The sequence below is a fragment of the Sediminibacterium salmoneum NBRC 103935 genome, from assembly GCF_000511175.1.
GTDB lineage: Bacteria > Bacteroidota > Bacteroidia > Chitinophagales > Chitinophagaceae > Sediminibacterium > Sediminibacterium salmoneum.
The window spans coordinates 1,134,878-1,191,349 of sequence record NZ_KI866530.1 but is presented as its reverse complement, the minus strand read 5'-3'; the positions used below and the strand labels follow the sequence as shown (position 1 = coordinate 1,191,349).

The following is a 56,472-nucleotide window of genomic DNA, read 5'->3' as shown; positions in this document are numbered from 1 at the left end:
AGGGCAAAAAAGTATTGGTTATTGAAGACAATGACGTGAACATTATGCTATTGACCATGCTGTTGAAAAAGGTTGGAATTGTTTATGATATTGCCAAAGATGGGGAGCTGGGGCTACAAATGTTTAAGCAAAATAGTTACGATATCATTCTCACCGACATTAATGTACCCAAGTTAACCGGAGATGAAATTGCCGTTTTTGTAAGACAATATCCTGACGAAATCAAGCGGAATATGCCTATTGTTGGGTTAACAGCAACCATTGTTCAGGACGATCTGGATGACTACCTTGCTGCAGGAATCAACCAGGTTCTGGTAAAACCCTTTAAACAGGACGACTTGTATGCTACGCTTGAAAAATACCTGTCTTAACTTAACTGGGTTCGGTAAATAGTCTGAATGGTTTCTCTTGTTTTTTGCTGAAGCAATATCTGCTTATTGGTTAATAAAGTGCCGATGATTTCTTCGTTGTAATGTCTGATGGTAATTAAGGTTAACAATTTTTCAATCTGTACATCAAAGAGATGACTACATTTCTCGGCAAGCATTCCAATTTTTTCTTCGTGATCATCAAGGCATAGCTGCAGACTAATGGCACCTGTCTGAATTAAATTAGGTTTCACTTTTATTTCCCCGAAAATCTGATACAGAATACTCATGGGTTCTTCACCTATAAAAGAGAAATCTTTTGTTTTCAGGTGCATCAATACCTGGCGTTCCTTATTTACTATAATAGGAGGCAGGTTTTTAACATGCTTGTGGTGAATGATGGTTCCTTCCAATGTAGGGTCTAAAAAGCATTTTACCAGTAAAGGAATATTTTTATTCTGAAGCGGTTTAATGGTTTTAGGATGGATTACCTGGGCACCGTAATAGGCCATTTCAATTACTTCATTAAAGTTTAGCTCTTTAATTAGCTGTGCATCAGGATAAGATTTAGGATCGGCATTCATAACGCCTTCCACATCTTTCCAGATGGTTAATTCACTGGCATCCAGAATATTGGCAAAAATGGCTGCTGTATAATCACTTCCTTCTCTGCCCAATGTGGTGCTTTCATTATCGTCTGTTGCTCCAATAAATCCTTGCGTAATGGTAATTTTGCTGCTATTTTCTGCTATTGCGGTTTTAATTCTGGATGTGGAAAAATCAAATTGAACTCCCGCATCTCTGAAGTTGTTATCTGTTCTCAGTAAATCTCTTACATCCAGCCATTGATTAGCAATTTTTTCTTCTTTTAAAAAGTGGCTGATGATACAGGTACTGAAAAGTTCGCCTGTGCATACAATCTGGTCGTAATAGTAATCATAGTTTCTTACTGGTTTATCATGTAACAACCACTCCACTTCGGTAAAGAAATCGTTTAATTGTTGTACGCATTCGTTGTATTGAAGAACCAGCAAATATTTAGCTGTAGTCAGGTGCTGGTTTTTTACCACATTGAATAGCTGGAGTGCTTCTTCTTTATTGCCTTTAAAATAGGCATCTACCACTTTTTCAAGTCCATTGGTAGTTTTGCCCATAGCAGATACGATAATCACCAGTTGTTCCTGATTGTGGGACGCAATGATTGAACTTAAATTTTTTATTCTGTCTACACTGTTTACGCTGGCACCTCCGAATTTGAATATTTTCATACTTGATGGCTTGAGATAATCTGTTCTGTTCTTACAAATATACGTTCCGTACCCGCCCAATTATTATCTTTATATAAACGAAAGCGCTATATGACAATTAACAGAACCGTACTCACCTTAGATGAGTTTACGCTGCAACAGTTAAGACAGTTCCCATCGGCAACGGGTGAACTGAGCCGTTTGCTTAGAGATATGGCATTGGCGGCAAAAAGAGTAAATGTTGAAGTGAATAAAGCCGGGCTGGTAGATATACTGGGAGATGCAGGCAGCATCAATGTACAGGGTGAAGATGTAAAAAAGCTGGACATATATGCCAATAACCAGTTTATGGGCGTATTGAAGCATGGCATCAGTTGTGCCGGCATAGGAAGCGAGGAAATGGATGACTTTGTGGTATTTGACGATGAAGTAAGCAATAATAGTAAATACGTGGTACTATTTGATCCGCTGGACGGTAGCGGCAATATAGATGTGAATGTTTCTATCGGAACAATTTTTGGCGTGTATAAGCGGGTTAGTCCCTTGGGAAAACCCTGTACCAAGGAAGATTTTCTACAACCTGGCAAAAATCAGGTTGCTGCCGGGTATGTAATTTATGGATCTAGTACCATGTTCGTATATGCAACCCGCAGGGGGGTCAACGGTTTTACCCTTGATCCTTCAATTGGGGAGTTTACCATGAGTCATCCCAATATTACCTGTCCTCCCACAGGAAAATTTTATTCAGTTAATCATGGTAACTTTTTTCAATACGCAGAACCCGTTAGAAAATACATCGACGGATGTCAGCGTAAAACCAAGGAAAACGGAGGACCCTATACCCAGCGTTATATCGGCAGCATGGTAGCGGATGTTCACCGTAATTTAATAAAGGGAGGAATTTTCATGTATCCGGGAACAACGGATAAACCTCAGGGGAAATTAAGACTCTTGTACGAAGCCAATCCATTTGCTTTTATACTGGAAGTAGCAGGTGGGGTTGCAACCGATGGGGTTGGCAGAATCCTTGATATTGTTCCAACCTCTTTACATCAGCGAACTCCTTTGTTTATAGGTAGTAAGATGATGATGCAGGAATTGTCGGATGTGCTGGATCAAAAATAGTCTCTATGAAATATACCATTCTGTTTTTCATCGTGTTGATTTCTTTTGTTTCTAATCTCTCTGCCCAACAGGCACTGGTGCCAGGAAAAATGAATTATACCATGATGACAAAACCCAATAATATCATTTATAATGATACAATTTATAAGGGTAGCTCTCAATTCAAGCAATTGTTTTACAAATCGGGGAATGGTGAAATCATCGGCTCTTACCAGAAGCATCAATCGAATAAAATAACTGGTCAGATTTTCAATTTTGCCGGGGCCATTACCCTGTTAATTGGTGTGAATCAATTTTCGGGTAACAATACTGGGACTGCCTGGACATTGATAGGTGCAGGATTCCTGAGTTCAGTGGCTGGAGGATATTTTAACCTGATGGGACAGCGCCATCTTTTAACAGCGGTAGACTTGTTTAATCAGCAATACAATAAAAAACAAACCGTTTCAGTAGGAGTGGGTAATCAATCCCTGGGATTGGTGGTAAAATGGTAAACATGGCAAGCACAATTATTCGTGTACACGATTTGCATAAAAAGTACGGGGACTTTCATGCGGTGAAAGGAATTAGTTTTGAAGTGATGGAGGGCGAAATCTTTGGTCTGCTGGGCCCAAATGGAGCAGGGAAATCGACCACGCTGGAAATTATTGAAACACTACGAACTAAAACCAGTGGCCTGGTTGAAGTAGCCGGATTCAATCTGGATGAATCTCCCAATGAGATTAAAAAAATCATCGGCGTGCAATTGCAAACTGCCGGTTATTATCCCAACCTCAATTTAACTGAATTAATTGCATTGTTTTCCGGACTGTACAACCAAAAAACAGATCCGGTTGAATTGTTGAGTCTGGTTAATTTAACCGACAAGTCAAAAGCCAAATTCAAGGAATTGAGTGGGGGGCAGAAACAACGTTTTGCTATTGCCACTACATTGATTAATCATCCAAGGATTATATTTTTAGATGAACCTACTACCGGACTGGATCCACAGGCAAGAAGAAATTTATGGGAACTGATTCAGTTTATCAGAGCAAAGGGAACAACTGTAATTATAACTACGCATTATATGGATGAAGCAGAAGTACTTTGCGATCGTGTGGCAATTATAGACGCAGGCAAAGTAATAGCATTGGATACACCGGATGCATTAATAGACAACCTGGTTGCTACAGGATTTGAAAGGCCTAAACAAGTAAAAAATGCCAATCTGGAAGATGTTTTTATAAACCTTACAGGTCATCAGTTAAGATCAGAAAATTAATCGCATGCTTGAAGCACAATATCCAATAGGTCAGTACCAGTTTAAACCATATAGTGAATCAGTAAAAAATGACTGGCTGGCCGATATTTTATTTTTACCACAGGAGGTTGAAAATGCCGTACTTAATCTGGATGAAGCTCAGTTGAATACCCCATACAGACCAGGTGGCTGGACTTTGCATCAGGTGGTACATCATTTGGCAGATAGTCATATCAATGCCTATGCCCGGTTTAAACTTGCATTAACAGAAGACCAGCCAATCATAAAACCTTATGATGAAAATAAGTGGAATGAACTGGCGGATATTCATTCTGTACCCATCAATACATCCATTACTTTATTGCATGCACTTCATGCCAGATGGCATGCAGCCATAAAGGGATTAAGTGAAACAGAATGGGAAAGGACTTTGTATCATCCCGGCAGTAAAAAAATCATGTCCTTATGGTATATGCTCGGAATGTATGCCTGGCATGGTAAACATCATACCGGACATATTCTCTATTTGCGAAATAAAAATAACTGGTAAACAGAATCAATATGAAAAAATGGGAGCTATTGCATTCAGAACAACTGGTTAAAGACAAGTGGTCTGATGTTAGAAAGAACAGCTACAAGAAAAATGATGGGTCTGTTATTGAACCCTTCTATATTTATGGGTTTCCGGATTATGCAACGGCATTGGCCATTACTAAAAGAGGAACCGTTATTGTAGAAAGAATTTACAGACCTGGAATTGACGAAATTATTTTAGAGTTACCCGGCGGCTGTGTTGACCCAACCGATACTATGCTGGAAACAGCAATTGAGCGCGAACTGCTGGAAGAAACAGGATATCGTTTTGAACAAATTGAATACCTGGGCAAAATTTCGCCCAATCCCAACACCAATACGAATGTTATGCATATGTTCCTGGCAACAGGAGGAGAGGAAGACCCCGGCGCTGTAAGAGATACAGAAGAGGAAGTTGAAGTGCTTGAATTGGAGTGGGATCAGTTTATTGAAGATTTCAAATCACAGAAGTTTGTTCAGTCAATGCAAACCAGTACTATTCTGTATGCATTGATGAAACTAAATAAGTTAATAGTGTATTAGTATGGATGATAATAGTCGTAAATGGACAGTGCTGGAATCTAAGGAGGCATATAGAAAAAAATGGCTGACAGTTTTGGAAGATCGTTGTCAATTGCCAGATGGTTCGGTGATAGATCCTTACTTAACAATTGCTGTTCCGGATTTTTGCAATATTATCATGGTTACTCCTGAGCAAGAAGTGATTCTGGTTCGTCAGTACAGACATGCAGCAGGAATTGTTTCTCTGGAGCTTCCGGGTGGAATGATAGAACCAGGCGAAGATCCGGCAGTTGCAGCAAAAAGGGAAATGGAAGAAGAAACCGGTTTCCAAACCCAGGAGTTTGAATTCCTATATAAGATTCATCCCAATCCTCCTTTGGAGAAAAACCTGGCTTATTTTTATTTAGCTAAGAATGTAGTACCAACCGGAACGGTAGCCTTAGATCCATTTGAAGATATAGAACTGGTTTTTCTGCATCGGGAAGCATTTATGCAGAAATTGCTTCAGCATGAATTTCAACATGGGGTACAATTAAGCGCCATGTATGCAGCGGCTGTTCAGTTGGGTTGGATAAAGACTTAGTTCTTATTAAATGGAATCCGGTCTACTTCTGCAACAAGGAAAACACTGCCACAAACCAGAATCAAATCATTTTGATCGGCTTGTTCCATAGCAGCATTAAGCGCCATATTTACATCCGGATAAGTATCTCCTGAAATGCCGAATTGATTTGCTTTTTCCTGAAGCTGTTTTTCATCCAGTGCTCTTGGAATTTGAGCCTTTGTGAAGTAATAGGTAGCAGTTGAAGGCAACAAGGACAATACTTCATCTATCTCTTTGTCTTTTACCATTCCCATGATCCAATGCAATTGGTTAAAGCTGCATAAGTCCAGTTGAGCCAGTATGGCTTTTATACCATCCGCATTATGACCTACATCTAATACTACCGTTGGATAACTGTGAATCTGATCCCACCTTCCCAATAATCCTGTTGATTTTTTAACATTGGACAGCCCTTTTTGAATGTCTTCCTCCTTTATTTTCCATCCTTCTTTTATTAGCACATCACAGGCTTCCAGAACCGTCAATAAGTTTTTAGTCTGATAAAATCCAGGCAAATCCAGTAAGTACCGGTGATATTCATTTTTTTCTTTATCAACAATGGTTACCTGTAATAACTGATCCTGAAACAACCAGTCATGTACATATCTTTTTTCCTGTGCAAAACTAATAGAGCTATTATAGGCGGCACTTAAAAATACGGGAATGGATTCCGGATGTGTTTCTCCAATAACTACAGGTATATCCGGTTTGATGATGCCCGCTTTTTCAGCAGCAATGGCACCGATGCTATTACCCAACAGGTTCATATGGTCCATGCCAATATTGGTGATAATACTCAATTCGGGCTGAATAATATTCGTACTGTCTAATCTTCCTCCCAATCCGGTTTCAATAATGGCAATATCTACTTTTTCGATTGCGAAGTATTCGAATGCCATGGCAACCGTTATCTCAAAAAAAGAAGGTTCAATTAATTCAATTTGTTCCTTCATCCGCTCTGTAAAGGCAATAACAAATTCCTGGCTGCAACATTCACCATTAATTTTTATTCTTTCTCTGAAGTCTGTTAAATGAGGCGAAGTATATAATCCCGTTTTGTATCCTGCTTCCTGGAAAATAGATGCCAGCATATGGCTGGTGGATCCTTTACCATTGGTTCCTGCAATATGGATGCTGGGAAATTTTTTATGGGGATCCCCCAAAAAAGAACATAGTGAAATTGTATTGGTTAAATCTTTTTTATAGGCAGCTTCTCCCATTCTGCTAAACATGGGAAGGCGGCTAAACAAATACGAAAGGGTTTCAGAATAGTTCATGAAAAAACAATGCTTAGTTTCTTAGCTTAAAATTAAAAATCAAAGTGCCTGTTTGTTCAGAAGCTTCAGCTGCATTTAATTTTAAGGTTCTGGCTTTTTGTATAGCAATATTCCTAATAGAGGAATTGGTTGTGGTAGTTCCTTTGGGATTAATACTGGCTGAAATAACAGAACCGCTCTGGTTCACAGTAATGTCTACAGCCACTTTTGCATTTTCATTGAAATCATCTTCAAAAGAGGGGAGTCTGGTGATTCTTCTACCATCCAGTCCATTTCTGATGGATACGCCGCCTGAGCCGCCATTGCCACTGGCCGCATTGCCATTATAACTGTCCGACATTGGATTGCCAGTTGGCTTACCCTGGTCTCCTTTACCACCCGCAGTACCCTGACTTGCAGCATTGTTATAGCTATCATTTACTGAAGCACCACCACTGGCAGTGTTCCTGTTAGTATTATTAGAAAAAACCGCTTTGGGTTTGGGAGTAGGAGGTATATTGTTCACTACCGGATTCGACTTTTTATTTTCAGCAGGTTTGTTTTTGTTTACCGCTATATCATCTTCATTATTTACCTCTTCTGTTGCATTGTTGTTGTCAGCCGCTGCTTCTGCGTTGGTTGAATTGGCTTGGGAAAGATCATTATTGCCAGATACAGGAATATCGCCATAACCCGTTTCCGCATTTCCCAGATTTACTTCAATGCCTTCACCTTCCTGAATTTCCTGTGGCTGAGGCAACTGATAACGTACATAAAAAAACAGAGAAAATAAAATAATAGTAATGATAGCCGTGATGGTTGCGGCTTTAACCTGAATCTGCTGCGAATTTACATTTGCTGATTTCATCGGCACTAAAAGTACAATAATCCCCTAATTTCTTTAGGAATGAAAGGTTAATTTCCTGATCTTATTTTAGAAAAATATCGTAGCCAAATCTTACTAAAGTTGCTGCCACCACTATTAAAAAGAAAATGCGGATAAACTGATTTCCTTTGTAAATGGCCAGTCTGGCTCCGAGGATACCTCCAATTGCATTGCATATGGCCATGGGAATAGCAACCGACCATAGAATAGATCCCTTTAACATAAACAGGCTGATAGAGCCCAGGTTGGTTGCCAGATTTATGAGTTTGGCATGCGTACTGGCTTTTAAAAAATCGAAACCCAGAATGCCAATAAATGCCATGATGAAAAAACTGCCTGCTCCAGGTCCAATAAATCCATCATAAAATCCAATGATTACACTAATTAGAATCGTATATCTCCATTCTTTTTTTGGAGATAATGGTTCTCTGTTTGTCTGACCAAAGTTTTTCTTTGAATAGGTATATAAAGCCACCAGACAAAGCACGATGAAAATAACCGGCTTCATGTACTGATTACTAATAACAGATAACAACTGAGAACCACTGAAAGCTGCTGTAAAAGCAATGGCACACATTGCTCCAACCTGTTTCCAGTTAACAGCCACTTTTTTAAGGTATTGCCTGGCTGCAAATGCCGTACCTGTGAATGCAGGTATTTTAAGTGAACCAACTACTGTTCCAACAGCATATTGTGGAAGTAGTATTAAGCCAGCGGGTAATTGTATTAATCCTCCACCTCCAACAATTGCATCTACAAATCCCGCAAGGAAAGCGAAGAAACACAATAGCGCTATGATTTCAATTTCCATTATTGTTGACGTTTACGAAGGTTCAGGTTCGCGATGATTAGTCCTGCAATAACAATAACGCCGCTGGCCAGATGAATCAGAGTCATTTTTTCGCCAATAAAGAATACTGCTTCCAGTGTGCTGAAAACAGGAATGAGATTTCCAAACAGGACGGTTTTGCCAGCTCCTAATTTAGCAATGGCCAGATTCCAGCACCAGAAAGCCAATACAGATGTGCCGATGCCCAAATAAAGAATGGACCCCAATAATTCAGCAGACCAGCTGGTATGGTTACTGCTAAAATTAAGTTCAAGCAAATAAAATGGCAAAAGCATGCAGGAGCCCAGGCAAAATATCATCCACAGAAAAGAAAGCGGACTGATGCCTGAAGGTTTCTTGCGCACCAAAATATTATATACAGCAAAGGCAAAAGCACCTGCCAGAATCCATGCATCGCCAATGGAGAATTGAAAGTGTTTAAGAACATCCCAGCTTCCTTTTGAAATTAGCAGGATAATTCCGAGAATAGAAATCAACATGCCAATGATTCTGAAGAAACCAATTCTTTCCTTTAAGAATAGCACCGCCATTGCTGTAGCAAAAATGGGGGAGGAAGTGGTTCCAATTAATGCCATGTTGATAGCGGTGGTATAATGTCCGGCAACATAAACGAATGTATTGAATAGTGCAATACCTGTAAAAGACAATATCAATAAAATCTTCCAGTTTAATTTCATTACCCCATATTCTGCCAGAACCTTTTTGTAGGCAAAAGGGAATAAGACGATAGTGGCGCAGGTCCATCTATAAAATGCAAGACTTACAGGACCGATGCTTTCACTTGCTTTTCTCGCAATAATAAAATTGCCAGACCATAAAAGTGTGGCGGCAATTGCGAGTAAAACCCCATCCCTTGTTTGCGTATTTGCGTTAGCTTGCATGGGTTATTGGGCGCCTGCAAATTGATGATTGAAATCGCCTTTGATTCTTTCCATCGGGGGATTAAAGTAGCCGAATTTTACAGAAGGAAACTCTTCCTGTATCAGGTCCATTAATTGTTTAACACCCAGCATTTCGCCTGTTTCGCCCATTCCTATTTTACCCATATACCAGTCCGGATCAATATTGAAGTTTCTCCATTGAATCATGTTCAGTTGGGTTTCTGAAATTAACTTTCTCAGGGCTTCATATTCTGCTTCACTATCTGTAATTCCGGGGAATACAAAGTAATTGATACTGGTCCAGCCACCAAACCTGCGAACTACTTTGAGACTTTCAACAATGTCTTCAAATGTGTAGTTGTTGGGTCTGTAATAAGCTTCATAAATATGTTTCTGTGCAGAATTCGTACTTACTCTGATGCTGTTTAAACCCACTTTGCAGAGTTCTTCTACAGCAGCGGGCTTAGATCCATTCGTATTAATATTAATACTTCCTTTATTGGTATGCTTTCTTATTTCTATAATAGATTGTTTAATGGTTTCCCACATTAGCAAGGGTTCTCCCTCGCAGCCCTGACCAAAGCTGATAATGGGGAAGGGGGCATTTATTAAATGGGGAACAGTAAACTCTACAATTTCTTCTGCACTGGGTTTAAAGGTTAACCTGTCCTGCGTACTCACAATGGTTTCATCTTCTGGCTGAAAAGAAATACACCCAATACAATTGGCATTGCAGGCGGGTGAAGTGGGTACAGGGCATTCCCATCTGCCCAGTGAAAAATTTCTTGCAGCAGGACAATGGTAAGTCATGCAGCAGTTCTCCATCAAGTGCTTCACCAAACGGTTTTCCGGATAAGCTTTGAGTAGATGGGCTGTTCCTGTTTCAATGGCTGACGCATCAAATCCGGCAGCTTCTTGTCTGATGTCTTTTTCTATTCTTACTGCAGGTACATAGTTTTTATCGTTCATCCAGCCCACTGCTGTATAACAGAACAAGGGTAGGGTTGGAGCATCTGGCATGGTTTCGTATGCAGCAATAAATAATCCGGTATAAGCAGGTGGTATAAATGCTGCAACCGCCCATCCTTTTTCGCAGAGTCTCATTTCTCCGGTCGTTACATCTATGCCAATGCCTCTTCTACCCGGCAATTCATATAAGTTGCCTCCCATTGGTAATTCTATCCACTGGTCAGGCTCTACCGGAAATGCATCCCAGCCGGCACGTCCCACAGCATAGAGGGTATCATCTTCAAATATATTTCCTTCACCATCAGAATAGAGCAGGTAGGGACTAGTTTGCATAACTCGTTTTTTCTAAATTTAATTTGGCGTAGGCATTGAATTCCTGTTCCAATGTTTCGGTGGTACTGGATTCCAGTTCCTTTTGTATGAGCTGGTTGTTTTTGAAATCGATGGTTAGCAAACCATCTTTTAAAATAACGTTATTGAGCTCTGACCAGCTATATCTTTTTTTGGGGAAACTGTTTTTTACAATTTCATTTTCATCAAAAGCAATTTCTTCCGGAAACTTCACTTGCTTTTCCAACATGGCAGCCAGTAAATAAATCCATGCAACCCAAATACCATCTTCCAGCGAATACCAGCCAATGGCACCCATCAAAAGTCCAAACCGATAAAATGGTGCAATCCCTCTCTTGTTTTGCCAGATACAATAAACCAGCCATCCTATTACCATAGCAGCAAAAACAAAACTGGAAAAGCCTCTGCTGAATTTGGTAAAATAAGCTCCAATAAATGCAGTAGCAGCAATAATCAGCATGATCTGGCTAACCAGGTCTACGGTGGCAAAACTTCTTTTTTTCAGAACAATGATGTAGTCGTAGGTTTTCATAATACCATCAAGTTACAAAGTCTCCATAATATTCGGGCACCCACATTGCTGTCCCAGTCTGTTTGACCTACGCCTATTTCAACCAGGTCAAATCCAATCAGCTCTCTGCCACTTTGTTTTATCTTTTTAAATAAATAAATAATTTCTTCTGTTTCAAAGCCACCCGGAACCGGTGTTCCCGTGTTGGGGCATAATTTTCGGTCTAATCCATCAATATCAAAACTGATATAGACTTTTTGTGGTAAATGCTCTATAATCTCGTCTGCAATCTTTCCCCATGTCTGTCCTTCAAACTGCCTTTCTTTCACATTCTTATCAAAATAAGTAATGACACGGAAATTACTGTTGCAGATATAATCCCATTCCTGTTCACAGTAATCGCGAATTCCAACCTGTACCAGTTTGCTTATTTCAGGTATTTCCTTCAAAGCATTATACATAACTGAAGCATGCGAATAAGTAAAGTCTTCGTATTTTTCTCTAAGGTCACAATGAGCGTCAATTTGAATGATGCCAAAAGAGCCATGTTTCTCCGCAAGGGCTTTCATTAATCCCAATGGGCTACTATGATCTCCTCCTAGTATGCCTACCAGCTTCCCTTTATCCAGTAAGGCTTTGCTTTGTTCGTATACCCAGTTGTTCAGATAAACACTTCCCTCGTTTATTTCTTTCAGGCTTTTACACATGAACTTGTTGCTGGTTAGTTCGGCACCCTGGGAAATATAGTCAATGTATAATTCTGCTTCTTTTCTAAGGTAGTCTCCCTTCAATAGTAATTTCTTATCGATCTCCTTCATGAAGAAGCCTTTTTTCCAGCCAGCATCTCCATCCATGTCCAGTAAGTCTACCTGCATGCTGCTTTTAAAAACATGTTCTGCAGCCCTGGCTGTTCCTGCACCGTAACTAACCGTTACTTCCCAGGGAACAGGAAGAATTACAACGCTTGATTCATCTTCAGTGAAGGGGAGCCCAAAAATATTGTTGTTTGGGTTGGCAACCGCATTGGGGTTAAAGCCAGATAAGTCTGTCATATTGAGCAGTGTTGAAAACGGGGTGCAAGTTAGGTGCTAATTGTTAAAACAACACTATTTAATCGGTTATCTGGGCTCAAAATGACTGTTAAATGAAACAAACAGGCGGTTAAAGGGTAAAAATGGAATAAAATAGAGAAAATAAAGTGGAATGGCGGTTAAATGCAGTCCGTTATTATAGGCGTCTACCATTGCAAAAAGAGGAATGAACCACCTGTACCTTTTCAGTATATAAATGGCCCTTTCCGCAGAAAAACAGAGCGGAAGAATCGGAACCCACCAGATGAAACTATAAAATAGTTCTCCCCCGGTACCGAGGTAAGATAAGTTATACAGATACAGAAGAACGGTAGTTAAAGTGGTTAAATACCTGTTGGGAATAAAAAAGGCTGCAATAACGGAGCAGGATGAAGCAACACTCAGGATGCCGCTCATTTTGTTTCCGAAAAAAATCAGTGGATTTTGATCTGCGCACTGATAAGAAAGTTGCTGCAGCAGCATCATAATTACAAAAACCAGAAATACCGATCCCAGCAGAATTCGGGCAATAAAAAGTCTGAAATCTTCTACATTTTCAATGGTTTTTTCTGCTTTTTCAGACATGTCGGGTTATTGTATAAGGTTAAAAATTTTAACAAGCCACAAGTAACAACAAATCATTGAACCTATTGTTTTTAAGTTACCTTTGTATTATAATTCAGATCATGAAAACAACGCATATTATTATTCTTGTATTAATTGCCGCAGCTATCGCCGTGTTGGTACAGTACAGCGGAGACCTGACTACTTATGAAACCATTGCTTCTGCAAGAGAAAAGGAAGGTAAATTCGTGAATTTGATAGCTAAGTTAGATACTACGCAGGCTATAGAATACGACGCGGTAAAAAATCCCAATTACCTGAGTTTTACAGCTATTGATACCTTGGGAAATTCTATTAAAGTAATCTACCACGATACCAAGCCCACCGACATGGAAAAAAGTGAAAGAATTGTTTTAAAAGGGAAGGTTCAAAATAATCAGTTTGAATGTGAACATATTTTATTGAAGTGTCCCTCCAAATACAAGGACGATCCAACAGCTATGCAGAAGCAGCTGCAAACTTCTAATTAACGTTATTCTATACCATAAGCTAACTTCATGAATTATATTGGTGAACACCTGTTGCCAGGTCAAATAGGACATTTTTTTGCAATCCTGAGTTTAGTTGCTTCTCTGTTGGCAACTTTTGCTTTTTATAAAGGTTCCACTGTTGCGATAGAAGAACAAAAATCATGGAAGATATTGGCCAGATGGTCATTTGGTATAGAGTCTGTTAGTATTCTGGTTCTGTTCGGGGCTTTGTATTATATTATTTCGAACCATTTATTCGAATACAAGTATGCATACACACACAGCGATTTAAGTCTCCAGTTTGAATACCTGTTAAGTTGTTTCTGGGAAGGCCAGGAAGGTAGTTTTATGTTGTGGAGTTTCTGGCATTGTGTATTGGGGTGGATCATTATCTGGAAAGGTGGAAAATGGGAGGCACCGGTAATGACGGTGATTAGTTTTGCACAGTTTTTTATGGCTACCATGCTATTGGGTATGTATTTCTTTGGTTCCAGAGTTGGAATCAGTCCTTTCGCATTGCTTAGAAATGAAATGGACGCTCCCATATTCAGCCAGCCCAACTATCTTGATTTTATTAAAGATGGTACCGGATTAAATACTTTGTTACAGAATTACTGGATGGTAATTCACCCTCCGGTTTTATTTCTTGGTTTTGCCTCTACCATTGTTCCCTTTGCCTATGCCATGGCCGGACTTGCCAAAAAGGAACACGATTGGATCAAACCCGCTTTGCCGTGGGCATCGTTTTCTGCTGCGGTTTTGGGTACAGGTATCATGATGGGAGGTGCCTGGGCATATGAAAGCTTATCCTTTGGCGGTTACTGGGCCTGGGATCCGGTTGAGAATGCTTCATTGGTTCCCTGGTTAACATTGATTGCCGGATTGCATACCAATTTAATTTACAAGAGTAGCGGGTACTCTTTAAGACCTACCTACTTTTTCTATATTATTAGTTTTTCCTTGATTTTATATTCTTCTTTCTTAACAAAGAGCGGAATACTGGGTGATACTTCTGTGCACTCTTTCACTGATATGGGTTTGAATGCACAGTTATTGCTTTTTGTATTGATTTTCTTTATACCCGGAATGGTACTGTATTTTATCCGATATAAATCAATACCATCTATTCAGAAAGAAGAGAGTACCTATAGCAGAGAATTCTGGATGTTTATTGGTTCATTAGTGTTGTTTTTGTCAGGCATGGTGATTATAGCTAAAACTTCCACTCCAGTCTGGAACAAAGTTTTCGGAACCAATATTGCTCCGCCACAAGACCCTGAATTTGCCCATAATCAGATACAAATATTCGTGGCAATCATTTTAGGTATCCTTACGGCAACCACACAATACTTAAAATACAAGGACACCCCCAGAGGTCAATTCTGGAAAAAAATCATGGTCCCCACTTTTATTGCAGTAGCAATTTCTGCTGCCATCAGTATCTGGGGGGATATTTCCTACACAAAGAAAGGTGCTGGTTTTCTGGCTGCTATTCATCTAGGCATTTTCGCTGCAGTTTATGCTGTTGTTGCCAATACCGCCTATATCTGGCTGGGAGTAAAAGGAAAGATTAAAGCTGCCGGAGCTTCAGTTGCACATATTGGATTTGGCCTGGCGCTGGTAGGTATATTGATCTCCTCCGGTAAAAAAACGGTGCTTAGCTGGAACACAACAGGGGTAACCCCTTTAAGTGCAGAGAGCAAGGATGAAAAAGGAAATCCAGCCGGCGATCCGGCCGAAAACCTGACCTTGTTTAAAGCTGTGGCAACAGATATGGGCAGGTATATGGTTACTTACACTATGGATACCACCAACCCAAGAGACCGCAAAAGATATTTTGAAATTGATTTCAAAGCTAAAGACGGAAGCGAGCAATTCAAGCTTTATCCGGATGTGATTAAGAACAATAAGGGGATGGAAGGTTTTGCCGCCAACCCGGCAGCCAAGCATTACTGGCATAAAGATATTTTTGTGTACATAACATCTTTTCAGGAAAACAGGGCTGCAGATACAGTTAGTTTTAAGAACAGAGCCGTTAAAGTAAATGATACTTTGTTTTATGGAAACGGTATGATGATTCTGAATAAAGTATCTGTGAATCCAGCTGATCTGGCTTCCAAATACAATAAGGATGAAACGGCTTTGTTTCTGGACATGACTATTATTTCCAAAGAAGGAAAGCAGTATCGTGCATATCCGGGAATAGCATTAAAAGGACAGGAGTTAAGATCCTTGCCAGACAGTGTTATTTCGCAAAGTCTGGTGTTGAAATTCAATAAAGTAATCAACCAGGATAAGGGTGAGCTTGAAATTGGGGTAAAGGAAAGTGGCAATATTACCGACCTGATTACCCTGAAAGTGTATGAGTTCCCTATGATTAATCTGCTGTGGCTGGGTATCGTAATTATGGTGATTGGTTTTGTAATGTCGATAGTTCAGCGTGTTAAACAAATGGCAAAAAGTACCCATTAATAGCGGCAGCAAAGGTTACATTTTGAGTGTCATTGTATTAATATTAGTCTTATTTGACTAAATTGAATTCATATGGGCACTAAGTTTATCCCAATCATTCTGCTGATATGCAGCATTTGCTGCTCCGGGCTTTTGAAAGCTCAGGACAAAGGCATTTATGATACCGTAAGGGTATACGCTTATATTACTCCCGAAGGCGATACAATTGGAGAGTCCTGGCTACCCTCTGTTGAAGTGATTGGAAAACTGAACGCAGCAGGCAGAAAATATTGGGCAGAGTGGACCCGATTGAGGAATGCCGTATATGTAACTTATCCTTATGCAAAAGCTGCTTCCCGGATTATCAATGAAATTAATTTGCAACTGGTAAATGTTTCAGATAAACAGATGAGAAGGAAAATTATCCGGTCGAGGGAGAAAGAAATGAAAAAACAATTTACCGATCAGCTGACTAAATTGTCTGTATATCAGGGTAGGGTATTAATGAAGCTGATTAATCGCGAAACGGGCAATAACTGTTATGAAATTATTGAGGAATACAAAGGATTTATGACAGCAGCTTTCTGGCAAACTGTGGCATTTGTTTTTGGTAGTAATTTAAAGCAGCCTTACGATCCCGGGACCAAAGATGCGGAAATGGAAAAAATAGTAAGGGACGTGGCCCGCATGTATGGCTATCCCGGCTAAAGATATTGCTGAAGATATTCTTGAAAATCTTTTCTGGAAATCATTTCAGCACCCAGACTTTCCAGGTGTTCTGTATATACCTGGCAATCTATGAGTACAACTTTTTCCTGCATCAATTGAGATACCAATTGAATAAAGGCGAACTTGCTGGCATTGGAAACCAGACTGAACATACTTTCTCCAAAAAATAATCTGCCCATTCTTACTCCGTATAATCCTCCTACTAATTCATTGTTTTGCCAGGCTTCTGCTGAAATGGCCCAGCCTTTTTTATGCATTTCTACATAGGCTGCTTCTACTTCATCTGTTATCCAGGTTCCTTGCTGCCCGTTACGTTTATTTAATTTGCATTGCTGAATTACCTCTGAAAAACAGGTGTTGTAAGAAAAAGCAAAATCTTTTCTTTTTATCACCTGTTTCATGCTTTTGCTTACCAATAATTTTTCGGGAAACAATACGAATCTGGGGTCAGGGCTCCACCAAAGTGGGGTGCTTCCCTCGTACCACGGAAAAATGCCTTGCTGGTAAGCCAGTTTTAATCGTTCTGTAGATAAATCGCCACCAATAGCCAATAAGCCATCCTCAAGTGCATCTTCAACAGGAGGAAACAATAATTTGGAGGAAAGAATATGCATTAAGGGTTCAGTTCTACCGTAGCACCAATACCTCTTTCTGTAATGCTGTTACACATGGGTTTTAAAGTGTCGTAATCTCCTTTTTTTACTGCATACTTGCCTTTGTAATGAATAAACATAGCACATTGTTCAGCCTGTTCAAGTGTATGCCCGCAGATTTCCACAAGTGTCTCAATTACCCATTCAAATGTATTGACTTCATCGTTCCAAACAATCAGGCTATACTGATCGGTAGTAAGTGTATCGGTATCTGCGGAAGGAGACTCCCAGATTTGCGGATTATTGGAAGAATAAACATTCGACATGCGGTAAAATTATAGAATCGGTATTGATTTAAAGAAAAATGAAAATTTGTTTTGAAAAAATAGATTTTTTTTGCTGTTTACATTTCAGACCCTATTTTTGCACTCCAAAACAATAAGGGAGCATAGCTCAGTTGGTTTAGAGCATCTGCCTTACAAGCAGAGGGTCCGCGGTTCGAACCCGTGTGCTCCCACAAAGGTCTCGAGTTTTACTCGGGACCTTTTTATTTTCATTATAACCTGTTTATCTGGTTATCTGTATCCGATTAAGTTTAATTGGCTAAATTGGTAGTATCAACTTTCAAATATGCGATTGCTGATTCTTTTCACCCTTTTTTTTAGTAGCCTCAAAATCATGTTTGCACAGGAATATCGTACAGCCAATCCCAATGCCAGTATGCAGACGGTTAAACTGTATAATAATTTATTCAGGATACTGCCAAAAGGTATTCTTTTCGGGCATCAGGATGACCTGGCATATGGTCTTGGTTGGGAATATATACCTGGCAAAAGCGCTGTACAGGATGCTGTAGGTGAATATCCGGCCATGTATGGATGGGAGTTGGGCGACCTGGAATTGGATGCCACCTATAATCTGGACAGTGTTCCATTTCAAAAAATGAAAACATTTATTCAGGAAGGTTATGGGCGTGGTGGGGTGATTACGATCAGCTGGCACGCAAACAATCCGGTAACCGGAAAAAATGCCTGGGATATTTCCGGGAATGCCGTATCTGCCATTGTTCCGGGTGGTAGCATGCATGAAAAATACAAAAGCTGGCTCGATAAAGTAGCTGGTTTCTTATTGGATTTAAAAACATCCGGTGGGGAGTTTATTCCTGTTATTTTCAGGCCTTTTCATGAGCTGACAGGTAACTGGTTCTGGTGGTGTCAAAATGTTTGTACCCCTGAGGAATACAAATCTTTATGGAAGTTTACTTTTGACTATTTAACCAAGGTAAAACAGGTGAATCATTTATTGTTTGCCTACAATCCGGAGAAGTTTGAAAATGAAGCCCAGTTTTTACAATATTATCCGGGGGATGAATATGTTGATATTATGAGTTTTGATTTTTATCAATATGGTGATCCATCCAATAACAATGATTTTGAAACAACCCTCGATAAGCGATTGTCCATTCTTACCAAATTATCCAAAGAAAGAAAAAAGCTCCCAGCACTGGCAGAAACCGGATTTATGAATATTCCATATGCTGAATGGTTTACAAAAAAACTAATGAAGGGAATTGGAAATCATGCTATTTCTTATGTTCATCTATGGAGAGACGGAGGCGTGGTGAATGGATCCGGTCAATATCGCTTTGCACCATCTCAGGATCATTTTATTCCGGTAGGCCGGGACCCTTCTTTTATGGATTTTTACAAGTTGTATATTTCAGATAAATTCATTTTTGGTAATAAAGTACAGCAATTAAATTTATACAAATGAAACCTTTTCTATTCCTGATTGCCTCGTGTTTTTCGTTTAATCTTCTCGCCCAATCCTCTGCATATGATGAAATGCTTGCTAAAAAACTGGGTGCAGATGAATATGGAATGAAGCAGTATATTTTCGTTATACTCAAAACCGGACCCAATGTTACTCAGGATAAAAAATTTATAGACAGCTGTTTTGCCGGACATATGAGTAATATGAATGTGATGGTTAAAGCAGATAAATTAATTGTAGCAGGGCCGATGGGCAAAAACGATAAATCTTTTCGTGGTATTTTTATTCTGAATGTTGCTACAAAGGAAGAAGCAGAAAAGCTATTGAAAACGGATCCTGCCGTACATGCAGGTTTGTTAGATGCAGTGTATTTTCCCTGGTATGGTTCAGCGGCTTTAGCCACTTATTTGCCCAATGTTGAAAAAGTAACGAAGAAAAATTTTTAACATGAAGCCATTGCAACAATTGCTGATAGAGCTGGAATCATTTGTACCAGCAGCAGAAAATTCAAACCCAACTGTTTCATCCGTAAATGTTGGTTGGCATATTGATCATTGTTTGCTGGTCATCAATCAGATTGTGAATGCGATGGAAAGGTCTGATCCGGCTGAATACGAATATCGCTTCAATTTTAAGCGCTGGATTGCATTTACACTTAATAAATTTCCAAGAGGGGTGGCAAAAGCTCCCAGGCAAGTCAGACCACTTGAAGCATTTGATGCTGATAAAATTCCATCAACAATTGTACAAACAAAAAACAGTTTGTCCCTTTTTATTAGATTGCAGCCCAATCAGTTTTTTGTGCACCCTTTCTTTGGAAAACTCAACCAGAAAGCAGCACTTAAAATGCTAACGATACATACGGCACATCATCTGGCCATTATAAAAGACATATTAAAACAAAAAAAATGATACAAGCAAAAGGGTATGGTGCAACCAGCAAAGACAGTGAAATTGTTCCTCTTGAATTCAATAGAAAATCATTAGGCCCTACAGATGTGTTGATCGACATTTTATATTGTGGCATTTGTCATTCTGATATTCATACGGCAAGAGGAGAATGGGGGGCAGCTATTTATCCGGTAGTTCCCGGGCATGAAATTATCGGTAAAGTGGTTCAGGTAGGGGATTCGGTAACTAAATTTAAAGCAGGGGATATTGCCGGAGTTGGGGTATTTGTAGATTCATGCAGATCCTGTAATCCCTGTAAAACAGGATTGGAACAATACTGCGAAGAAGGTATGGTTCCTACCTATAATGGTTATTACCGTGATAAGCAAACACCTACTTACGGTGGATATTCCAATTGCTATGTAATTGACGAGAAATATACATTGCATATTCCTCAGAAAGAAAATTTAGCAGGAGTAGCTCCTTTGTTGTGCGCAGGGATAACAACCTATTCTCCATTAAAATTTGCGGGAGTAGGAAAGGGACATAAAGTGGCAGTACTTGGTTTGGGTGGATTAGGACATATGGCTGTTAAATTTGCGGCTTCCTTTGGAGCAGAAGTTACCATGTTAAGCACTTCGCCTTCCAAAGAAGCAGATGCCAAAAAATTAGGAGCACATCATTTTGCCTTGTCTACAGATCCGGCACAGATGAAAGCCCTGAAAGGGAAATTCGATTTTATTCTGAATACAGTAGCAGCCAAGCACGACATGAATAAATTTCTGGATCTGCTTACATTAGACGGAAAAATGTTGATTGTAGGCATTCCACCGGAAGAATCTGCATACAGTGCAGCAAAATTAATTTCAAAAAGAAGAAGCATCATTGGATCCATGATCGGAGGGATTGCTGAAACCCAGGAAATGCTGGACTATTGTGCAGCCCATAATATTTATTCCGATATTGAATTAATTCCGGTTCAGGATATTAACAAAGCTTATGAGCGTGTTATTAAATCCGATGTGAAGTATCGGTTTGTATTGGATATGAAAACCCTTTAATCGGTTACTTCAACAATCAATTCTACTTCAACAGCCATATTAAAGGGGAGGGTGTTGGTTCCAATTGCGGAACGGGCATGCTTCCCTTTTTCACCCAAAGCAAGTACCATCAGGTCGGAAAACCCATTCATCACTTTAGGTTGATCATAGAAGTCAGCAGCACTGTTAACCAATCCCAGTACTTTTACTACTCTCTTTATTCTGCTTAAATCGCCTAATTCTTTTTTTAATACAGCCAGTTGATTGATGGCAGTTAATCTGGCAGCGGCATATCCTTGTTCAATATTAAGGTCTAAACCCAATTTGCCCGTGATGTATTTTCCCTGTGGATCCGAAGGGCCTTTGCCTGAGAGAAAAATCAGATTCCCTGTTCTTACCGCATTTACATAGTTGGCTACCGGCGAGGAGACAGTTGGCAATACAATACCTGCTGCAGTTAGTTTTTCTTCTGGTGTTTGCGCCAATACCTGTAAGCTGATGAAAAGAGCAATCAGACTGAATAGGATTTTCATTTTAAATTGGTTTTTGAATGAAGGAAGGAATATGTTTGGGTTGATGAATTTTTATTTTCTTACTGGGAATAAATTCGCCGGAGATAAGTTCTACTGACTGTTTCGGTACTTTAAACAATTCAGCAAGATACCCAATTAAAAAAGCCGTGGCTTTTCCTTTTTCCGGTTGAGTTGCAATGGCAATTTTTAATTGTGTTCCTTTCACTTTACCAATTTGATTCATTTTGGCACCGGCCGTTACCAATAGATTCAGCACCAAATCTTCTCCCTGCCAGGTGTAAAACAATTCAGTCATTGGTTTTAAATTATACCATTAATGGTGTTCGTACATTTTCTCACCCGCTGTTACTGCAAACGGAAGCAGATTCTGCGGCGGAGGAATCGGGCAGGTAGCAAAAGGAGTGAAGACACAGGGTGGATTATAGGCCATATTAAAGTCTATATGAAAATCAACCTTTTCTGCCGCCGATTTGGGTATGTATAAAAATCTTCCGGCAGCATATGTGCTGTTTCCGGATGTATGGTCTCCCATTACCACCAGTAAATATTCTCCTTCTGATATGGCATCTAATGTGTAAAAACTTCCCTTGTATTCAAACCTTATTTTTCCAGCCAGCTCTGTTGGATTCTCCTGGCCTAATGCATTTTTTATAATGATATTCTGTTTAAATGCTGGTTTTATAAACTGAGCTTTTATTTTCCAGGTACTGTCTGTTGAAAAATAATCAATTCCCTTAAAATGCGTCAGGTTTCTGGATTGCAGGTCTCTTAACCGAATTCCAATTTTTTCACTTCTCTTGATGATATTGAATTGAAGTGAACCGCTGGAAACCATTACCATATCTTCCGGATTACTGAATATCAGGGTTTTCTTAGTAATCCTTTTCCCGTTGATAGTAAATGCGGTATTTGCATCTGGAACCAGCCAGACAGAATCTTCTTTTCTTAAAAAATAGCCAGCCTGCTCACTGATTTTTAATTTGGGAAAAACAATGGTGTTTTTTGCCCCAGAGCCTACAGTGTTTTTTCCTTCTTCCAGCCAGAACAGTCCTTCCAGGTTTAACCATCCGTCTGTGGCTTTTAAAGCCCTCACTCTTGCTCTTTTCCAATCTTCTATTTCATCTTCATGGGTCTTAAGTAAAAGCTTATTTACATGATGATTGAAACTGTCTTTGAATTGCTGATAAAATAAACCCGTTGCCGGTCCTGCAAATCCTGCATGTATATTTTGCACAGTTCTGTCAGGTCGTATGAAAATGGTAGTAGGAAACCCGGTAAAATTGCTGAGAAAAGGAAATGTTTTTAAAACGGAATTGCCATTGGATTCACCGCCGAATACCTGCTCATACTCAATCCCGAATTTTTCCCTGAATCGGGTCATTGTTTTCTTTGCATAGTTATAGTCGTTTACCACTTCAAACTGTGCTGTGATAATTTCAATGCCTCTCTGTTTGTTATTCTTATACCAGTCCGATAAAAAAATAGCTTCGTCTGCGCAATTGGGGCACCAGGTACCGCCAATTGTAAGGATAACCGGTTTATTGAAATAGGCAGAATCGTCTAAACTGATTTTTTTGCCCTTTGCATTCAATAAACTGAATTGAATGGGAGCAATATTTTCTCTCAGTTTGGTTAAGGTAGATGGATCAGAAAGTCGGGCTGATTCATTTTTATAAGCCCTGATCAGTTGTACCGTTTTTAATCCCTGCTGTACACCCTTAATAGAACCATCGGGTTCCAGGCTGCCAGTAAACATAAGGGGCGAGTATCCAATGAATAGAGAAAATTTAAAATGATTTCCCTGTATACGTCCGAAAGAATAACGACTATCTCCACTGGGTCTTATAAAAGTAACACCGCCTGTGTTTTTATCCTGGGTAAATAAGCCAACGGCTTTGACCTGTCTGCCGGAATCATTGGTGAATACGACTTCATATTTCCCGGCCATGTTTGCAGGAGCATTGTTATTATTCCAGATAAATCTTTCCTGGTTATTGGGTTCTGCATAAATGGGAAATGCATCTTCTCCTGATTGTCTTCTCCAGCTGCCTTTCCAGCGTTTCTCTTTCGTAATTCCCAGAACCATTAAACGGTCGAATTGATTAATCCAGACCTGTATACTATCTTTTACTTTTACCAGCTTCCCTCCAAAATAAGATTCGTTTCCATTTAAGAAATAAACAGAAAGTTCGCCTGTGCTGTCTTCCTGAACAGAGAAATTAAAGGGGATTTCTTCGCCATTATATAAAGGGAATGCCCCCCGCCATATTCCTTTTATTTCTGGTTGGGTTTGACTCTTTACTACCTGAAAAGCAAATATCATCACCATCATCCAGATCCATCTTTGATATATCTTATTCCTCATATTCGTTTTCAAATTTGAAACCATCTTTAATGGTTATTTCTTACAAGTTTCGTGCTATAAATGTTTAAATCGCATTTTGTCTTTAATTTGAATGCAGAACAAATTTACCCAATATGGTTAAGACTATCGCTTTGTTGTTATTGTCTAATATATTCATGACTTATGCCTGGTATGGACACCTGAAAGATCAGCAAATACCCTTGTGGAAAGCAATTGTAGTTAGTTGGTTCATCGCTTTTTTTGAATATTGCCTGATGGTCCCTGCCAATAGAATTGGCTATAATAGCGGGATGAACGGTTTTCAGCTGAAAATTACGCAGGAAGTGATAACGCTGGTTGTATTTACTGTTTTTGCAGTTTTGTATTTGAAGGAACCTTTTCAAAGTAAATACCTGATTAGCTTTCTGTTTATTCTGGGGGCGGTTTATTTTGCTTTTAAAAAATAGCTTTATCCATATACGTCCTCAAAATGCTTTATTTCCGTACAGGTTTCTCCTGAAAAGCATACAGCCAATACATCAAACTGAATTCTTTTGTACATGGGATGCAGAAAATGGTAATGGGTAGCAGCTATTCTGATTCTCTTCATTTTTTTCTTCAGAATATTCTCTTCCGGGTAACCAAATTCCAATGTGGCCCTTGTTTTTACTTCCACAAAGTAGAGTTGCTGTTCTTTTGCCGCAATGATGTCTATTTCCAGTCTTTTGTATCTCCAGTTCCTTTCGAGCAATATAAACCCCTTTGTAATCAGGAGTGATGCAGCCATTTCTTCTCCCAGTTTCCCCAATGCCAGGTGATTCTTTTCCATGTATACAAGATATTCAGCGAAATCACGTTAATAGGGGTATAAATACTGTTTATGGAAAGCAAGGAACGGATTTTTAAACTGAAAGGAGTAGTGCAGCATTATGCCTGGGGAGGAAGTACTTTTATTCCTGAATTACTGGGTACACAACCTGATTTGGCAAAGCCTTCGGCCGAGTACTGGATGGGAGCGCATTCTTCTGCACCCTCTGAGATTTACAGGACCGATTCCTGGCAGCAACTGAATGAACTCATCAGTTCCAATCCCTCCGATGCCTTGCAGTCTGCAGTGGTTGAAAAGTTTGGAGAATTACCGTATTTGTTTAAAGTACTGGATGTAAAAGATATGCTATCCATTCAGGTACATCCTACTAAGGCCAATGCAGAAATAGGATATGATGCAGAAAATGCAGCAGGGATTCCGTTGAATGCGCCTCACAGGAACTATAAAGATCGCAATCACAAACCGGAAGTGATGGTAGCTTTAAGTGACTTTTGGTTGCTTCATGGTTTTAAAAGCAAACAGGCACTGGAAGATACTTTGCAGAATACCCAGGAATTAACCGTGCTTTTGCCATTGTTCAGAAAAGAAGGAATCAAAGGCCTGTATCAGTTTGTGATGGAAATGGATCAGGTAGATGTAGATAATTTGCTGGCGCCATTGGTGAAGCGGGCGCTTCGGCTTAAAAAAGAAAGTAGCATTACCAAAAGCAGTCCATGCTGGTGGGCAGCTAAATTATATGAGGAAACAGGGATGCCTGAACATATAGATCGTGGTATTTTCAGTATTTTCTTTTTCAATATTGTGCAGGTTAATCCAGGTGAGGCGGTGTTTCAGAAAGCAGGTGTGCCACACGCCTATTTAGAAGGTCAGAACATTGAGTTGATGGCCAATAGCGACAATGTGTTAAGAGGAGGATTAACTCCTAAACATGTGGATGTTCCCGAATTAATGAAACATACCTTGTTCGAAGAAGTGGTTCCTCAGGTGATGAAAGGCGTTCCTCTTATGCCTGGTGAACTTATTTACCCTTGTCCGGTTCCTGATTTTGGGTTGAGTAAGATTTCTTTAACTCAGGGAATGGAATTTCAGTCTGAAACCTATTCACTGGAAATTTTTATAGTTACAGAAGGGTCTGTGCTGGTGAATCAGCATATGGTGTTGAAGAAAGGTGAGTGTGCTGCCATTCTGGCTAAAACAAAATATTCCCTGCTGGCTCCGGGTCATGCAACTGTTTTCAAAGCATTTGTTCCTGTGCTTTAGGGATTATTCACATAATGGGTAAAAATGACTGTGGTTCTTAATAGAATACGCTTATTTTTGCTTCGAAATTGACAACGATGAAACTGAACAAGCAATTTATATTTTCTTTGGTATTGATGGTGTTGGCTTCTGCTATCTACCGTGTATTCCCTAACAGACCAATGGGTTTTGCACCCCAGATGGCCATTGCTATTTTTGCCGGCTCTTTGTTTGTAAAGCACAAAAAACTGGCTTTTTTGATGCCCTTGTTGTCTATGTTCATTTCAGACAGCATATATCAGCTTTTATACATGAGCGATCTTAGTTCCATTTCCGGATTTTATGGCGGTCAGTGGAAGAACTACCTTTTAATTATTGGGTTAACCAGCTTTGGATTCCTGGTGAATCAAAATAAAATTGCTTCTATATTGGGTGCGTCCTTAGCGGCTCCGACTGTTTATTTTATCCTATCCAACGGGTTGGTTTGGTTAGGTGGTGGCGGATGGCACAGACCTAAAACTTTGGAAGGGTTAATGATGACCTATGCTGATGGTCTGCCATTTTATCCCAATAGCATTTACTCAACCTTATTCTTCAGTACAGTATTTTTTGCCAGCTGGATCTTGATTAAAAAAGCGAACAACGTTAAGTTAGCTTAATTTGATTCTGCGCATTTTATCCGTTTTCTGATTCGTAAACTTCGTCAATCAGTAGATTTCTACCATCTGCTGCCTGTGTCGCCAATTCGTCGCAACGATTATTGTATTTGTTGTCTGCGTGCCCTTTTACCCATACAAATCTTACGTGAAACTGCAGGGCTATGGAATGGTATCTTAACCAAAGATCCTTGTTCTTTTTTCCCCCTTTAAAATGGGTGCGGATCCAGTTTTCCAGCCAGCCTTTCTGAACACTATCTACAATGTATTTACTGTCTGTATAAATAGTAACAGGGATTCCTTTTTTATTAAGAGACTCCAGGGCAACAATCACCGCCATCAGTTCCATTCGGTTATTCGTTGTTAAACGGTAACCCGCAGCAATTTCCTTTTGTTTGTCTCCCCAAAGCAGTACAATACCATATCCGCCGGGGCCGGGATTCCCTCTGGCTGCTCCATCTGTATAAATCAATAATTGATGCGACATGTCGCGAAATAAATCTATTTTATTGATTATACCTGAAATACCCCTGTCTTAAATGTGTCCAAATTGGGGTTGTGGTTTGCAGCATGTATTCCCTCTGCAATAACCTGTCTGGTTTTAATTGGGTCAATGATTTCATCTACCCAGATTCTGGCCGCCGCATAATAGGGAGTAGTCTGTTGGTTGTACCGGTCTTTAATGGTGTCCAGTAATTTTTTCTCTTCTTCAGGAGTAGGAACGGTTCCCTTGGCTTTCATGGTGGCTACCTGAATTTGAGCCAGGGTTTTAGCTGCCTGATCTCCGCCCATCACTGCAATCTTTGCGGAAGGCCATGCATAAATAAATCTGGGATCATAGGCTTTTCCGCACATGGCATAATTGCCGGCACCATAACTGTTGCCGATAACGATGGTGATTTTGGGAACAACGGAATTCGCTACTGCATTCACCAGCTTTGCTCCGTCCTTAATGATACCGCTGTGTTCACTTCTGCTTCCTACCATAAAACCGGTAACATCCTGTAAGAAAACCAATGGTATTTTTTTCTGATTACAGTTCATAATAAAACGCGCTGCTTTATCTGCGCTGTCATTATAAATTACACCTCCAATCTGCATTTCACCCTTTTTACTTTTGCATACCAGTCGTTGATTGGCAACAATCCCAACGGCCCATCCATCTATACGGGCATAGCCGCACAAAATGGTTTTGCCATAGTCCTGTTTAAATTGATTGAACTCACTGTTGTCTACAATGCGTTCAATAATTTCAAGCATGTCGTAAGGTTTCAGGTTTCCTTCGGGTATTAAGCCATATATTTCACTGGGGTCTTTCTTGGGAAGTGCAGGGGCAATTCTGTCAAAGCCCGCTTTTTCTGGACTACCCAATTGACTCATGATTTTTTTAATCTGGTCTAAACAATCCTGTTCGGTTGCAAATTTATAATCGGCAATGCCGCTGATTTCAGTATGGGTGATTGCACCTCCTAAAGTTTCATTATCTATATCTTCTCCAATGGCTGCTTTAACCAGATAGGAACCAGCCAGAAAAATACTTCCATTACCTTCCACCATCAGGGTTTCATCGCTCATAATAGGCAAATAAGCCCCACCTGCAACGCAGGCACCCATTACAGCAGCAATTTGAGTAATGCCCATGGCACTCATTCTTGCATTGTTTCTGAAAACCCTTCCGAAATGTTCCTTGTCAGGAAAAATTTCATCCTGCATAGGCAGGAAAACACCGGCACTGTCTACCAGGTATATGATGGGAAGTTTATTTTCCATGGCAATTTCCTGCATCCGGAGATTCTTCTTTCCCGTAATCGGGAACCAGGCACCTGCTTTTACCGTTTGATCATTGGCTACAATTACACACTGTCTGCCACTGATATATCCAATACCGGCAACAGTTCCCCCTGCCGGACATCCCCCTTCCTCCTTGTACATATCGTATCCTGCAAAAGCACCAATCTCAATAAAGGGTTGGTTCTTGTCGCAGAGATATTCAATTCTTTCTCTTGCAGTAAGTTTATTTCTTTCTCTTTGTTTTTCTATTGCTTTTTTACCTCCTCCCAAAGCAATTTTCTCCATCCGCTGTTTCATTTCGCTCAGCATCAGTTTCATCCAGTCTTCGTTGCGGTTTTGTGTCAAATTCATATGCGAACAATTGTTAGTTTACAAATATAAGAGTGATTTAATTATATTTAAGATATGACTTACGACTTTATCATTATTGGTGCGGGATCTGCAGGTGCAGTATTGGCGAACAGGCTTTCTGAGAATCCCGAAAACAAAGTGTTGCTGATTGAGGCAGGTGCTCCTGATTCCAAAAAAGAAATTCATATTCCCGGTGCCTACGGAGAATTGCACCGGTCAAATGTTGACTGGCAGTTCTGGGGGGTACCCCAAAAGGCACTTGGGAATCGTAAGCTGTATATTCCAAGAGGCAAAACATTGGGGGGCAGCAGTTCTACCAATGCCATGGCTTATGTAAGGGGGAACAAGGAAGACTTTAATGAGTGGGCGTTACTCGGAAATACAGGCTGGTCATATGAAGAAGTACTTCCTTATTTCATTAAGTCTGAACACAACGAACAAATTGAATCTGAATATCATGGACAAGGCGGCCCTCTGCATGTTAGTTATTCAAAACAACCCAGTGTTTTTGCAGAAGCTTTTGTGGCTGCCTGTAATGAGATTGGAATTCCTTCGAATGAAGATTATAACGGGGCAGTGCAGGAAGGGGCTCATTTATTGCAGTTTAATATAAAAGACAATAGGCGCTTAAGTACAGCAGCGGCTTTTATAAAACCCATATTGAATAGAAAAAATCTGACCATTAAAACCAATACAAAAGTTAATAGAGTTTTAGTTGAAAATGGAACTGCAGTTGGGGTAGAAGTAAGTTATGGATCAGTTGGTGCAGAGAGAATCAATTGTAATAAGGAGGTACTGCTTTCTGCAGGAGCCATACAGTCTCCTCAGTTATTGATGTTGTCGGGTATCGGAGATCCTGATGAATTGAAAAAAGTGGGTATAGATGTACTGGCTTCGGTGCCCGGTGTGGGTAAAAATTTGCAGGACCATTTCTGGAGTGGCGTGAGTATGGAAACCTCTGCGCCTTCCGCCAATTCCTTATTAAAGCCCTGGAATAAAACCAAAGCCATTTTACAGTATCTGTTGCTGAAGTCGGGACCATTGGGGAATAGTCCGCTGGAAGCCAATGCATTTATACGTTTGCAGGATAAACAAAGTAGGCCGGATATTCAGTTTCATTTTGCACCCCTGGGAGTTGCCAGAGATTATTCAACGGATTTGTATGAGCTGAAAACCTTTCCTCTGATAGATCAGATTTCTGTGATGTCAATTTTATTGCATCCGCAAAGTAGAGGCACCGTTCTTTTAAAAACATCCAATCCCAAAGACAGCCCACTGATCAATCACAAAGCTTTGGAATCAGAAACCGATCAGCAATTATTAATTAAAGCTTTGCGAAAATCAATGGATATTCTGAATGCATCTTCTTTACAAGCCTATGCTAAGGAAGCAGATTTATTTCCCTCAACAGATGCGTCTGACAAAGAATTGTTAGATCATATTAAACAGACACTGGAAACATTGTATCACCCGGTAGGTACTTGCAAAATGGGGGTGGATGAGATGGCTGTTACCGATCCGAATCTGAAGGTAAAAAAGATCAAAGGTCTTAGGGTAGTGGATGCTTCGGTAATGCCAACGATTGTTTCAGGAAATACCCATGCAGCTACCGTGATGATTGCCGAAAAAGCAGCCGACCTTATCCTTTCAGGCAATTAAAGTGTGAGATATACACATTGTTTGTTATTTTAGCAGTCATAAATTCACTCCATTGGCTACTACAAAAAAAACGATTGCTGTAAAGAAGACTGTTACAGATAAAGAAACGGCTGCCGATTTTATTGCTGTTCAGTTTCAGTTAAAATACCATACTGAATTCGGACAAAATCTCTTCATAGTCGGAAATCATATTTTATTGGGAAATGGAGATATGGCCAATGCCATTCCTATGCATTATTTAAATGAACAGGCCTGGACAGCAAATATTCAATTGCCAATAACCTCTGCAGAAGAAAAAATTAATTACAACTATGTATTGGTTAACGGGGACGGATCTACAGAAGTGGACTGGGGAACCGACAGGTATCTGGATCTAAAGAAAGTTCAGACGTATAAAAAAGTTCAGTTACTGGATACATGGAACCATGCAGGTTATTTTGAAAATGCATTTTATACAGAGCCGTTTCAACAGGTTTTATTAAAGCAAAATGAAACACAACTAAAAGGTAAATCCTTAAAATCAGCAACCCATATTTTCAAGGTTAAAGCTCCTTTGTTAAAAAAAGATGAAGTAATCTGTTTGTCAGGGTCGTTCAAAGCAGCCAATAACTGGGATGCAGATGCTGTGTTATGTATGGGCAAACAGGCTGATAGTCCTTATTTTGAATTGGAATTGAATTTAAGCAAAGAGCAGTTTCCGATTGCATACAAGTATGGGGTATATAATATCAAAACCAAAAAACTGATTCAGTTTGAATCAGGAGATAATAGAACACTACAGGTTGCAACAGATGTTAAGCAAGTAACTTTTGTTCAGGATGGATTTGCTTATCTGCCCAATCATTCATGGAAAGGAGCAGGGGTTTCCATTCCGGTATTCAGTATCAGAACCCATGATAGTTTTGGTGTAGGTGAATTTGCCGATCTGAAAAAAATGATTGATTGGGCTGAGGCAGTGGGGCTTAAGATGATACAGTTATTGCCCGTTAATGATACTACTGCTACACATACGAATAAAGATTCCTATCCCTATGCAGCCATATCCGCATTTGCCCTGCATCCCCTTTATTTAAATCTGAAAGCCATTGCAGGCAAAAAATTTGCTGCTGCCTTGAAGAAGCTGGAAGAAAAAAGACAGGCTTTGAATCAATTGCCAACCGTAGCTTATGCGGAAGTTCTTGAGCATAAAATTGATTTTGCCAAAAAAGTGTACAAAGCAACCGGAGAAGGGGTTTTGGCTGAGGATGATTTTAAGCAGTTTTTTAATGAAAACAAAGACTGGCTGACTCCTTATGCTGTTTTTTGTTATCTGCGTGATAAAAATGGTAGTGTAGATTTTGCAACCTGGCCTTCACATGCAAAGTATGACGAACAAAAGATTGCTAAGTTGGTAAAACCTGGAACCAAATCTTATACTGAAATTGCATTTCATTATTTTTTGCAATATCAACTTCATTTGCAGTTAAAGGAAGCTACTGCTTATGCACATAAAAAAGGAATCATTATAAAAGGGGATATTGCCATTGGGGTTTACCGTTATGGTGCAGACACCTGGCAACATCCTCATTTATTCCATATGGATTTTCAAGCTGGCGCCCCACCGGATGATTTTGCAGTAAAAGGACAGAACTGGGGGTTCCCAACCTATAACTGGCAAAGCATGCAGGAAAGTGGCTTTGCCTGGTGGAAACAGCGATTTGCGCAAATGGGGCGTTATTTTGATGCTTTCAGAATTGATCATATACTCGGCTTTTTCAGAATCTGGAGTATTCCCATGGATGCTGTAGAAGGCATTATGGGGCATTTTGTTCCCGCTATTCCGCTGACGCTTCAGTCGTTTGCAGAAAAGGGTATATGGTTTGATTATGAGCGATATACAAAACCCTATATTACAGATGCTGTTTTGTGGGAAATATTCGGATACGACAACGAATTGGTAAAGAGTCTCTTCCTGTCTGATCTTAAAAACGGTCAGTATGAACTTAAAACATCCTTTGATACACAAAGAAAAATTGAAGCTCATTTTGCCAATCTGGAAAATGATGCACAACACCAGAAAATAAAGCAGGGCCTTTACAGCTTAATCAGCAATATTTTATTGTTTGATGCCAATGGAGATGGTCTGCAGTTTCACTTTAGATTTGGAATTGAGAATACGCCATCATTTAAAGCATTGGAATTTGGAACTCAGCAGCAACTGAAGGAATTGTATGTGCTGTACTTTTATAAACAGCAGGATGATTTCTGGAAAAAGGAAGCCTATCAAAAACTACCTTCCCTGAAGCGGGTTACCAATATGCTGATTTGTGGAGAAGACCTGGGTATGGTTCCGGGTTGTGTTCCGGAAGTGATGAAGCAGCTTGGATTATTGAGTTTGGAAATTCAAAGAATGCCTAAGAATCCGGAACGTGCATTCTTTCATCCCAATGATGCGCCATATTTAAGTGTAGTAACACCCTCTACTCATGACATGAGTACCATTAGAGGCTGGTGGGAAGAAGACCGAACATCCATTCAGCAATTCTATAATCAGGAGTTAGGACAGTGGGGAGATGCACCGGCTTATTGTGAAGCCTGGATTAATAAAGCAGTTGTGTTGCAGCATTTGTTTTCGCCGGCTATGTGGGCTGTATTTCAAATACAGGATTTGATGGGAATGCATGAGAAAATCAGAAGAGATAATCCATTGGATGAACAAATTAATGTTCCTGCCAATCCCAATCATTTCTGGTGTTATCGGATGCACCTGACGGTAGAAGACTTGTTGGAAACAAATGTGTTTAACGAGGAATTAGCATCGTATATTCATCAATCAGGCAGATAACCAGCAAGAAGTGGAGTTAAGATATACCAGGACCAGTTTACCATTCGCCCATCCTTTTACTATATCGAATGGCAGAACCAAAACACATCAGGAAGCCCTGTTGGTGGCATTGAACCTTGGCCCGTTTACCGGATACGGAGAAGCTCCGGCCATTGCTTACTATGATATTACAGTAGATAAAATGATAGCCGATTTAACGGCTAAACATAAGATGGCAGCCAAATTTGCCATGACCGATCCGGAAAGGTACTGGCATTATCTGCATCATCTTTTTCCAGATAATCCATTTTTGGTTGCTGCGTTGGATATAGCCGGCTGGGATTTGTATGGTCAGATGAAGGGCAAGCCACTGTATGAATTATGGGATACCAGCTGGTCAGAAGAATTGCCTGTTTGTGATTTTACCATCGGCATAGATTCCCCTGAAAAAATGGTAGAGAAAATGCTGGCGAAACCCTGGCCGATTTATAAAATTAAACTGGGTACGCCGGATGATATTGGTATCATAAAAGCGCTTAGAGAAAAAACGGCTGCAATTTTCAGAGTGGATGCCAATGCAGGTTGGACCACAGAACAGGCAGTTGCACTTATACCGGAACTAGCCGAATTGGGAGTAGAGCTGGTTGAACAACCTTTGGCAAAAGATAATTGGGAGGGCATGAAATTGTTATATGCTTCTTCATCACTTCCCCTGATGGCCGATGAATCCTGCGTTGGTGAAAAAGATGTTGCAAAATGTGCAGGTTATTTTCATGGAATCAATATCAAATTAACCAAGTGCAGTGGTATTACACCGGCTAGAAGAATGATAAAGGAAGCCAGAGAGTTAGGATTGAAAGTAATGATGGGTAGCATGAATGAATCTGTAATTGGCTCAGCTGCCATTGCCCATTTTTTGCCACAGCTAGACTATGTGGATATGGACGGTCCTTTGCTGCTTACCGAATCCAACGCAAAAGGTATAACATACAATAATGGAAAGGTTCAACTTACGGGTAAGCCCGGCTTAGGCATTTTCTTTTAAAAGTTTTACCACTACTTTATCTATTGGAAGTGTCATGTCTTTTTCTGACAAGCTTTCCAAAGGAATCCATCTGAATACCTCTGCTTCTCCATTGGGGTCTTTTATTTGCTCTGGCCGAAAAGAAAATGGGATATCACTGGTAGGCAGGATAGCTGTATTGGCTGCATGCACGCGATAGTAAATGGAAATGATCTGGTCTTTATTATTGAAGGCTGAAATTTGAAAAAAATCGGTGGTGTAAAAATGCGTACCTATATTTATGTCCAACCCGGTCTCTTCCCTGAATTCCCGTTTTAAACAGTCTCTGGTTCCCTCTCCGAATTCCAATCCTCCGCCCGGAAGTTTGGTAATATAAGCTCCCCGTATAAACTCATCGGTTACCAGTAATCGCTGGTATTGATCTATCAGTATTCCGTAAACACGAACATTAAATAGCGGCATTGCTTAAAACCATTTTTTCTTATAAAAATAACCTCCGATAATGATGGAAACGCAAAGAGAAATAATTACCGGGATATAAAAAGCATGATTGGAATGTTGGTAGGGTATATCTACATTCATGCCATAAATACTGGTTACCAAAATGGGTAAGGATAGAATAATGGTGATGGAAGTTAAACGCTTCATTACATTGTTCAGATTATTGCTGATGATACTGGCAAATGCATCCATGGTACTGCTTAGGATATTGGTATAAATATTCGCCATTTCCAATGCCTGACTGGTATCTACAATTAAATCCTGCAGGAACTCTCTTTCGTCTTCGTTTAATCCAAGAAAATTGGTTCTTTCCAGTTTCATCATCAGCATTTCGTTGCTTCTTAATGCGGTTACAAAATACACCAGGCTTTTTTGTACACGCATTAATTTCAGTAAGTCTACATTGCTGTTACTGTCGTATAAACTTTGCTCGTATTGATTTCTGCTGTGGTTAATTTCTTTCAGGTAATCCAGAAATGTTTGTACTACTTTTTCAAACACTTTCAATACCATCATATTTCTCTTGTCGGGGTGTCTTTTTTGAAAAGTGTTCAGGAATTTTTTAATAGCGCCATTATCAAAAGAGTTAACAGTGATAATTTGATTATGAGTTAGAATAATACAAATAGGTATGGTAATGTAAAAAGCATCCGAATCATTGAACGAATTGTTCTCTGTTGGGGTCTTGATGATAATGATTTTAACATTGTCCTCCATTTCATAACGAGGGCGTTCATCAATATCCAGGGAATCTCTTAAAAATTCAATGGGGATTTCCAGTTCTTCACTTAGTTCTACAAATTCTTCTTCTTTAAACGGAGGTACCAGATTTACCCATACGCCCTGATCTGCTTTCTGAATTTCAATGGTCTGACCGTCTATATTTTTAAAGTACTGGATCATTTTTTACACTTTAGAAATCCCGTTTACATTAATTGTTCCTTTGAATACCAATTCCGCAGGCCCACACAACCAGATATCTTGAAAGCTTTGCTTTCCGGTTCTTTCAAATTCAACGGCAAGGCTTCCGCCTTTGGTTTTAATTTGTACGGTTTGTTTAGGAGTGTCATTCTCCATTGACATTATTATTGCGGCCGCAGTAACGCCTGTGCCGCAACTGTAGGTTTCATCTTCAACCCCACGTTCATAGGTTCTGACGTAGAGTTCATCCTTGTTTACTCTTTCAACAAAGTTTACGTTGATGCCTTTCTCTTTATACTCCTTGTTATACCTGATTTTTTTTCCTTCTGCCACTACGTTAAATTCTTCCAGATTCATCACTTCTTGCACATAATGAGGGGAGCCTGTATTGATGGTGCAAGCTCCAGAAAGCTGGCTTATGCTTTTTACATCAATCATTTTTAATTTAACCCAGCCACTTTGTGTTACAATGGCCTCATGTGGTCCGTCCGAAGCAATGAATTGATATTTTTCTTTTATAATTCCGGAATCAAAAGCAAATTGGGTAAGACATCTTCCGCCATTACCGCACATGCTGCCTTCAGCACCATCCGCATTGTAATATTTCATTTCAAAATCATAGCCCGCCCGACTATTCAGCAGCATTAATCCATCAGCCCCTATACCAAATCTTCTATGGCATAAAAGAGCAATATCTTTTTGATTGAGTTGAATTTGGTTGTTTCTGTTATCCAGAATAACAAAGTCGTTACCCGTTCCCTGGTATTTAAAGAAGACTAAATGCATGTTGCAATTTAGGTTGAAATGGGGAAGTAACAGCGTTTAATTGCGATAGCCTGCCTGGATATTTGATTCGCTAATGACTAGTATCTGGTCCATGAAATTGCTGAGTTCCGCTAAGTCTGATTCTCTGAAATGCCCTAATCTGATAGACATTTTCATTTGTGTGATTAATTCTGCGTAACTCTTGATGAATTGAGCAGACTGCCACTTAAGGGTTGGTTTGGTTTGGGCATTAGCAATGGCTGATACACGGTTGCAAACAATAATGATGGTTCTTCTGAGTTGAGCGGTTAATACAAAGCGTTGCTGTACGGGAAGCATACAGGTAAGCTGGTATACTTCCTTCGCAGCCATAATGGAATGCTGATAAATGGATATCTCTGGCTTTGTATTTTCAGACATTAATCAAATTTACTATCTAAAAATGGGCTGAAAAAATATTTATTGCATGCCGGACAATATTTCCAGGCTTTTTACGATTAGGGATTCTACTGCTTTGCCCCCGTCTTTACTAAAACTTTGTTGTACCCGATTAGCAACTATTGCACTAAGACTTAAGCAGTTATGATTTAGAAGTTTCCCTAATCCATACATAGCACTGGTTTCCATCTCAAAATTGGTAATGCGGTGATTCCCGTAGCTGAAACTGGTTAATTGTGGAATCAGGTTGGGGAATTGCAGTGGTAAGCGTAAAATTCTTCCCTGTGGTCCATAAAATCCCGGACAGGTAACCGTAATGCCATGATGGAAACCATTTACAAATTCTTTGAGTACACTGGCAGATGCTGATGCCATATAAGGAGTTACCCCATTGCTGCCCAATTGAGTGTGTGTGTCAAAGGCGTTTAATATCTGCGATTCTTCCTCATTATTCTGCTGCTTGTAAAAATGAAGCAGATTGTCTACCCCCAATCCATGTGTGCTGGCTACAAAGCTATCAACAGGAATATCCGCCTGTAAAGCTCCGGAAGTACCCATTCTCACTATGGTAAGTTTGGTATGCGCAGGCTTGATGGTTCTGGTGCTAAAATCAATATTGGCCAAAGCGTCCAGTTCATTGAAAACGATATCAATATTATCAGGACCTATTCCGGTGGAAACTACTGAAAGTCTTTTCTGCCCTATGGTACCCGTATGGGTTATGAATTCTCTGTGTTCGTACTTACCTTCAATTTTGTCAAAATGCTTGCTTACTTCAGCAACTCTACCCGGATCACCAACCGTAATGATGGTCGTAGCCAGTTCTTCTGGTTTCACATTTAAATGATAAACTGCACCTCTGTCGTTAATGATCAATTCACTTTCAGCAATTCTGAGCATATTTAATAAGATTAGACAGTAAAATTCGGGATTTCTTATTTAGAATTTTAAAATTCCTTTCTTTCCGCTATTTTTGCATCCCCAAACAAGGTCCTGTGGCCGAGTGGCTAGGCAGAGCTCTGCAAAAGCTTCTACAGCGGTTCGAATCCGCTCGGGACCTCCGAAAGGGTTGTCGAAAGACAGCCCTTTTTGTTTTTAGATCGTTGCCATTTTGTAACTTTTGTAACCATCTTTACCTTTTTGATTCTCCATTTTTGTATTCTAAAATTGATTCAATGATCATACTAGGTTATTTATTAGCTGCATTGGTTGGTATTTCACTTGGACTTATCGGTAGCGGTGGGTCTATTTTAACCGTTCCTATTCTGGTGTATATTATGGGGGTTGACCCGGTTTTGGCAACCGCCTATTCCCTGTTTATTGTGGGTTCCACCGCATTGGTTGGCGGTATTCAAAGTGCCACGCAGAAAAGAGTTGATTTTAAAACCGTATTGATATTCGGTATTCCATCCATCGCAGCAGTATATGCTACCCGTCTGTGGCTGGTTCCATTGATTCCTAAAGAAGTGGCTACTATTGGTTCCATAGTTATCACCAAGCCCATTGCCCTGATGTTGCTTTTTGCTGTAGTAATGATTCTGGCTTCTGTAAGTATGATCAAGCCAGGGAAGAAGCAAGCGACAGATGAAAACCTGCCAATGCAATACAATTATCCCATGATACTATTAGAAGGATCATTGGTGGGTGTTTTAACTGGTCTGGTAGGAGCAGGAGGTGGATTCTTAATTATTCCTGCACTTGTTTTGCTGGCTAAAATGCCGATGAAGCTAGCAGTGGGTACTTCTTTATTCATCATAGCTGCCAAATCGTTGATTGGGTTTACAGGTGACTTGCAGGGCAGTGAAGTGATTGACTGGAAATTGCTGATAACATTCACAGCATTTGCAGTGGTGGGCATTTTCGGCGGAATCTTTTTATCTAAAAAAATACCGGGTGAAAAACTAAAAAAGGCATTTGGCTGGTTTGTTTTAATCATGGGTATTTACATCATTATAAAAGAATTATTGTTTCCTGCAGGTGGGGGACACTAATGCAACAAAAGTTACCAAACGCCAATTTTTCACAATTGATATTTGCATCATAAATTATAAACTTAAAAACGAAACCATATGTTTTTTCAACACATTTACGACAAGAGTTTAGCACAAGCCAGTTATTTTATAGGCTGCCAGAAAGCAGGTGTGGCTGCAGTGATAGATGCCAAGAGAGATGTGGATACCTATCTTGAAATTGCCAAGGCCAATAATATGACCATCACCCATATTTTTGAAACACATATTCACGCAGATTTCCTTGCGGGATCAAGAGAGCTGGCTAAACTAACCGGTGCACAGCTGTATTTATCTGCTGAAGGTGGAGAAGGATGGGAGTATGAGTTTCCTCATGTAGGATTAAAAGATAACGATATTATCAAGTTGGGTAATCTGAGTTTTAAAGTAATGCATACGCCGGGGCATACTCCGGAAAGTATCAGTTTCCTTTTAACAGATCATCCTGCAAGTAATGAGCCGGTTATGTTATTCACTGGCGATTTTGTTTTCGTAGGTGATATTGGAAGACCTGATTTGTTAGAGAAAGCAGCAGGTATGATAGGAACCCAGGATAAAGGCGCCAAGCAAATGTATCAGAGCATTAATAAGTTCAATGCATTGCCAGATTATGTACAGGTTTGGCCAGGCCATGGTGCAGGATCTGCCTGTGGTAAGGCTTTGGGTGCTGTTCCAAGTACAACAGTGGGTTATGAGAAAGCCAGAAACTGGGCATTCCAGTATGCCAAAAATGAAGATGGATTTATCAAATTTCTGTTGGCCGATCAACCGGAGCCGCCGAAATATTTTGCCATGATGAAGAAGTTGAACAAGGTAGATCGTCCTTTATTAACTGAAGTTCCCAAGCTAAAGCAACTTTCAATAGAGGAAGTGAATGCAAATATGGCAAAAGGTATCAAGTTACTTGATGCAAGACCCAAATCAGAGTTTGCCGCTGGATTTATTCCTGGTAGCTTAAATGTTCAGGGTAATAATTCTTTTGCAACCTGGGCGGGATGGTACCTTACTTATGACGAACCTTTCATGATTCTGGCAGATGAATCTATGTTGGATGATTTAACCAGAAAATTAATGAGAATTGGTTTGGATAATATTGCAGGTTATTTACCATCTGTAGATGCATATTCTAAGGCGGGCGGTACTTTAAGCAAAGTAAATCAGGTAGATCTGGAAACAGCTAAAGCATTGGCCAAAGATTCAGAAGTTCAGGTAGTTGATTTGAGAGGTGTTGCTGAGTTTAATGCAGGTCATATTGAAGGTGCCGAAAACGTATTCGTAGGAACATTGCCAGACAACCTGAATAAAATAAGCAAAACCAAAAAAGTAATGATACACTGTCAGGGTGGAGACAGGGCGTCTATTGGCTATTCTATTCTTGCAAAAAATGGTTTTAATAATATTGTTAACTATTCTCCAGGTATGAATGAGTGGGTCAGCTCCGGACAATCCGTAGTTGCATAGAGAGTATGAGTTTAGTTAGAGCTGCCTCCCCCGGGCAGCTTTTTTTATGATTAAACTCATTTTTTAAGGTGCTTCTGAATATTAATTTTGAATGGAAATCAGAAAATATGAAAAGAATCAATATGTTTTTGGCAGCAATGCTACTTTTTATTTTGGGTTCATGTAATGAAGCCCCTGCTGAAAAAGTTACTGAAAACGAAATGGCTCCGGTAAAACATGGGGCATCTATGGAACATCATTCCACAAACGATTCTGCTGCGAAATACACACCAGAGATGGTTGCGAATAAAAGGGATTTTATCTGTGGAATGCCTGTAACTGCTGGTATTGCAGATACCGCTCATTATGATGGAAAAGTTTATGGCTTTTGTGCAAGCGAGTGTAAGGCTGAGTTTTTGCAGAATCCACAGGCTCATATAACCGCAAAATAACTATGCCTGAATTGTAACTTTTGATACTCGTTTTTTTTCAATGATTCAGGAGTTTTACAATCTCATTTAAATTGATAGGTATGAAAATAGAACAAATTTATACGGGTTGTCTGGCGCAGGGCGCTTATTATATTGTATCTGAAGGAGAAGCAGCTATTGTTGATCCTTTAAGAGAGATACAACCTTATCTGGATAGATTGGCGAAAGACAATGTTACCTTGAAGTACATATTTGAAACGCATTTTCATGCTGATTTTGTAAGTGGTCATATAGACCTAAGTAAGGCAACGGGTGCAAAAATTATTTATGGCCCAACTGCCAAAGCTGGTTTTGATTGTGTAGTAGCTAACGATGGAGAAGATTTTTCATTAGGAAAGATTCATGTCAAAGTATTGCATACACCCGGTCATACATTGGAGAGTAGTACTTTTTTATTAAAAGATGAACAGGGTAAGCCCCATTGTATTTTTAGCGGAGACACCCTTTTCCTGGGCGATGTTGGCCGACCCGATCTGGCGCAGAAAGCAGCCAGTATGACGCAGGAGGAATTAGCGGGATTGCTTTACGATAGTCTGATGAATAAGATTATGCCTTTACCTGATGATATCATTGTATATCCTGCACATGGTGCAGGTAGTGCCTGTGGTAAGAATATGATGAAGGAAACCGTGGACACATTAGGTAATCAGAAGAAAGTAAACTATGCACTGAATCAGCCCGATAAAGACAGTTTTATTAAAGCGGTAACAGACGGGCTTCAGCCGCCTCCGGGTTATTTTGGAATGAATGTAGCAATGAACAAGCAGGGATATGATTCTTTTGAATCTGTTCTGCATAAGGGATCTACGCCTTTAACCGTAGACGCTTTTGAAGCGGCAGCAGAGTCTACCGGGGCTTTAATCTTAGATACCAGAGATCCCGGCGTTTTTTATAAAGGATTTATTCCTCAATCTATCAATATTGGATTGGGCGGAGATTTTGCTCCCTGGGTAGGGGCCATGATTGTAGATGTGAAGCAGCCCATCTTATTGGTTTGTGATGGAGAAACCTATACCGATGCCATTACCCGGTTAAGCAGGGTAGGTTTTGATAATGTATTGGGGTATATAGAGGGGGGATTTGAAAGTTGGCTGAATGCAGGTAAGCCGGTTGATACAATTGAAAGGATTGATGCAGCTGAATTTGCGGGCATGCTGAATGTAAATTCGGATACTATTTTTGATATCCGCAGGGAAGGGGAATACACAGCAGAACATATTGAAAACGCCTACAACAAACCATTGTTATATATAAATGAATGGATTAAAGACATCAATCCGGCCGAGCATTTCTTTGTGCATTGTGCCGGCGGATACAGAAGCATGATTGCTGCCAGCATTTTACAGGCCCGTGGATACAGAAACTTTACAGAAATAGCAGGCGGATATAAAGCCATTGCTGAAACCAATATTCCTCGCACCAATTTTGTTTGTCCTTCAAAAACTTTAAAACTATAAAATATGAGTACTCCATTTCATTACGAAGTAGACTTAGTTTGGCAATCAGACAGAAAAGGTACCATCAGTTCCCCGGTATTATCCAATACCATTGAAGTGGCTACTCCACCTGAGTTTCCCAAAGGGATGCCTGGAATTTGGTCTCCGGAACATTTACTCGTTGCTGCAGTAAACTCCTGCTATATGACTACTTTTTTAGCTATAGCTGAAAATTCCAAATTGCCGTTTGTTTCACTGAATGTGAAGGCAGTAGGCTTATTGGAACAGCCCGAAGGAAAGTATATGGTTACGACGGTGCTTCTTAAACCAGAATTAGTAATATCCGATGAAACGCTTGCTGAAAGAGCGATGCGCTTATTAGAAAAAACAGAGAAAGCCTGTTTAATTTCCAATTCCATCAAGGCAACCGTGAAACTGGATGCAGTAGTGAAAATTGCTCATTAGTAACTTTTGTTACCAACGCTGAGGTTCTTTCTTTCTAATTTGCTGCAAATTTTTTTGCATGCAGGGATTGAAAGAAAATAAGATTCAGTTCATACTTCTTGTCATTGTCAATGCTTTTGTAGGGGCAATGGTGGGTATGGAGCGATCTATCCTTCCGGAATTTGGCAAGACACTCTTTTCGCTGTCCACCGCAACTGCGATTACCAGCTTTATTATTGCGTTTGGCATTAGTAAGTCTGTTAGTAATTACGCAGTTGGCGCTTTTTCAAAGAAATTTACCAGGAAACAACTGCTGGTAACGGGTTGGTTGATTGCGGCCCCGGTTCCTTTTTTATTGATGTATGCGAATCACTGGAACTGGATTATTGTAGCAAATATTTTTCTGGGTATCAGCCAGGGGCTTACCTGGAGCACTACAGTTGTCATGAAAATTGATCTGGTAGGTAATAAAAACAGAGGGCTGGCAATGGGCATTAACGAGTTTGCCGGTTATCTCTCGGTAGGACTGGCTGCCTATTTATCAGCACGAATAGCAAGTAACTATGGATACGCCATTTATCCTTTTATTCCCGGATTGATTTTTGTACTGGCAGGTTTAGTACTCTCCTTATTTTTCTTAAAAGATACAGCTGCCTTTGTTCAGGCTGAATCCAAAGAAAGCCCTATTCCGCTGATTAAAAATATCTGGTCTCAGACCACCTGGAATCACAGAAATTTAGGCAGTGTAACCCTGAATGGGTTGGTTAATAATCTGAATGATGGCGTTATGTGGGGGCTGGTACCCTTATTGCTTTTTCAACGTCAGTTTACCGTATCAGAGATTGGGATGATTGCCGGGACATATCCCGCAGTATGGGGGATATCTCAGCTTTTTACAGGTAAAATGGGGGATCATTTTTGTAAAAAACAATTGATTACAACGGGCATGTTGCTTCAGGCAATTGCCATTGTTCTTCTTGTATTTTTCACTTCATTAACCGGGGCGATTACAGCTGCCGTTTTGCTTGGCTTGGGGACAGGTCTGGTATATCCCAATTTTTTAACGGTGGTTGCAGAGAATGCGCATCCAATTCAGAGAGCAGAAGTGATGGGCGTGTTCCGGTTCTGGCGGGATATGGGGTATGTAGTAGGGGCTCTGTTAAGTGGTGTACTTGCTGATTGGCTGGGTCTGGAGCCGGCATTGTATGCGATTGCTGCCATTACGGCCGGGGCAGGGTTAATTGCTAATGTTCGTATGTGTTGTACCTTAAAGGTATTCTGGCGTTCGCAGGAATGTTCACCTGCTGTGTAACCTTTGTTACCATGAGTAGGGGTGCTTGTTTTTTACATTTGTATTTAATAAAACGAAAGGTCTATGAAGGATATCATTATGAGCAATTGGAATTGGATGCGGGTGATTCGTTTGCTGGCAGGGATTGCCATTATTATCCAGGCAATTGGAAATAAAGACACGGTATTTGGGGTCGCAGGTGTTCTTTTTACCATCATGGCCCTTTTTAACACAGGATGTTGTGGCGTAGGTGGCTGTAATACACCCATTCAAAAATCCAACAAAAGCACAGAAGATATTACGTATGAAGAAGTGGTTAAATAGTAACAAGCTATACCTGATCGGAAGTCTGGTAGGTGCTATTGTCGGTTATATTTACTGGCAACAGGTGGGATGTGTATCAGGTACATGTGCCATAACTTCCAAACCATTGAACAGCACTTTATATGGATCAATGATGGGGGCGTTGGTTTTTGGAATGTTCAAAAAAGAAGATAGAAAAGAATCCAATCAAGCTTAAAAATAAATCATATGACATTTAATGAAATGATTCAATCGGATAAACCTGTACTGGTAGATTTTTTTGCCGAATGGTGTGGCCCCTGTAAAATGATGTCTCCTATTTTAAAAGAGGTGAAAGACAGTTTGGGGGATGCTGTAACCATCATTAAAGTGGATGTAGATAAAAATCCACAGGCAGCAGCAGCTTATCAGGTACAGGGTGTTCCTACACTAATTGTTTTTAAAAACGGGAAACCATTGTGGAGACAGAGTGGTGTAGTACCCAAAAACGGATTAATCAATATTCTTCAACAATTTAAATAATCAATCATGGGCATTTTTGATATGCTATTTGGCGGAAATAATAATACCGCAGATTTAAAATCCCTAATTAATGAGGGCGCGTTTCTGGTGGATGTAAGAACTCCAGGTGAATTTGCCGATGGGCATGTAAAAGGTTCAGTGAATATACCATTGGATAATATTACCAAGGAAATTGCAAAGTTCAAGGACAAAAAGAGTGTTATCGTATTCTGCAGAAGCGGTAACAGAAGTGGAATGGCTAAATCTTTGCTTGAGCAACAGGGAATAACCAATGTAGTGAATGGTGGTACCTGGCAACATGTTGCACAATTTGTTCAATAAGTATAAAAACATACAATGGAAACTTTAAAAATTTTAATACCAACCGATTTCTCCGTTCAGGCAGAATATGCCTATGTAATGGTGCAAAAATTGGCTGAAAAAATTAATGTGGATGTGCACTTTTTACATGTTTTGTCTGTTCCGGATACGGTAACGATGGACGCACAGGGAAAAATTTCTACCTGTGGTGAAATTGATGTTCAGTATATTGAACAGCAAGTTTTAATTGCCAACAGAAATTTGCTTTCTTTGAAAAACCATTACGGGGATTCAATAAAAACACATCTCCAGCTGGGAAAAGTTACAGATTCAATTATTCAGTTTGCCAGCCATCAGCAGTTTGATCTGATTGTAATGGGAACCAAGGGCGCCTGGGGAATTAAAGAAAAAGTATCCGGAACAGAAACGCAGATGATTGCAAGAAAATCAACTGTTCCTTTATTGTCTTTGATGTGTGATCGTTCTGATCTTGCCATCAATCACTTGTTATTGGTACACGATTTCTCAACACCCAAGGCTGAGAATTTAACGCTGATGCATAAAATTCTGAAAGCCTTTAATCCAACGCTTCATTTACTCCAGATTGTTTCCGGAGATGCCACTGCAAGCAAGGATGTAATAGAATCTCAAATGAAACAATTTGCTTCTCTGAATTCTATTGAAAACTTTGAATGTCATGTTATCAGTGATACAGATGTTGAAAATGGTGTTATCCATTTTAACCAAATGCTTAATATGGATATGATTTGCATTGGAACGCATGGTAAGGGAGGATTGCTCCATCAGAGTGCCATGGAAAAAATGGTGAATCATTTATTTAAACCCATAATTTCATTTCAACTTAAATAAGTAAAAACTAGCAATGAAAGAATTAATAACGCAAACCTGGTCATGGTGGTTCTCAGGAGCAATGATTGCTTCCATCATGTTTTTCCTTTTGTATTTTGGTCAATCTTTTGGCTTTTCTTCTAATTTAAGAACCATTTGTGCTGCAGCGGGTCTGGGCAAAAAGACCAAGTTTTTCGATTTTAACTGGAAAGCTCAGTTGTGGAATATTGTTTTTCTGATAGGATCTATAATTGGTGGATATATAGCTTCGAACTATCTGTCTTCAGGTGGACCGGTTGAGATTTCTGCATCAACCATTGAAGATCTTGGTAAAATGGGTATTGCGGCCCCAACTTCTTTACAACCCAATGAATTATTCAGCTGGGAGGCAGTATTTAGTGTGAAAGGATTTTTAATCCTTGCTTTTGGCGGACTGATGGTTGGATTTGGATCGAGGTATGCAGGTGGATGTACTTCAGGACATGCCATTAGTGGACTTAGTAATCTTCAATTGCCTTCTTTGATTGCCGTTATTGGATTTTTTATCGGGGGACTTTTAATGACATATGTAATTATGCCATTTATTTTATAATAAGTAAGTGAAATCTAATTGATATAATCTATTTGCTATGAAGTTTTTAAAATTTTTATTACTTGGAATTGTATTTGGAATAGTGATGGCCAAGTCCGAAGCCATTTCCTGGTTCAGAATTCAGGAAATGTTTCGCTTTCAGGCATTCCATATGTATGGAATTATTGGTACCGCTGTTACCTTGGGTGTTATTGGGGTAGCTTTAATTAAGAAGTATAAAATCAGGGATTTTCACGGAAACCCGATTCTGTTTTTTCCAAAGGATAAATCCATAGCCAGATACCTGATTGGTGGTACCATTTTTGGGTTAGGATGGGCTTTAAGTGGTGCATGTCCAGGACCAATGGTAGTGAATATTGGATATGGATTTTTATCGATGATTGTAGTTTTCTTTTTTGCCATCGTAGGAACCTATCTATATGGTGTTTTTATGAAAAAATTACCCCACTAAATTATCATACAAAGCAATTCAACATAATCCGCCATTATATGGAAGCCAATCAACAAAAAGAAAAGGATCAGGGGCTAATCAAAATGATCCAGCGAATGCTGAACCTGATTATTGTATTGGTTGTATTTATTATTTTATTACCATTGGTTATTTACAATGCAGATATTATTAAAGGATGGTTCAGATCTGATAACGTAAAAGCCGTTACTCCTGCAATACCTGACACTGCAAAAGAGGGAGCCCCAAAAATGGCCGCAGCTGAAACTTACTGGCAACCTGTTGCATTGGATTTGGTTGCAGATACAAAAGAAAAAGAACTGTTGTATTATGGCAGAGATTTAATTGCTCATACTGCTAAATACCTGGGACCCAATGGTTCTGTTACTCAGATTTCCAATGGGCAGAATTGTCAGAACTGCCATTTACAGGCAGGTACATTGGCATTCGGGAATAATTTTGGATCAGTAGCTTCCACTTATCCGAAATTCAGGGCCAGGAGCGGTGCTGTTGAAAATATTTACAAACGGGTAAACGATTGTTTTGAAAGAAGTTTAAATGGGAAAGCGCTGGATACGAGCAGTAAGGAAATGCAGGCCATTGTTGCTTATATCAATCATATTGGGTCGAATGTTCAAACGGGAGAGAAAGCAGCCGGTTCCGGATTGAAAGACCTGGCATTTTTAGACCGAGCAGCAGATCCGGTAAAAGGCAAAACGGTTTATGAAACCAAATGCCAAAGCTGTCATCTGGCCAATGGAGAAGGGGTGCTTAATCCCGATAAAATAGAATATAGCTTTCCTCCTTTATGGGGAAAGCATAGCTTTAATGATGGCGCAGGGTTGTATAGAATTACCAATTTTGCAAAGTATGTAAAGTACAATATGCCTTTAGGGGTAACACACGAAAATCCTCAGCTGACCGATGAAGAAGCCTGGGATGTTTCTGCTTATGTTTTATCTCAGCAGCGACCACATATTGCTGTTCCAAAAGATTGGCCCGATATTACCCAAAAACCAATAGATCATCCATTTGGTCCTTATGCGGATGCTTTTACAGAAAAGCAACATAAATATGGTCCGTTTAAGCCGATAGCAGATAAAGCAAAAAAATAAAATCCTTCCATCCCATGTCAAAAAACAGAAGAACATTCTTACAGCAAATAGGAGTTTTGGGAACTGCAGGATTGGTTGCAGCGAGCAATACAGCGGATGCAAAGTCTGCTGAAAGTGTAAATGCTTTGGGGGAGTTAGAAAATCAATCGAAAGCGGTTGAGGGGGATGATGTATTGGAGCTCATCATTTTGCAAACAACAGATGTTCATTGTCAGGTTCATCCGCACGATGAATTATTCTGGGAAAACGGGAGAGCTGTTTTTAGAAAAACAGGCGGATACGCACATTTGGCCACTTATCTGGCAAAAGAGCGAAAAGCCAACCAGCATAGTTTTTTAATTGATACGGGCGATATGTTCCAAGGGAGTGAACTCTCTGTGAAAACCCTTGGTAAAGCAATGGTGCCTATTTTGAATGCATTGAATTATGATTTGTACTTGCCGGGTAACTGGGAAGTAATTTATTATAAGAAAGCCATGCAGACTTTGTTGGGAGCTTTGCATGCACCTAAGGTTTGTGCAAACATGTATCATGATCTGGGAGATGGGAAAAAAGGCGAATTGATTTTTCCTCCTTATCATATATGGCAGGTAAATGGCATTAAAATTGGGTTCATTGGATATACGGATCCGTTGGTTCCATTAAGGCAATCGCCTAATTACAGTAAAGGAATTATTTATACCCCACCGGAAGAAAATCTGGCACACTATGTAGATGTATTAAGAAATCAGGAACAGTGTGCCGCGGTAATGATTGTTGCACATTTAGGGCTATCGCAACAAATCCATCTGGCTAATTTGCCTGTTTGTGCGGGGGTAGATTATATTTTGGGAGGAGATACACACGAACGTGTCAGAAAACCCATTGTATGCAAATATGCAAAAGTGGTTGAGCCAGGTGCTTTCGGCTCCTTTGTAGGGAAACTGAAATTGCGCTTTAAGGCTGGTAAACTGATTGGAGAAGAATATGCATTGGATGAAGTAAATGCCACTCAGTTTAAAGCGGATAAAAAAATGGCTGCTTTAATTAGCCAGTATGAAGAACCATTTGCCAATCAGATTCACAAAATTGTTGGATATAGCACCATTCCTTTGTATCGCTATTTTGTTGTTGAGAATCCAATTGACACAATGATACTAAATGCTTTGCATTGGAAGCTTCCACAGATTGATATAGTCTTGTCTAATGGGTTTCGTTTTTGCCCACCCAGAACAACGCCAGATGCAACCGGTAATATTCCCATCACGGAAGGATTTATCTACGACATGTTACCAGTAGACAGTACAGTACGAACCGGTACTGTAATAGGAAAACAACTATTAGATTGGTTGGAAAAAGAACTGAACAATGTATTTGCCAAAGAAGCGTCTGAAAGGTTCGGGGGCTGGGTAATCAAGTTCAAAGGCATGAAAGTGAAGTTTGAGGCTTTTGCTGAAAAAGGAAAGAGAGTTAAGGAAGTACAAGTAGGTAATGCTTTATTGGATCCTGCAAAAACCTATTCTATCTGCGCCTGTGAAAGGGATGGAGATCCTTCCGATATGCTTTGCAGAATGCGGAATGTTCGTAATCCTCAGAATACTGCATTTACATTGCACGGAACCATGGCTGAATATTTAAAAAACAACTCGCCCGTTACCCCGGTGCCAGAAAAAAATGCCATCATTTTAGATGGGCCTGCAACCTTGTTGTCACAAGTAACTGGTGTTGATTATGAATTTCGTTAAAGAATAAACCTGAGAGGGATATGCGTTTAATAATTGTATTAACAGCTTTATTGCTGTTGAGTGGGGAATCTTTTTCTCAACACCAGGAAATAACCACCAAGCCTGAAATGTGGAAAGGGGCAAAAGAAAATTGGGTAGATACCAATTCAATATTGCATGCATTTAAACGAGGTACAGTAAATGGTCATTTCCGGTATTTTTTCATGGCAACAGATAATCGAAAAGGACTTACAGATTTTTATGCCAATGCGGCTGGCGGTGGCATTCGTTTTGAAACAGCCAGATTCAAGCGATTCCAATTTGCGGTGAGTGGTTTTTATAGTTTTAATATGGGTTCATCTGACTTTAATAAAAAAGATCCTGTAACTAATTTGGGCAGTCGTTATGAAACAAGTTTGTTTGATATTGAAGATCCAAATAACAAAAAAGACCTGGACCGATTAGAAGAGTTATACCTAAAGTACCATTTTAATCATGCGTCCATCACCTGGGGAAGACAATTAATTAACACGCCATTTATTAATCTGCAGGATGGAAGAATGAGACCAACGGGTGTAGAAGGTGTTTGGCTGGTAACTAATAAAGAAAAAAAACCAGATGGGAAGGGGGATTGTTATATGCTATATCTCCAAGAGGTACAGTTAACTGGTACAAAATGGGGGAGTCGATGGGATTGTATCCTTCCGGATTAAATACGGATGGAACAAAAGCTGGTTATCCGGGTCATATGGAAGTGAAGCAGGTTTCTATTTTGGGGGTTAAAAGAGATATTGGAAAAAATAAAGTGTTGCAGGGTTGGGATATTTGGGTGCCGAATGTTTTCAATGCTGCCATGCTACAACTGGATATTGATATTTTAACCGCAAACAAAAATGAAAACTTTTATGTGGGGGTACAAGCTTTAAAGCAACATGCTTTAGCCAATGGCGGCAATGAAGATCCCGCGAAGCGGTTTATTGAAAAAGGTAGTGGAGCATTCACCTATGGTGCCAGATTTGGCTTTAAAAATCAGCGATGGGATTATTCCATCAATTATAACCGCATCACAAAAGAAGGTCGCTATTTAATGCCCAGAGAATGGGGCAGAGATCCCTTCTTTACCTTTATGCCAAGAGAAAGAAATGAGGGCTTTGGAGACGTTCATGCAATTGTGGCAAAAGCGGCGTATGCAATCCCTCAGAAAAGATGGAAGCTGAATTTAGCTGCTGGTTATTTTGATATGCCTGATATAAGCAATCCTGTGCTTAATAAATTTGGTATGCCTTCTTACTGGCAGGTTAATGCAGATGTGCGGTATGCTTTTACGGGTCTGCTTCAGGGCATGGATGCGCAATTACTGATTGTTGGAAAAATGAATCAGGGGAATCTTTATAACAACCCTAAAAATGAAATCAATAAAGTTAATATGGTTCTCTATAACTTTGTTTTGAACTATCATTTTTAAAATGGCCAAAACCGTCACTCCTTTTGATGCAATATTTGAACCTGCTCTGGTTACAGAAATGTACCAGTTTGGCGAAGTGAGGCATTTTAACGAGGGAGACCTTATCATGGATTACGGAAAATACATCCGATCTATGCCATTGATATTAAAAGGAACAATCAAAGTGTTGCGAAAAGATGAGAACGGTAAAGAGCTCTTACTTTATTATCTATCCAACAATGAAAGCTGCTCTATGGCCTACAGCTGCTGTGTGGAAGCCAAGAAAAGTGAGGTAAAAGCCATTGCAGAAGAAGATGTTGAATTGCTGGCGATTCCTCATGTGAAACTGGAAGAATGGCTCTGCAAATATCCCAGCTGGAAAAACTATATCATGCGGAGTTTTAATGACCGCTTTCTGGAACTGTTGAAAAATATTGAATCCATTGCCTTTCATAAACTGGATGAAAGACTCATTGCTTATTTACGTGAGAAAAAAGAGATTACAGGTTCCAGTGTAATTAAGGCTTCCCATTATTTAATTGCAGATGAACTGGCAACTTCCAGGGTAGTGATATCCCGCTTATTAAAGCAACTGGAAAACGATGGTCGTATACTGTTGTATCGAAACGAAATAAAACTATTAAAAGATTTTTAATTCATGAAACACTCTCAAACAATTGGGTTTATTGCTGTATTGCTTACTATACTGGTTTGTTTCATGCCATGGGTGGTAATAGAAAGTAAAGAAATTACTATCACTGGTTTTAAAGCAGAAGGAACCAAATTCGGCAGACCCGGTATGTTCCTGGTTTATATGGGTGCAATAGCTGCAGCTTTGTTTCTGATTCCCAAAATCTGGGCGAAGCGTATTAATGTTTTTCTGACAGCCATGTTCTTTGCATGGGCTGTGCGCAATTATATTATTCTTACTACCTGTGATGGGGGCGAATGCCCGAAAAAGCAAGTAGGTTTATTTTTATTACTTGCCTTTTCGGCCATTACGATGATTATGTCATTCCTGCCTAAGATAGCGCTGCCAAAGCAGAACCAATAATGGAGACCGATTCGTTAATCTGTTCCTCATTGATGATTAAAGGAGGCGCAAATCTTATTTTATCTCCGTGTGTAGGCTTTGCAAGCAGACCTCTTTCCTTTAGCAACAGACAAAGTTCCCAGGCTGCATCCGGGTTGGGATGATTGATTACAATAGCATTCAGCAAACCCTTTCCTCTGATGGTTTTGATATAGGGGGATTGCAACTGTTCCAGTTTTGCACGCAACAACTGACCCATTCTTTCCGCATTATCGGCAAGGCTTTCTTCTTTTAAAACATCCAGAGCGGCCATAGCCACTGCGCAGGCTAGTGGGTTTCCACCATAGGTAGACCCATGTTCACCGGGTTTGATATTCATCATGATAAAGTCGTCGGCTAAAACCGCTGACACTGGAACTGTACCACCACTAAGGGCTTTACCCAATATGAGAATATCGGGTTTTACATTTTCATGATCACAGGCTAGCATTTTTCCCGTTCTGGCTAAGCCAGTCTGGATTTCGTCTGCAATAAAAAGCACATTGTATTGGGTGCAAAGAGCTCTCACTTTAGTTAAATAACCTTCGTCAGGAATCACCACACCTGCTTCTCCCTGTATGGGTTCTACCATAAAGGCTGCAACGTTCGGATCCTGTAATGCTTTTTCCAGTGCTTCGGTGTTGTTATAGGGAACCAGTTCAAATCCGGGCATGAAAGGCCCAAATTGGTGATAGCTACTGGGGTCGGTGGAAGAGGAAATAGCAGCCAGTGTTCTTCCCCAGAAATTACCTTCTGCAAAAATGATTTTTGCTTTATTCTCCGGAACTCCCTTTTTTGCGTAAGCCCATCTTCTGGCCAGTTTAATAGCTGTTTCACCTCCTTCAACACCTGTATTCATGGGTAATACCTTCTCGTAGTGAAAATACTGGGTGATATATTGTTCGTATTGTCCCAATAAATTATTGTGAAAAGCCCTGGATGTTAAAGTAAGTTTCTGTGCCTGTTGGGTAAGTGCCTGAATAATTTTGGGATGACAATGCCCCTGATTCACTGCAGAATACCCGCTAAGAAAATCAACATATTTCTTGCCCTCCACATCCCAGAGATAAATGCCTTCCCCTTTTTCCAGTACAACGGGAATAGGATGGTAGTTATGTGCACCAAATTTTTCTTCTAATTGTAAATACGCTGCTGTAACAGGCGATAAGTTCGCTGTTTCCATTTTTGTTTAATTTATAATGTAATGATTGCCGGCTTTGCCGGATAAGAGGGTTCAATATAAAAAACTATCTACCCGAAGGATGATCCAGGAAATCCAGGTTAAAATGGAGAAAGTGCATAAATAACATAGCTGCAAGATAATTAATTATATTCATTTAAAATTTCAAGGCATGAGAGTATTCAAGTGGCTATTTATTGTACTAGTGATAATTGTGGGGGTTTTTTCTGCGTATGCTATATTGGGCAATAAGAACTACCTGTTTAAGGCAGCTTACCATAATTTTTCCGGCATTGATGATTATAAAATTTTCAGTAACGATAAAGTAGAGGGTGCAGCCGTTGATCAGCCCTGGCCCTTTGGTGCGGCATACAACAAAATCAATTATCCGGATAGCCTGAATGGCTTGTTGGAAGACTTGAAAACAGTGGGGGTCTTATTAATAAAAAACGACTCTCTTCAGTTTGAAAAATACTGGGATGGGTATAGTGATAGTTCATTGTCCGGATCATTTTCTGTTGCCAAAAGTATTACCAGTATTTTAATTGGTGCTGCCATTAAAGATGGAAAAATCAAATCCGTTGAGCAGCCTGTTGGCGATTTTATTGAGGAATTTTCCGGGGGAGAGAAAGCGGCTGTTACCATTAAAGATTTGCTGACGATGAGCAGTGGAACAGACTGGAACGAGAGTTACTGGAATCCATTCAGTGTTACTGCTGAAGCCTACTATGGAAACGATTTACAGAAGACGGCCACGCAGGTGAAAATGAAAAATAAACCTGGCGCCATTCATTATTATAAAAGCGGTGACACCCAGTTGCTGGGTTTAATTCTGGAAAAAGCAACAGGGAAAAAATTGAATGAATACGCTGCAGAAAAATTATGGCAACCACTCGGGGCTACGCATGATGCGTTGTGGAGTACCGATCATGAAAATGGTAATACAAAAGCTTATTGCTGTTTCAATAGCAATGCAAGGGATTTTGCACGCATTGGAAAGTTTATGCTTGACTCAGGAAAAATAAATGGTGTGGCTGTGATAGACAGTATGTTTTGGAAACAATCCATTACACCATGTAATATTACAGACACAAAGGGGGAGAAGTGCAATTATTATGGATATCAGTGGTGGATAGACCCGCAGCATCCGGAGATTTTTTATGCCCGTGGTATTCTGGGGCAGTATATTATTATGATTCCTTCCAAACAGATGATTATTGTAAGACTTGCACACAAAGCTTCCAAAGAAAGGGTTCAGACAGTACCCAGGGAAGTAAGGGCCCTAATTAACTGGGGGCTGAGTTTATAATACTTTTGATTGTACTTTCGCCAAAACTTCCATTTTGAGTCCTTCTGTTGCAGTAGTCATTTTAAATTATAATGGTAAAAAGCACCTGGAGCAATTTTTGCCTTCGGTGATGGCTACCAATTATTTAAATCTTCAGATTATTGTGGCTGACAATGGGTCAACAGATGACTCCATTGAATTTGTTCAGCAAAATTTTCCTCATATTAAAATTCTGGACCACCATATCAATGAAGGATTTGCCGGTGGCTACAATTGGGCGCTGAAAAGGGTGGAAGCTGATTATTATGTTTTGTTGAATTCTGATGTAGAGGTTACAAACGATTGGGTTACACCTGTAATTGAGTTGATGGAGAAAGATAAGCAGATTGCTGCAGCACAACCTAAAATGCTGGCTTTTAGGCAAAGGGATTCATTTGAATATGCAGGTGCAGCCGGAGGCTGGATTGATCAGCTGGGCTATCCTTTTTCAAGGGGAAGGGTATTTGATATTTGTGAAGCAGACGAGGGGCAATACGACCATTGTGAACCCATTTTCTGGGCATCCGGAGCTGCTATGTTTGTGCGGGCGCCTGTTTTTCACGAAATGAATGGATTTGATCCTTATTTTTTTGCGCATCAGGAAGAAATAGATTTATGCTGGAGGATGCAGTTGGCAGGCTATACCATTATGGCTTGTCCTGATTCTGCAGTGTATCATGTTGGCGGTGGTACTTTACCCAGAGGAGGTAGGAAAGTTTTTCTGAATTTCAGAAATAACCTAATCATGATGGCAAAGAATCTGCCATTCGGGGAATTGATTTGGAAATTACCAATGCGGTTTTTTCTGGATGCGGTTTCTGCCTGGAAGGGATTATTAACGGGCGATATTTATTTTTTCACTGCTATCATGAAAGCGCATTTTGCCTTTGGCTGGTGGTTTTTGAGCAGATATGCCGGAATTAAGAAAGTAGGCAAACCTATGCACACCCTGAATGGAGTTTACACAGGGTCAGTGGTCTGGAATTATTTTGTAGAGAATAAAAAACGTTTTCTTGAAATTATATCCACAAGGAGATGATAATTTTGGTTTCATACCTTATTTTTGCACCGTAATTATTAACTATGTCACAGGAAATATTAGAACACAAGGCAAAAGACATTAAGACAAACTGGGTAAATTCTTCCAGATTCTTGTTTTACCTACAAGTATTTTGCATTTTAGCTTTTGTATTGGGTGGATGTTACCGTATGTACAACCAGCGCTACAAAGGAAAACCTAAAGTAGAAGTGCAAAGCAGTTCTAAATACAAACCAGAATATAAATAATCGAAAAAAAATTTTGTTATGAACTAGAGATTGCTATTTTTGCACTCCCAATTTAGTTCTTACAAAACGCGGAAGTAGCTCATTTGGTAGAGCACGACCTTGCCAAGGTCGGGGTGGCCGGTTCGAGCCCGGTCTTCCGCTCCAAGAAATCCCGCTCAGAGTTGCGGGATTTTTTATGGCAGCCCCGGTGGTGGAATTGGTAGACACGCAGGACTTAAAATCCTGTTCGCCGCAACGCGAGTAACGGTTCAACTCCGTTCCGGGGCACAAAGCCTCTCTGAGAATTCAGAGAGGCTTTTTTATTTGTGAACGACGAAAGCTTGCTTTCGGAAGTGAGCAAA

65 protein-coding genes and 4 tRNA genes (1 of these 69 running past the window's edge) are annotated in these 56,472 nt (G+C 39.9%); 46 read left to right on the top strand and 23 right to left on the bottom strand.

Going from position 1 to position 56,472, the window contains the following annotated elements:
• Positions 1-371 carry part of the coding region annotated (locus P767_RS18465) for an ATP-binding response regulator (RefSeq protein ID WP_026763768.1) on the top strand (this coding region is incomplete at its 5' end). 241 nt of the annotated region lie to the left of the window's left edge, so 371 of the 612 annotated nt are shown.
• On the opposite strand, the gene P767_RS0105760 is transcribed toward P767_RS18465, so the two are convergent.
• The gene (locus tag P767_RS0105760; RefSeq protein ID WP_026763767.1) at positions 368-1,636 is read right to left on the bottom strand and encodes an aspartate kinase; all 1,269 of its coding nucleotides are present in this window, start codon (positions 1,634-1,636) and stop codon (positions 368-370) included. The genes P767_RS18465 and P767_RS0105760 overlap by 4 nt on opposite strands.
• A gap of 90 nt (positions 1,637-1,726) precedes the next feature.
• Between P767_RS0105760 and fbp the strand changes: the two genes are divergently transcribed.
• Genes fbp through P767_RS16015 form a run of 6 tightly spaced genes read left to right on the top strand, consistent with a single transcriptional unit; the run spans position 1,727 to position 5,658 of the window.
• On the top strand, positions 1,727-2,740 hold the full coding sequence (gene fbp / locus P767_RS0105755; protein WP_037351650.1) for a class 1 fructose-bisphosphatase: 1,014 nt from the start codon (positions 1,727-1,729) through the stop codon (positions 2,738-2,740).
• 5 nt (positions 2,741-2,745) lie between these two features.
• Positions 2,746-3,234 (top strand): hypothetical protein, encoded by a 489-nt coding sequence (locus tag P767_RS0105750; protein WP_026763765.1) that lies wholly within the window; start codon positions 2,746-2,748, stop codon positions 3,232-3,234.
• A gap of 2 nt (positions 3,235-3,236) precedes the next feature.
• Positions 3,237-4,001, top strand: coding sequence for an ABC transporter ATP-binding protein (locus P767_RS0105745; protein WP_026763764.1), 765 nt, complete (start codon positions 3,237-3,239; stop codon positions 3,999-4,001).
• A 4-nt stretch (positions 4,002-4,005) separates the two neighbouring features.
• Positions 4,006-4,530, top strand: a complete 525-nt coding sequence (locus P767_RS0105740; RefSeq protein ID WP_026763763.1) for a YfiT family bacillithiol transferase — start codon at positions 4,006-4,008, stop codon at positions 4,528-4,530.
• An 11-nt stretch (positions 4,531-4,541) separates the two neighbouring features.
• A complete protein-coding gene (locus tag P767_RS0105735; protein ID WP_026763762.1) occupies positions 4,542-5,096 on the top strand; it encodes an NUDIX hydrolase in 555 nt (184 codons plus the stop codon).
• A 1-nt stretch (position 5,097) separates the two neighbouring features.
• Positions 5,098-5,658 (top strand): NUDIX hydrolase, encoded by a 561-nt coding sequence (locus P767_RS16015; RefSeq protein ID WP_051417173.1) that lies wholly within the window; start codon positions 5,098-5,100, stop codon positions 5,656-5,658.
• Here P767_RS16015 and P767_RS0105725 read toward each other — a convergent pair.
• From P767_RS0105725 to P767_RS0105690, 8 genes are all read right to left on the bottom strand, one after another.
• The gene (locus P767_RS0105725) at positions 5,655-6,956 is read right to left on the bottom strand and encodes a bifunctional folylpolyglutamate synthase/dihydrofolate synthase (RefSeq protein WP_026763761.1); all 1,302 of its coding nucleotides are present in this window, start codon (positions 6,954-6,956) and stop codon (positions 5,655-5,657) included. The genes P767_RS16015 and P767_RS0105725 overlap by 4 nt on opposite strands.
• A gap of 13 nt (positions 6,957-6,969) precedes the next feature.
• On the bottom strand, positions 6,970-7,803 hold the full coding sequence (locus P767_RS17545) for a hypothetical protein (RefSeq protein WP_026763760.1): 834 nt from the start codon (positions 7,801-7,803) through the stop codon (positions 6,970-6,972).
• Between the two features lie 61 nt (positions 7,804-7,864).
• The gene (locus tag P767_RS0105715; RefSeq protein ID WP_026763759.1) at positions 7,865-8,632 is read right to left on the bottom strand and encodes a sulfite exporter TauE/SafE family protein; all 768 of its coding nucleotides are present in this window, start codon (positions 8,630-8,632) and stop codon (positions 7,865-7,867) included.
• A complete protein-coding gene (locus P767_RS0105710; protein WP_026763758.1) occupies positions 8,632-9,552 on the bottom strand; it encodes a DMT family transporter in 921 nt (306 codons plus the stop codon). The genes P767_RS0105715 and P767_RS0105710 overlap by 1 nt, the downstream gene beginning before the upstream one ends.
• A gap of 3 nt (positions 9,553-9,555) precedes the next feature.
• Positions 9,556-10,854, bottom strand: a complete 1,299-nt coding sequence (locus P767_RS0105705; RefSeq protein WP_026763757.1) for a radical SAM family protein — start codon at positions 10,852-10,854, stop codon at positions 9,556-9,558.
• Positions 10,844-11,404, bottom strand: coding sequence for a hypothetical protein (locus P767_RS0105700; RefSeq protein WP_026763756.1), 561 nt, complete (start codon positions 11,402-11,404; stop codon positions 10,844-10,846). Before P767_RS0105700 ends, P767_RS0105705 begins: the two co-directional genes overlap by 11 nt.
• Entirely contained in the window at positions 11,401-12,435 is a 1,035-nt protein-coding gene (locus tag P767_RS0105695; protein WP_026763755.1) for an agmatinase family protein, read from the bottom strand. Before P767_RS0105695 ends, P767_RS0105700 begins: the two co-directional genes overlap by 4 nt.
• Positions 12,436-12,501: 66 nt before the next feature.
• Complete coding sequence (locus tag P767_RS0105690) at positions 12,502-13,038, bottom strand: hypothetical protein (RefSeq protein ID WP_026763754.1); 537 nt, start codon at positions 13,036-13,038, stop codon at positions 12,502-12,504.
• A 101-nt stretch (positions 13,039-13,139) separates the two neighbouring features.
• On the opposite strand from P767_RS0105690, the gene P767_RS0105685 reads away from it, so the two are divergent.
• From P767_RS0105685 to P767_RS0105675, 3 genes are all read left to right on the top strand, one after another.
• Positions 13,140-13,547, top strand: a complete 408-nt coding sequence (locus tag P767_RS0105685) for a cytochrome c maturation protein CcmE domain-containing protein (protein ID WP_026763753.1) — start codon at positions 13,140-13,142, stop codon at positions 13,545-13,547.
• Positions 13,548-13,574: 27 nt separating this feature from the next.
• Positions 13,575-16,019 carry a cytochrome c biogenesis protein CcsA gene (gene ccsA / locus P767_RS0105680; RefSeq protein ID WP_026763752.1) on the top strand — a complete coding sequence of 815 codons (2,445 nt, stop codon included), beginning with the start codon at positions 13,575-13,577 and terminating at the stop codon, positions 16,017-16,019.
• Between the two features lie 72 nt (positions 16,020-16,091).
• Complete coding sequence (locus tag P767_RS0105675; RefSeq protein ID WP_051417171.1) at positions 16,092-16,706, top strand: DUF4294 domain-containing protein; 615 nt, start codon at positions 16,092-16,094, stop codon at positions 16,704-16,706.
• Here the strand turns inward: P767_RS0105675 and aat are convergent.
• Complete coding sequence (aat, locus tag P767_RS0105670; protein ID WP_026763750.1) at positions 16,703-17,341, bottom strand: leucyl/phenylalanyl-tRNA--protein transferase; 639 nt, start codon at positions 17,339-17,341, stop codon at positions 16,703-16,705. The two genes, P767_RS0105675 and aat, sit on opposite strands and share 4 nt — an antisense overlap.
• Positions 17,341-17,646, bottom strand: coding sequence for an ATP-dependent Clp protease adaptor ClpS (locus tag P767_RS0105665; RefSeq protein WP_051408509.1), 306 nt, complete (start codon positions 17,644-17,646; stop codon positions 17,341-17,343). The genes aat and P767_RS0105665 overlap by 1 nt, the downstream gene beginning before the upstream one ends.
• Positions 17,647-17,762: 116 nt before the next feature.
• On the opposite strand from P767_RS0105665, the gene P767_RS0105660 reads away from it, so the two are divergent.
• The 5 genes from P767_RS0105660 to P767_RS0105640 all read left to right on the top strand — a co-directional run bounded on the left by P767_RS0105660 (position 17,763) and on the right by P767_RS0105640 (position 21,045).
• Positions 17,763-17,837: transfer RNA gene (locus P767_RS0105660), tRNA-Val, on the top strand.
• Positions 17,838-17,950: 113 nt separating this feature from the next.
• Positions 17,951-19,093 carry a glycoside hydrolase family 26 protein gene (locus tag P767_RS0105655; protein WP_026763749.1) on the top strand — a complete coding sequence of 381 codons (1,143 nt, stop codon included), beginning with the start codon at positions 17,951-17,953 and terminating at the stop codon, positions 19,091-19,093.
• The gene (locus P767_RS0105650) at positions 19,090-19,539 is read left to right on the top strand and encodes a YciI family protein (RefSeq protein ID WP_084799832.1); all 450 of its coding nucleotides are present in this window, start codon (positions 19,090-19,092) and stop codon (positions 19,537-19,539) included. Before P767_RS0105655 ends, P767_RS0105650 begins: the two co-directional genes overlap by 4 nt.
• Before the next feature lies 1 nt (position 19,540).
• Entirely contained in the window at positions 19,541-20,005 is a 465-nt protein-coding gene (locus P767_RS0105645; protein WP_026763747.1) for a DUF1569 domain-containing protein, read from the top strand.
• Complete coding sequence (locus tag P767_RS0105640) at positions 20,002-21,045, top strand: NAD(P)-dependent alcohol dehydrogenase (protein WP_026763746.1); 1,044 nt, start codon at positions 20,002-20,004, stop codon at positions 21,043-21,045. The genes P767_RS0105645 and P767_RS0105640 overlap by 4 nt, the downstream gene beginning before the upstream one ends.
• On the opposite strand, the gene P767_RS0105635 is transcribed toward P767_RS0105640, so the two are convergent.
• The 3 genes from P767_RS0105635 to P767_RS17540 are packed head-to-tail and all read right to left on the bottom strand — an operon-like array spanning position 21,042 to position 23,922.
• The gene (locus P767_RS0105635) at positions 21,042-21,557 is read right to left on the bottom strand and encodes a RidA family protein (protein WP_026763745.1); all 516 of its coding nucleotides are present in this window, start codon (positions 21,555-21,557) and stop codon (positions 21,042-21,044) included. The genes P767_RS0105640 and P767_RS0105635 overlap by 4 nt on opposite strands.
• A gap of 1 nt (position 21,558) precedes the next feature.
• Entirely contained in the window at positions 21,559-21,852 is a 294-nt protein-coding gene (locus tag P767_RS0105630; RefSeq protein WP_026763744.1) for a DUF167 domain-containing protein, read from the bottom strand.
• 18 nt (positions 21,853-21,870) lie between these two features.
• Positions 21,871-23,922, bottom strand: coding sequence for a DUF1684 domain-containing protein (locus P767_RS17540; protein ID WP_051417167.1), 2,052 nt, complete (start codon positions 23,920-23,922; stop codon positions 21,871-21,873).
• 113 nt (positions 23,923-24,035) lie between these two features.
• Between P767_RS17540 and P767_RS0105620 the strand changes: the two genes are divergently transcribed.
• A complete protein-coding gene (locus tag P767_RS0105620; RefSeq protein WP_037351649.1) occupies positions 24,036-24,368 on the top strand; it encodes a DMT family protein in 333 nt (110 codons plus the stop codon).
• 2 nt (positions 24,369-24,370) lie between these two features.
• Here P767_RS0105620 and P767_RS0105615 read toward each other — a convergent pair whose 3' ends face one another.
• A complete protein-coding gene (locus P767_RS0105615) occupies positions 24,371-24,730 on the bottom strand; it encodes a YraN family protein (RefSeq protein WP_026763742.1) in 360 nt (119 codons plus the stop codon).
• A 51-nt stretch (positions 24,731-24,781) separates the two neighbouring features.
• Between P767_RS0105615 and manA the strand changes: the two genes are divergently transcribed.
• Both manA and P767_RS0105605 read left to right on the top strand, forming a co-directional pair.
• Positions 24,782-25,990 carry a mannose-6-phosphate isomerase, class I gene (gene manA / locus P767_RS0105610; protein WP_026763741.1) on the top strand — a complete coding sequence of 403 codons (1,209 nt, stop codon included), beginning with the start codon at positions 24,782-24,784 and terminating at the stop codon, positions 25,988-25,990.
• A 77-nt stretch (positions 25,991-26,067) separates the two neighbouring features.
• Positions 26,068-26,628 carry a DUF6580 family putative transport protein gene (locus P767_RS0105605; protein ID WP_026763740.1) on the top strand — a complete coding sequence of 187 codons (561 nt, stop codon included), beginning with the start codon at positions 26,068-26,070 and terminating at the stop codon, positions 26,626-26,628.
• A 16-nt stretch (positions 26,629-26,644) separates the two neighbouring features.
• On the opposite strand, the gene rnhA is transcribed toward P767_RS0105605, so the two are convergent.
• Positions 26,645-27,112 (bottom strand): ribonuclease HI, encoded by a 468-nt coding sequence (gene rnhA, locus P767_RS0105600; RefSeq protein ID WP_026763739.1) that lies wholly within the window; start codon positions 27,110-27,112, stop codon positions 26,645-26,647.
• A gap of 26 nt (positions 27,113-27,138) precedes the next feature.
• Entirely contained in the window at positions 27,139-28,767 is a 1,629-nt protein-coding gene (locus tag P767_RS0105595; protein ID WP_026763738.1) for an acyl-CoA carboxylase subunit beta, read from the bottom strand.
• A 54-nt stretch (positions 28,768-28,821) separates the two neighbouring features.
• Between P767_RS0105595 and P767_RS0105590 the strand changes: the two genes are divergently transcribed.
• The 3 genes from P767_RS0105590 to P767_RS0105580 are packed head-to-tail and all read left to right on the top strand — an operon-like array spanning position 28,822 to position 34,274.
• A complete protein-coding gene (locus P767_RS0105590) occupies positions 28,822-30,426 on the top strand; it encodes a GMC family oxidoreductase (RefSeq protein WP_026763737.1) in 1,605 nt (534 codons plus the stop codon).
• A 52-nt stretch (positions 30,427-30,478) separates the two neighbouring features.
• Positions 30,479-33,250: a 4-alpha-glucanotransferase gene (locus tag P767_RS0105585; protein ID WP_245586840.1), complete on the top strand. Its 2,772-nt coding sequence runs from the start codon at positions 30,479-30,481 to the stop codon at positions 33,248-33,250.
• 10 nt (positions 33,251-33,260) lie between these two features.
• Positions 33,261-34,274 (top strand): dipeptide epimerase, encoded by a 1,014-nt coding sequence (locus tag P767_RS0105580; protein WP_026763735.1) that lies wholly within the window; start codon positions 33,261-33,263, stop codon positions 34,272-34,274.
• Here P767_RS0105580 and P767_RS0105575 read toward each other — a convergent pair.
• From P767_RS0105575 to P767_RS0105555, 5 genes are read right to left on the bottom strand one after another with little or no spacing between them, the layout of a single operon-like run.
• Positions 34,257-34,715 carry an NUDIX domain-containing protein gene (locus P767_RS0105575; protein WP_026763734.1) on the bottom strand — a complete coding sequence of 153 codons (459 nt, stop codon included), beginning with the start codon at positions 34,713-34,715 and terminating at the stop codon, positions 34,257-34,259. The two genes, P767_RS0105580 and P767_RS0105575, sit on opposite strands and share 18 nt — an antisense overlap.
• A 3-nt stretch (positions 34,716-34,718) precedes the next feature.
• Positions 34,719-35,657, bottom strand: coding sequence for a magnesium transporter CorA family protein (locus tag P767_RS0105570; protein ID WP_026751610.1), 939 nt, complete (start codon positions 35,655-35,657; stop codon positions 34,719-34,721).
• Positions 35,658-35,660: 3 nt separating this feature from the next.
• Positions 35,661-36,461 carry a diaminopimelate epimerase gene (dapF, locus tag P767_RS0105565; protein ID WP_026763733.1) on the bottom strand — a complete coding sequence of 267 codons (801 nt, stop codon included), beginning with the start codon at positions 36,459-36,461 and terminating at the stop codon, positions 35,661-35,663.
• A gap of 36 nt (positions 36,462-36,497) precedes the next feature.
• The gene (locus P767_RS0105560) at positions 36,498-36,860 is read right to left on the bottom strand and encodes a four helix bundle protein (protein ID WP_026763732.1); all 363 of its coding nucleotides are present in this window, start codon (positions 36,858-36,860) and stop codon (positions 36,498-36,500) included.
• Positions 36,861-36,899: 39 nt separating this feature from the next.
• Positions 36,900-37,778, bottom strand: a complete 879-nt coding sequence (locus tag P767_RS0105555; protein ID WP_026763731.1) for a nucleoside phosphorylase — start codon at positions 37,776-37,778, stop codon at positions 36,900-36,902.
• An 89-nt stretch (positions 37,779-37,867) separates the two neighbouring features.
• On the opposite strand from P767_RS0105555, the gene P767_RS0105550 reads away from it, so the two are divergent.
• The 20 genes from P767_RS0105550 to P767_RS0105460 all read left to right on the top strand — a co-directional run bounded on the left by P767_RS0105550 (position 37,868) and on the right by P767_RS0105460 (position 52,319).
• Positions 37,868-37,938 (top strand) — tRNA-Cys (locus P767_RS0105550).
• A 115-nt stretch (positions 37,939-38,053) separates the two neighbouring features.
• The gene (locus P767_RS0105545) at positions 38,054-38,869 is read left to right on the top strand and encodes a sulfite exporter TauE/SafE family protein (protein ID WP_037351648.1); all 816 of its coding nucleotides are present in this window, start codon (positions 38,054-38,056) and stop codon (positions 38,867-38,869) included.
• Positions 38,870-38,947: 78 nt separating this feature from the next.
• Positions 38,948-40,348 carry an MBL fold metallo-hydrolase gene (locus tag P767_RS0105540; RefSeq protein ID WP_026763729.1) on the top strand — a complete coding sequence of 467 codons (1,401 nt, stop codon included), beginning with the start codon at positions 38,948-38,950 and terminating at the stop codon, positions 40,346-40,348.
• Positions 40,349-40,455: 107 nt separating this feature from the next.
• Entirely contained in the window at positions 40,456-40,779 is a 324-nt protein-coding gene (locus tag P767_RS16000) for a YHS domain-containing protein (protein WP_037352339.1), read from the top strand.
• A gap of 80 nt (positions 40,780-40,859) precedes the next feature.
• Positions 40,860-42,275 carry an MBL fold metallo-hydrolase gene (locus tag P767_RS0105530; protein ID WP_026763728.1) on the top strand — a complete coding sequence of 472 codons (1,416 nt, stop codon included), beginning with the start codon at positions 40,860-40,862 and terminating at the stop codon, positions 42,273-42,275.
• Positions 42,276-42,278: 3 nt separating this feature from the next.
• Positions 42,279-42,719 (top strand): OsmC family protein, encoded by a 441-nt coding sequence (locus P767_RS0105525; protein ID WP_026763727.1) that lies wholly within the window; start codon positions 42,279-42,281, stop codon positions 42,717-42,719.
• Positions 42,720-42,777: 58 nt separating this feature from the next.
• Positions 42,778-44,010 carry an MFS transporter gene (locus tag P767_RS0105520; RefSeq protein ID WP_026763726.1) on the top strand — a complete coding sequence of 411 codons (1,233 nt, stop codon included), beginning with the start codon at positions 42,778-42,780 and terminating at the stop codon, positions 44,008-44,010.
• 63 nt (positions 44,011-44,073) lie between these two features.
• Complete coding sequence (locus P767_RS0105515; protein ID WP_026763725.1) at positions 44,074-44,313, top strand: hypothetical protein; 240 nt, start codon at positions 44,074-44,076, stop codon at positions 44,311-44,313.
• Positions 44,294-44,509, top strand: a complete 216-nt coding sequence (locus tag P767_RS0105510) for a DUF6132 family protein (RefSeq protein ID WP_026763724.1) — start codon at positions 44,294-44,296, stop codon at positions 44,507-44,509. Before P767_RS0105515 ends, P767_RS0105510 begins: the two co-directional genes overlap by 20 nt.
• Positions 44,510-44,520: 11 nt before the next feature.
• Positions 44,521-44,814, top strand: coding sequence for a thioredoxin (gene trxA, locus P767_RS0105505; protein ID WP_026751620.1), 294 nt, complete (start codon positions 44,521-44,523; stop codon positions 44,812-44,814).
• A 6-nt stretch (positions 44,815-44,820) separates the two neighbouring features.
• Positions 44,821-45,135, top strand: a complete 315-nt coding sequence (locus P767_RS0105500) for a rhodanese-like domain-containing protein (protein WP_037351647.1) — start codon at positions 44,821-44,823, stop codon at positions 45,133-45,135.
• 15 nt (positions 45,136-45,150) lie between these two features.
• Entirely contained in the window at positions 45,151-45,984 is an 834-nt protein-coding gene (locus P767_RS0105495) for a universal stress protein (protein WP_026763722.1), read from the top strand.
• A 13-nt stretch (positions 45,985-45,997) separates the two neighbouring features.
• Complete coding sequence (locus P767_RS0105490) at positions 45,998-46,555, top strand: YeeE/YedE family protein (protein WP_026763721.1); 558 nt, start codon at positions 45,998-46,000, stop codon at positions 46,553-46,555.
• A gap of 37 nt (positions 46,556-46,592) precedes the next feature.
• Complete coding sequence (locus tag P767_RS0105485) at positions 46,593-47,006, top strand: DUF6691 family protein (protein WP_026763720.1); 414 nt, start codon at positions 46,593-46,595, stop codon at positions 47,004-47,006.
• A gap of 38 nt (positions 47,007-47,044) precedes the next feature.
• A complete protein-coding gene (locus P767_RS15995) occupies positions 47,045-48,118 on the top strand; it encodes a c-type cytochrome (RefSeq protein WP_037351646.1) in 1,074 nt (357 codons plus the stop codon).
• Positions 48,119-48,132: 14 nt separating this feature from the next.
• Positions 48,133-49,842 carry a bifunctional metallophosphatase/5'-nucleotidase gene (locus P767_RS0105475; protein WP_026763719.1) on the top strand — a complete coding sequence of 570 codons (1,710 nt, stop codon included), beginning with the start codon at positions 48,133-48,135 and terminating at the stop codon, positions 49,840-49,842.
• 20 nt (positions 49,843-49,862) lie between these two features.
• On the top strand, positions 49,863-50,534 hold the full coding sequence (locus P767_RS17535) for a hypothetical protein (protein WP_051417163.1): 672 nt from the start codon (positions 49,863-49,865) through the stop codon (positions 50,532-50,534).
• The gene (locus P767_RS17530) at positions 50,498-51,286 is read left to right on the top strand and encodes a hypothetical protein (RefSeq protein WP_157611386.1); all 789 of its coding nucleotides are present in this window, start codon (positions 50,498-50,500) and stop codon (positions 51,284-51,286) included. The genes P767_RS17535 and P767_RS17530 overlap by 37 nt, the downstream gene beginning before the upstream one ends.
• Before the next feature lies 1 nt (position 51,287).
• Positions 51,288-51,920, top strand: a complete 633-nt coding sequence (locus P767_RS0105465; protein ID WP_026763718.1) for a Crp/Fnr family transcriptional regulator — start codon at positions 51,288-51,290, stop codon at positions 51,918-51,920.
• 3 nt (positions 51,921-51,923) lie between these two features.
• On the top strand, positions 51,924-52,319 hold the full coding sequence (locus P767_RS0105460; protein WP_157611384.1) for a hypothetical protein: 396 nt from the start codon (positions 51,924-51,926) through the stop codon (positions 52,317-52,319).
• On the opposite strand, the gene rocD is transcribed toward P767_RS0105460, so the two are convergent.
• Positions 52,288-53,520 (bottom strand): ornithine--oxo-acid transaminase, encoded by a 1,233-nt coding sequence (rocD, locus tag P767_RS0105455; RefSeq protein ID WP_026763716.1) that lies wholly within the window; start codon positions 53,518-53,520, stop codon positions 52,288-52,290. The genes P767_RS0105460 and rocD overlap by 32 nt on opposite strands.
• 169 nt (positions 53,521-53,689) lie before the next feature.
• Here rocD and P767_RS0105450 point away from each other — a divergent pair, with 169 nt between their 5' ends.
• The 5 genes from P767_RS0105450 to P767_RS0105430 all read left to right on the top strand — a co-directional run bounded on the left by P767_RS0105450 (position 53,690) and on the right by P767_RS0105430 (position 56,398).
• Entirely contained in the window at positions 53,690-54,826 is a 1,137-nt protein-coding gene (locus tag P767_RS0105450; protein ID WP_026763715.1) for a serine hydrolase domain-containing protein, read from the top strand.
• A 34-nt stretch (positions 54,827-54,860) separates the two neighbouring features.
• Positions 54,861-55,883 (top strand): glycosyltransferase family 2 protein, encoded by a 1,023-nt coding sequence (locus P767_RS0105445; RefSeq protein WP_026763714.1) that lies wholly within the window; start codon positions 54,861-54,863, stop codon positions 55,881-55,883.
• Between the two features lie 44 nt (positions 55,884-55,927).
• Entirely contained in the window at positions 55,928-56,131 is a 204-nt protein-coding gene (locus P767_RS0105440) for a hypothetical protein (protein ID WP_026751632.1), read from the top strand.
• 68 nt (positions 56,132-56,199) lie between these two features.
• Positions 56,200-56,275, top strand: a tRNA-Gly gene (locus P767_RS0105435).
• A 37-nt stretch (positions 56,276-56,312) separates the two neighbouring features.
• Positions 56,313-56,398 (top strand) — tRNA-Leu (locus tag P767_RS0105430).
• Positions 56,399-56,472 lie beyond the last annotated feature (74 nt).

Coding starts and splice junctions, on each gene's coding strand:
- P767_RS0105695 (WP_026763755.1), bottom strand. CDS start 12,435: ATGACAGACTTATCTGGCTTTAACCCCAATGCGGTTGCCAACCCAAAC.
- P767_RS0105685 (WP_026763753.1), top strand. CDS start 13,140: ATGAAAACAACGCATATTATTATTCTTGTATTAATTGCCGCAGCTATC.
- P767_RS0105465 (WP_026763718.1), top strand. CDS start 51,288: ATGGCCAAAACCGTCACTCCTTTTGATGCAATATTTGAACCTGCTCTG.
- P767_RS0105740 (WP_026763763.1), top strand. CDS start 4,006: ATGCTTGAAGCACAATATCCAATAGGTCAGTACCAGTTTAAACCATAT.
- P767_RS0105555 (WP_026763731.1), bottom strand. CDS start 37,778: ATGCTCAGAATTGCTGAAAGTGAATTGATCATTAACGACAGAGGTGCA.
- aat (WP_026763750.1), bottom strand. CDS start 17,341: ATGCATATTCTTTCCTCCAAATTATTGTTTCCTCCTGTTGAAGATGCA.
- P767_RS0105520 (WP_026763726.1), top strand. CDS start 42,778: ATGCAGGGATTGAAAGAAAATAAGATTCAGTTCATACTTCTTGTCATT.
- P767_RS0105635 (WP_026763745.1), bottom strand. CDS start 21,557: ATGAAAATCCTATTCAGTCTGATTGCTCTTTTCATCAGCTTACAGGTA.
- P767_RS0105665 (WP_051408509.1), bottom strand. CDS start 17,646: ATGTCGAATGTTTATTCTTCCAATAATCCGCAAATCTGGGAGTCTCCT.
- P767_RS0105515 (WP_026763725.1), top strand. CDS start 44,074: ATGAAGGATATCATTATGAGCAATTGGAATTGGATGCGGGTGATTCGT.
- P767_RS16000 (WP_037352339.1), top strand. CDS start 40,456: ATGAAAAGAATCAATATGTTTTTGGCAGCAATGCTACTTTTTATTTTG.
- P767_RS0105450 (WP_026763715.1), top strand. CDS start 53,690: ATGAGAGTATTCAAGTGGCTATTTATTGTACTAGTGATAATTGTGGGG.
- P767_RS0105510 (WP_026763724.1), top strand. CDS start 44,294: ATGAAGAAGTGGTTAAATAGTAACAAGCTATACCTGATCGGAAGTCTG.
- P767_RS0105655 (WP_026763749.1), top strand. CDS start 17,951: ATGCGATTGCTGATTCTTTTCACCCTTTTTTTTAGTAGCCTCAAAATC.
- P767_RS0105715 (WP_026763759.1), bottom strand. CDS start 8,632: ATGGAAATTGAAATCATAGCGCTATTGTGTTTCTTCGCTTTCCTTGCG.
- P767_RS0105640 (WP_026763746.1), top strand. CDS start 20,002: ATGATACAAGCAAAAGGGTATGGTGCAACCAGCAAAGACAGTGAAATT.
- P767_RS0105760 (WP_026763767.1), bottom strand. CDS start 1,636: ATGAAAATATTCAAATTCGGAGGTGCCAGCGTAAACAGTGTAGACAGA.
- fbp (WP_037351650.1), top strand. CDS start 1,727: ATGACAATTAACAGAACCGTACTCACCTTAGATGAGTTTACGCTGCAA.
- P767_RS17535 (WP_051417163.1), top strand. CDS start 49,863: ATGCGTTTAATAATTGTATTAACAGCTTTATTGCTGTTGAGTGGGGAA.
- P767_RS17530 (WP_157611386.1), top strand. CDS start 50,498: ATGGGGGAGTCGATGGGATTGTATCCTTCCGGATTAAATACGGATGGA.
- P767_RS0105575 (WP_026763734.1), bottom strand. CDS start 34,715: ATGCCGCTATTTAATGTTCGTGTTTACGGAATACTGATAGATCAATAC.
- P767_RS0105750 (WP_026763765.1), top strand. CDS start 2,746: ATGAAATATACCATTCTGTTTTTCATCGTGTTGATTTCTTTTGTTTCT.
- P767_RS0105485 (WP_026763720.1), top strand. CDS start 46,593: ATGAAGTTTTTAAAATTTTTATTACTTGGAATTGTATTTGGAATAGTG.
- dapF (WP_026763733.1), bottom strand. CDS start 36,461: ATGCATTTAGTCTTCTTTAAATACCAGGGAACGGGTAACGACTTTGTT.
- P767_RS0105490 (WP_026763721.1), top strand. CDS start 45,998: ATGAAAGAATTAATAACGCAAACCTGGTCATGGTGGTTCTCAGGAGCA.
- P767_RS0105630 (WP_026763744.1), bottom strand. CDS start 21,852: ATGACTGAATTGTTTTACACCTGGCAGGGAGAAGATTTGGTGCTGAAT.
- P767_RS0105620 (WP_037351649.1), top strand. CDS start 24,036: ATGGTTAAGACTATCGCTTTGTTGTTATTGTCTAATATATTCATGACT.
- P767_RS0105560 (WP_026763732.1), bottom strand. CDS start 36,860: ATGTCTGAAAATACAAAGCCAGAGATATCCATTTATCAGCATTCCATT.
- P767_RS17545 (WP_026763760.1), bottom strand. CDS start 7,803: ATGAAATCAGCAAATGTAAATTCGCAGCAGATTCAGGTTAAAGCCGCA.
- P767_RS0105645 (WP_026763747.1), top strand. CDS start 19,541: ATGAAGCCATTGCAACAATTGCTGATAGAGCTGGAATCATTTGTACCA.
- manA (WP_026763741.1), top strand. CDS start 24,782: ATGGAAAGCAAGGAACGGATTTTTAAACTGAAAGGAGTAGTGCAGCAT.
- P767_RS0105700 (WP_026763756.1), bottom strand. CDS start 11,404: ATGAAAACCTACGACTACATCATTGTTCTGAAAAAAAGAAGTTTTGCC.
- P767_RS0105705 (WP_026763757.1), bottom strand. CDS start 10,854: ATGCAAACTAGTCCCTACCTGCTCTATTCTGATGGTGAAGGAAATATA.
- rocD (WP_026763716.1), bottom strand. CDS start 53,520: ATGGAAACAGCGAACTTATCGCCTGTTACAGCAGCGTATTTACAATTA.
- P767_RS0105525 (WP_026763727.1), top strand. CDS start 42,279: ATGAGTACTCCATTTCATTACGAAGTAGACTTAGTTTGGCAATCAGAC.
- P767_RS0105745 (WP_026763764.1), top strand. CDS start 3,237: ATGGCAAGCACAATTATTCGTGTACACGATTTGCATAAAAAGTACGGG.
- P767_RS0105675 (WP_051417171.1), top strand. CDS start 16,092: ATGGGCACTAAGTTTATCCCAATCATTCTGCTGATATGCAGCATTTGC.
- P767_RS16015 (WP_051417173.1), top strand. CDS start 5,098: ATGGATGATAATAGTCGTAAATGGACAGTGCTGGAATCTAAGGAGGCA.
- P767_RS0105735 (WP_026763762.1), top strand. CDS start 4,542: ATGAAAAAATGGGAGCTATTGCATTCAGAACAACTGGTTAAAGACAAG.
- ccsA (WP_026763752.1), top strand. CDS start 13,575: ATGAATTATATTGGTGAACACCTGTTGCCAGGTCAAATAGGACATTTT.
- P767_RS17540 (WP_051417167.1), bottom strand. CDS start 23,922: ATGAGGAATAAGATATATCAAAGATGGATCTGGATGATGGTGATGATA.
- P767_RS0105475 (WP_026763719.1), top strand. CDS start 48,133: ATGTCAAAAAACAGAAGAACATTCTTACAGCAAATAGGAGTTTTGGGA.
- P767_RS0105570 (WP_026751610.1), bottom strand. CDS start 35,657: ATGATCCAGTACTTTAAAAATATAGACGGTCAGACCATTGAAATTCAG.
- P767_RS0105725 (WP_026763761.1), bottom strand. CDS start 6,956: ATGAACTATTCTGAAACCCTTTCGTATTTGTTTAGCCGCCTTCCCATG.
- P767_RS0105590 (WP_026763737.1), top strand. CDS start 28,822: ATGACTTACGACTTTATCATTATTGGTGCGGGATCTGCAGGTGCAGTA.
- P767_RS0105495 (WP_026763722.1), top strand. CDS start 45,151: ATGGAAACTTTAAAAATTTTAATACCAACCGATTTCTCCGTTCAGGCA.
- P767_RS0105530 (WP_026763728.1), top strand. CDS start 40,860: ATGAAAATAGAACAAATTTATACGGGTTGTCTGGCGCAGGGCGCTTAT.
- P767_RS0105540 (WP_026763729.1), top strand. CDS start 38,948: ATGTTTTTTCAACACATTTACGACAAGAGTTTAGCACAAGCCAGTTAT.
- P767_RS0105545 (WP_037351648.1), top strand. CDS start 38,054: ATGATCATACTAGGTTATTTATTAGCTGCATTGGTTGGTATTTCACTT.
- P767_RS0105440 (WP_026751632.1), top strand. CDS start 55,928: ATGTCACAGGAAATATTAGAACACAAGGCAAAAGACATTAAGACAAAC.
- P767_RS0105615 (WP_026763742.1), bottom strand. CDS start 24,730: ATGGAAAAGAATCACCTGGCATTGGGGAAACTGGGAGAAGAAATGGCT.
- P767_RS0105595 (WP_026763738.1), bottom strand. CDS start 28,767: ATGAATTTGACACAAAACCGCAACGAAGACTGGATGAAACTGATGCTG.
- P767_RS0105690 (WP_026763754.1), bottom strand. CDS start 13,038: ATGTCTGAAAAAGCAGAAAAAACCATTGAAAATGTAGAAGATTTCAGA.
- P767_RS15995 (WP_037351646.1), top strand. CDS start 47,045: ATGGAAGCCAATCAACAAAAAGAAAAGGATCAGGGGCTAATCAAAATG.
- P767_RS0105605 (WP_026763740.1), top strand. CDS start 26,068: ATGAAACTGAACAAGCAATTTATATTTTCTTTGGTATTGATGGTGTTG.
- P767_RS0105500 (WP_037351647.1), top strand. CDS start 44,821: ATGGGCATTTTTGATATGCTATTTGGCGGAAATAATAATACCGCAGAT.
- rnhA (WP_026763739.1), bottom strand. CDS start 27,112: ATGTCGCATCAATTATTGATTTATACAGATGGAGCAGCCAGAGGGAAT.
- P767_RS0105710 (WP_026763758.1), bottom strand. CDS start 9,552: ATGCAAGCTAACGCAAATACGCAAACAAGGGATGGGGTTTTACTCGCA.
- trxA (WP_026751620.1), top strand. CDS start 44,521: ATGACATTTAATGAAATGATTCAATCGGATAAACCTGTACTGGTAGAT.
- P767_RS0105650 (WP_084799832.1), top strand. CDS start 19,090: ATGAAACCTTTTCTATTCCTGATTGCCTCGTGTTTTTCGTTTAATCTT.
- P767_RS0105460 (WP_157611384.1), top strand. CDS start 51,924: ATGAAACACTCTCAAACAATTGGGTTTATTGCTGTATTGCTTACTATA.